58 protein-coding genes (2 of these 58 running past the window's edge) are annotated in these 56,099 nt (G+C 61.3%); 29 read left to right on the top strand and 29 right to left on the bottom strand.

Annotated features, from left to right (window positions below):
* Together JL39_RS24225 and tsaD are read right to left on the bottom strand one after the other, a co-directional pair.
* A protein-coding gene (locus JL39_RS24225; RefSeq protein WP_037156766.1) for an NAD(P)H-dependent glycerol-3-phosphate dehydrogenase crosses the window boundary here: on the bottom strand, positions 1–280 show its 5' portion. It extends 710 nt beyond the left edge of the window; only the first 280 of its 990 coding nucleotides appear in the window; the start codon lies at positions 278–280; its stop codon lies beyond the left edge, outside the window.
* Positions 277–1,374: a tRNA (adenosine(37)-N6)-threonylcarbamoyltransferase complex transferase subunit TsaD gene (gene tsaD, locus JL39_RS24220; protein ID WP_037156764.1), complete on the bottom strand. Its 1,098-nt coding sequence runs from the start codon at positions 1,372–1,374 to the stop codon at positions 277–279. Before tsaD ends, JL39_RS24225 begins: the two co-directional genes overlap by 4 nt.
* Positions 1,375–1,458: 84 nt before the next feature.
* On the opposite strand from tsaD, the gene hemC reads away from it, so the two are divergent.
* The 6 genes from hemC to JL39_RS24190 all read left to right on the top strand — a co-directional run bounded on the left by hemC (position 1,459) and on the right by JL39_RS24190 (position 7,352).
* A complete protein-coding gene (hemC, locus tag JL39_RS24215) occupies positions 1,459–2,388 on the top strand; it encodes a hydroxymethylbilane synthase (RefSeq protein ID WP_037157286.1) in 930 nt (309 codons plus the stop codon).
* 4 nt (positions 2,389–2,392) lie between these two features.
* On the top strand, positions 2,393–3,103 hold the full coding sequence (locus tag JL39_RS24210; RefSeq protein WP_037156762.1) for a uroporphyrinogen-III synthase: 711 nt from the start codon (positions 2,393–2,395) through the stop codon (positions 3,101–3,103).
* Positions 3,104–3,192: 89 nt separating this feature from the next.
* Positions 3,193–4,440 carry a mitofilin family membrane protein gene (locus JL39_RS24205; protein WP_037157283.1) on the top strand — a complete coding sequence of 416 codons (1,248 nt, stop codon included), beginning with the start codon at positions 3,193–3,195 and terminating at the stop codon, positions 4,438–4,440.
* 8 nt (positions 4,441–4,448) lie between these two features.
* On the top strand, positions 4,449–6,068 hold the full coding sequence (locus JL39_RS24200; RefSeq protein WP_037156760.1) for a heme biosynthesis protein HemY: 1,620 nt from the start codon (positions 4,449–4,451) through the stop codon (positions 6,066–6,068).
* Between the two features lie 21 nt (positions 6,069–6,089).
* The gene (locus tag JL39_RS24195; protein ID WP_037156756.1) at positions 6,090–6,569 is read left to right on the top strand and encodes a TerB family tellurite resistance protein; all 480 of its coding nucleotides are present in this window, start codon (positions 6,090–6,092) and stop codon (positions 6,567–6,569) included.
* 12 nt (positions 6,570–6,581) lie between these two features.
* Positions 6,582–7,352, top strand: a complete 771-nt coding sequence (locus JL39_RS24190; protein ID WP_037156754.1) for a glutamine amidotransferase — start codon at positions 6,582–6,584, stop codon at positions 7,350–7,352.
* 14 nt (positions 7,353–7,366) lie between these two features.
* Here JL39_RS24190 and JL39_RS24185 read toward each other — a convergent pair whose 3' ends face one another.
* Complete coding sequence (locus tag JL39_RS24185) at positions 7,367–8,602, bottom strand: MFS transporter (RefSeq protein ID WP_037156752.1); 1,236 nt, start codon at positions 8,600–8,602, stop codon at positions 7,367–7,369.
* A 141-nt stretch (positions 8,603–8,743) separates the two neighbouring features.
* Between JL39_RS24185 and JL39_RS24180 the strand changes: the two genes are divergently transcribed.
* Positions 8,744–9,034 (top strand): YggT family protein, encoded by a 291-nt coding sequence (locus JL39_RS24180; protein ID WP_037156750.1) that lies wholly within the window; start codon positions 8,744–8,746, stop codon positions 9,032–9,034.
* Positions 9,031–9,342 (top strand): DUF167 domain-containing protein, encoded by a 312-nt coding sequence (locus tag JL39_RS24175; protein WP_037156748.1) that lies wholly within the window; start codon positions 9,031–9,033, stop codon positions 9,340–9,342. The genes JL39_RS24180 and JL39_RS24175 overlap by 4 nt, the downstream gene beginning before the upstream one ends.
* A gap of 10 nt (positions 9,343–9,352) precedes the next feature.
* Here the strand turns inward: JL39_RS24175 and ppa are convergent, their stop codons facing one another.
* The 7 genes from ppa to JL39_RS24140 form a co-directional block, all read right to left on the bottom strand.
* Positions 9,353–9,889: an inorganic diphosphatase gene (gene ppa / locus JL39_RS24170; protein WP_037156746.1), complete on the bottom strand. Its 537-nt coding sequence runs from the start codon at positions 9,887–9,889 to the stop codon at positions 9,353–9,355.
* A 151-nt stretch (positions 9,890–10,040) separates the two neighbouring features.
* Positions 10,041–10,547: a GNAT family N-acetyltransferase gene (locus JL39_RS24165; protein WP_037156744.1), complete on the bottom strand. Its 507-nt coding sequence runs from the start codon at positions 10,545–10,547 to the stop codon at positions 10,041–10,043.
* A gap of 200 nt (positions 10,548–10,747) precedes the next feature.
* A complete protein-coding gene (gene typA / locus JL39_RS24160; RefSeq protein ID WP_037156742.1) occupies positions 10,748–12,565 on the bottom strand; it encodes a translational GTPase TypA in 1,818 nt (605 codons plus the stop codon).
* A 132-nt stretch (positions 12,566–12,697) separates the two neighbouring features.
* Positions 12,698–14,380, bottom strand: a complete 1,683-nt coding sequence (locus tag JL39_RS24155; RefSeq protein WP_037156739.1) for an iron ABC transporter permease — start codon at positions 14,378–14,380, stop codon at positions 12,698–12,700.
* Positions 14,381–14,391: 11 nt separating this feature from the next.
* Positions 14,392–15,351, bottom strand: coding sequence for an ABC transporter substrate-binding protein (locus JL39_RS24150; RefSeq protein ID WP_037156737.1), 960 nt, complete (start codon positions 15,349–15,351; stop codon positions 14,392–14,394).
* Positions 15,344–16,459 (bottom strand): ABC transporter ATP-binding protein, encoded by a 1,116-nt coding sequence (locus tag JL39_RS24145; protein WP_037156735.1) that lies wholly within the window; start codon positions 16,457–16,459, stop codon positions 15,344–15,346. The genes JL39_RS24150 and JL39_RS24145 overlap by 8 nt, the downstream gene beginning before the upstream one ends.
* Before the next feature lie 141 nt (positions 16,460–16,600).
* Positions 16,601–18,691, bottom strand: coding sequence for a M3 family metallopeptidase (locus tag JL39_RS24140; RefSeq protein WP_037156733.1), 2,091 nt, complete (start codon positions 18,689–18,691; stop codon positions 16,601–16,603).
* Positions 18,692–18,878: 187 nt separating this feature from the next.
* Here JL39_RS24140 and JL39_RS24135 point away from each other — a divergent pair, with 187 nt between their 5' ends.
* The gene (locus tag JL39_RS24135) at positions 18,879–19,301 is read left to right on the top strand and encodes a hypothetical protein (RefSeq protein WP_037157281.1); all 423 of its coding nucleotides are present in this window, start codon (positions 18,879–18,881) and stop codon (positions 19,299–19,301) included.
* Between the two features lie 14 nt (positions 19,302–19,315).
* Here the strand turns inward: JL39_RS24135 and JL39_RS24130 are convergent, their stop codons facing one another.
* Positions 19,316–19,957, bottom strand: coding sequence for a LysE family translocator (locus JL39_RS24130; protein ID WP_037156731.1), 642 nt, complete (start codon positions 19,955–19,957; stop codon positions 19,316–19,318).
* Between the two features lie 148 nt (positions 19,958–20,105).
* On the opposite strand from JL39_RS24130, the gene JL39_RS24125 reads away from it, so the two are divergent.
* Positions 20,106–20,570: a MarR family winged helix-turn-helix transcriptional regulator gene (locus JL39_RS24125; protein WP_037156729.1), complete on the top strand. Its 465-nt coding sequence runs from the start codon at positions 20,106–20,108 to the stop codon at positions 20,568–20,570.
* A 22-nt stretch (positions 20,571–20,592) separates the two neighbouring features.
* Entirely contained in the window at positions 20,593–21,768 is a 1,176-nt protein-coding gene (locus JL39_RS24120) for a multidrug effflux MFS transporter (RefSeq protein ID WP_037157279.1), read from the top strand.
* A gap of 52 nt (positions 21,769–21,820) precedes the next feature.
* On the opposite strand, the gene JL39_RS24115 is transcribed toward JL39_RS24120, so the two are convergent.
* Entirely contained in the window at positions 21,821–23,044 is a 1,224-nt protein-coding gene (locus JL39_RS24115; RefSeq protein ID WP_037156727.1) for an argininosuccinate synthase, read from the bottom strand.
* 194 nt (positions 23,045–23,238) lie between these two features.
* On the opposite strand from JL39_RS24115, the gene JL39_RS24110 reads away from it, so the two are divergent.
* The gene (locus JL39_RS24110; RefSeq protein ID WP_037156725.1) at positions 23,239–24,096 is read left to right on the top strand and encodes an SDR family NAD(P)-dependent oxidoreductase; all 858 of its coding nucleotides are present in this window, start codon (positions 23,239–23,241) and stop codon (positions 24,094–24,096) included.
* Between the two features lie 69 nt (positions 24,097–24,165).
* Positions 24,166–24,807 carry a LysE family translocator gene (locus JL39_RS24105; protein WP_037156723.1) on the top strand — a complete coding sequence of 214 codons (642 nt, stop codon included), beginning with the start codon at positions 24,166–24,168 and terminating at the stop codon, positions 24,805–24,807.
* Positions 24,808–24,812: 5 nt separating this feature from the next.
* Here the strand turns inward: JL39_RS24105 and JL39_RS24100 are convergent, their stop codons facing one another.
* From JL39_RS24100 to JL39_RS24080, 5 genes are all read right to left on the bottom strand, one after another.
* Positions 24,813–25,607: an ABC transporter ATP-binding protein gene (locus JL39_RS24100; RefSeq protein ID WP_037156721.1), complete on the bottom strand. Its 795-nt coding sequence runs from the start codon at positions 25,605–25,607 to the stop codon at positions 24,813–24,815.
* On the bottom strand, positions 25,604–26,485 hold the full coding sequence (locus tag JL39_RS24095) for an ABC transporter permease (protein WP_037157277.1): 882 nt from the start codon (positions 26,483–26,485) through the stop codon (positions 25,604–25,606). The genes JL39_RS24100 and JL39_RS24095 overlap by 4 nt, the downstream gene beginning before the upstream one ends.
* 127 nt (positions 26,486–26,612) lie before the next feature.
* The gene (locus tag JL39_RS24090) at positions 26,613–27,566 is read right to left on the bottom strand and encodes an ABC transporter substrate-binding protein (protein WP_037156719.1); all 954 of its coding nucleotides are present in this window, start codon (positions 27,564–27,566) and stop codon (positions 26,613–26,615) included.
* A gap of 87 nt (positions 27,567–27,653) precedes the next feature.
* Complete coding sequence (gene rlmN / locus JL39_RS24085; RefSeq protein ID WP_152601267.1) at positions 27,654–28,871, bottom strand: 23S rRNA (adenine(2503)-C(2))-methyltransferase RlmN; 1,218 nt, start codon at positions 28,869–28,871, stop codon at positions 27,654–27,656.
* A gap of 240 nt (positions 28,872–29,111) precedes the next feature.
* Positions 29,112–29,615 (bottom strand): invasion associated locus B family protein, encoded by a 504-nt coding sequence (locus JL39_RS24080; RefSeq protein ID WP_037156715.1) that lies wholly within the window; start codon positions 29,613–29,615, stop codon positions 29,112–29,114.
* Between the two features lie 337 nt (positions 29,616–29,952).
* Between JL39_RS24080 and JL39_RS24075 the strand changes: the two genes are divergently transcribed.
* Positions 29,953–30,510: a sigma-70 family RNA polymerase sigma factor gene (locus JL39_RS24075; RefSeq protein WP_037156713.1), complete on the top strand. Its 558-nt coding sequence runs from the start codon at positions 29,953–29,955 to the stop codon at positions 30,508–30,510.
* An 11-nt stretch (positions 30,511–30,521) separates the two neighbouring features.
* Here JL39_RS24075 and JL39_RS24070 read toward each other — a convergent pair whose 3' ends face one another.
* The 3 genes from JL39_RS24070 to JL39_RS24060 form a co-directional block, all read right to left on the bottom strand.
* Positions 30,522–30,929, bottom strand: a complete 408-nt coding sequence (locus tag JL39_RS24070; RefSeq protein WP_037156710.1) for a YkvA family protein — start codon at positions 30,927–30,929, stop codon at positions 30,522–30,524.
* Between the two features lie 185 nt (positions 30,930–31,114).
* On the bottom strand, positions 31,115–31,705 hold the full coding sequence (thpR, locus tag JL39_RS24065; RefSeq protein ID WP_037156708.1) for an RNA 2',3'-cyclic phosphodiesterase: 591 nt from the start codon (positions 31,703–31,705) through the stop codon (positions 31,115–31,117).
* A 66-nt stretch (positions 31,706–31,771) separates the two neighbouring features.
* A complete protein-coding gene (locus JL39_RS24060) occupies positions 31,772–32,437 on the bottom strand; it encodes an arylesterase (RefSeq protein ID WP_037156706.1) in 666 nt (221 codons plus the stop codon).
* 77 nt (positions 32,438–32,514) lie between these two features.
* On the opposite strand from JL39_RS24060, the gene JL39_RS24055 reads away from it, so the two are divergent.
* The 4 genes from JL39_RS24055 to JL39_RS24040 all read left to right on the top strand — a co-directional run bounded on the left by JL39_RS24055 (position 32,515) and on the right by JL39_RS24040 (position 37,401).
* Complete coding sequence (locus JL39_RS24055) at positions 32,515–33,225, top strand: ABC transporter ATP-binding protein (RefSeq protein WP_037156705.1); 711 nt, start codon at positions 32,515–32,517, stop codon at positions 33,223–33,225.
* Positions 33,222–35,765: an ABC transporter permease gene (locus tag JL39_RS24050; protein ID WP_037156703.1), complete on the top strand. Its 2,544-nt coding sequence runs from the start codon at positions 33,222–33,224 to the stop codon at positions 35,763–35,765. The genes JL39_RS24055 and JL39_RS24050 overlap by 4 nt, the downstream gene beginning before the upstream one ends.
* 233 nt (positions 35,766–35,998) lie before the next feature.
* On the top strand, positions 35,999–36,736 hold the full coding sequence (locus tag JL39_RS24045) for a Bax inhibitor-1/YccA family protein (RefSeq protein WP_037156701.1): 738 nt from the start codon (positions 35,999–36,001) through the stop codon (positions 36,734–36,736).
* Between the two features lie 107 nt (positions 36,737–36,843).
* Complete coding sequence (locus JL39_RS24040) at positions 36,844–37,401, top strand: GNAT family N-acetyltransferase (protein WP_037156698.1); 558 nt, start codon at positions 36,844–36,846, stop codon at positions 37,399–37,401.
* Position 37,402: 1 nt separating this feature from the next.
* Here the strand turns inward: JL39_RS24040 and JL39_RS24035 are convergent, their stop codons facing one another.
* The 4 genes from JL39_RS24035 to acnA form a co-directional block, all read right to left on the bottom strand.
* Positions 37,403–37,792: a DUF2794 domain-containing protein gene (locus JL39_RS24035; protein WP_037156696.1), complete on the bottom strand. Its 390-nt coding sequence runs from the start codon at positions 37,790–37,792 to the stop codon at positions 37,403–37,405.
* A gap of 297 nt (positions 37,793–38,089) precedes the next feature.
* Positions 38,090–38,839: a thioredoxin family protein gene (locus tag JL39_RS24030; protein WP_037156694.1), complete on the bottom strand. Its 750-nt coding sequence runs from the start codon at positions 38,837–38,839 to the stop codon at positions 38,090–38,092.
* Positions 38,840–39,050: 211 nt separating this feature from the next.
* On the bottom strand, positions 39,051–39,788 hold the full coding sequence (locus tag JL39_RS24025; RefSeq protein ID WP_200884000.1) for a sulfite exporter TauE/SafE family protein: 738 nt from the start codon (positions 39,786–39,788) through the stop codon (positions 39,051–39,053).
* 317 nt (positions 39,789–40,105) lie between these two features.
* Positions 40,106–42,799: an aconitate hydratase AcnA gene (gene acnA, locus JL39_RS24020; protein WP_037157272.1), complete on the bottom strand. Its 2,694-nt coding sequence runs from the start codon at positions 42,797–42,799 to the stop codon at positions 40,106–40,108.
* A gap of 269 nt (positions 42,800–43,068) precedes the next feature.
* Here acnA and ccmA point away from each other — a divergent pair, with 269 nt between their 5' ends.
* The 5 genes from ccmA (at position 43,069) to JL39_RS23990 (ending at position 46,291) form a co-directional block, all read left to right on the top strand.
* A complete protein-coding gene (gene ccmA, locus JL39_RS24015) occupies positions 43,069–43,713 on the top strand; it encodes a heme ABC exporter ATP-binding protein CcmA (RefSeq protein WP_037156692.1) in 645 nt (214 codons plus the stop codon).
* Between the two features lie 322 nt (positions 43,714–44,035).
* Positions 44,036–44,695 carry a heme exporter protein CcmB gene (gene ccmB / locus JL39_RS24005; protein WP_037156690.1) on the top strand — a complete coding sequence of 220 codons (660 nt, stop codon included), beginning with the start codon at positions 44,036–44,038 and terminating at the stop codon, positions 44,693–44,695.
* A 44-nt stretch (positions 44,696–44,739) separates the two neighbouring features.
* Positions 44,740–45,498, top strand: a complete 759-nt coding sequence (locus JL39_RS24000) for a heme ABC transporter permease (protein WP_037156688.1) — start codon at positions 44,740–44,742, stop codon at positions 45,496–45,498.
* Between the two features lie 5 nt (positions 45,499–45,503).
* Positions 45,504–45,689 (top strand): heme exporter protein CcmD, encoded by a 186-nt coding sequence (ccmD, locus tag JL39_RS23995; RefSeq protein WP_037157268.1) that lies wholly within the window; start codon positions 45,504–45,506, stop codon positions 45,687–45,689.
* Complete coding sequence (locus JL39_RS23990; protein ID WP_037156686.1) at positions 45,686–46,291, top strand: DsbE family thiol:disulfide interchange protein; 606 nt, start codon at positions 45,686–45,688, stop codon at positions 46,289–46,291. Before ccmD ends, JL39_RS23990 begins: the two co-directional genes overlap by 4 nt.
* Here JL39_RS23990 and JL39_RS23985 read toward each other — a convergent pair whose 3' ends face one another.
* The 5 genes from JL39_RS23985 to dapF are packed head-to-tail and all read right to left on the bottom strand — an operon-like array spanning position 46,292 to position 51,349.
* Complete coding sequence (locus JL39_RS23985) at positions 46,292–46,882, bottom strand: DUF2585 domain-containing protein (RefSeq protein WP_037156684.1); 591 nt, start codon at positions 46,880–46,882, stop codon at positions 46,292–46,294.
* Positions 46,879–47,529, bottom strand: coding sequence for a septation protein A (locus tag JL39_RS23980; RefSeq protein ID WP_037156682.1), 651 nt, complete (start codon positions 47,527–47,529; stop codon positions 46,879–46,881). The genes JL39_RS23985 and JL39_RS23980 overlap by 4 nt, the downstream gene beginning before the upstream one ends.
* Positions 47,530–47,580: 51 nt before the next feature.
* Positions 47,581–49,155 (bottom strand): signal recognition particle-docking protein FtsY, encoded by a 1,575-nt coding sequence (ftsY, locus tag JL39_RS23975; RefSeq protein ID WP_037156681.1) that lies wholly within the window; start codon positions 49,153–49,155, stop codon positions 47,581–47,583.
* Positions 49,156–49,175: 20 nt separating this feature from the next.
* Complete coding sequence (gene mtaB, locus JL39_RS23970) at positions 49,176–50,450, bottom strand: tRNA (N(6)-L-threonylcarbamoyladenosine(37)-C(2))-methylthiotransferase MtaB (RefSeq protein ID WP_037156680.1); 1,275 nt, start codon at positions 50,448–50,450, stop codon at positions 49,176–49,178.
* The gene (gene dapF, locus JL39_RS23965) at positions 50,447–51,349 is read right to left on the bottom strand and encodes a diaminopimelate epimerase (protein WP_037156678.1); all 903 of its coding nucleotides are present in this window, start codon (positions 51,347–51,349) and stop codon (positions 50,447–50,449) included. Before dapF ends, mtaB begins: the two co-directional genes overlap by 4 nt.
* Before the next feature lie 829 nt (positions 51,350–52,178).
* On the opposite strand from dapF, the gene JL39_RS23955 reads away from it, so the two are divergent.
* The 6 genes from JL39_RS23955 to trmD all read left to right on the top strand — a co-directional run.
* Entirely contained in the window at positions 52,179–52,508 is a 330-nt protein-coding gene (locus JL39_RS23955) for a nuclear transport factor 2 family protein (protein ID WP_037156674.1), read from the top strand.
* A gap of 230 nt (positions 52,509–52,738) precedes the next feature.
* Entirely contained in the window at positions 52,739–54,328 is a 1,590-nt protein-coding gene (gene ffh, locus JL39_RS23950) for a signal recognition particle protein (protein ID WP_037156672.1), read from the top strand.
* A 15-nt stretch (positions 54,329–54,343) separates the two neighbouring features.
* The gene (locus tag JL39_RS23945) at positions 54,344–54,661 is read left to right on the top strand and encodes a chorismate mutase (RefSeq protein WP_037156667.1); all 318 of its coding nucleotides are present in this window, start codon (positions 54,344–54,346) and stop codon (positions 54,659–54,661) included.
* A 60-nt stretch (positions 54,662–54,721) separates the two neighbouring features.
* On the top strand, positions 54,722–55,096 hold the full coding sequence (gene rpsP / locus JL39_RS23940) for a 30S ribosomal protein S16 (RefSeq protein ID WP_037156665.1): 375 nt from the start codon (positions 54,722–54,724) through the stop codon (positions 55,094–55,096).
* 117 nt (positions 55,097–55,213) lie between these two features.
* Positions 55,214–55,774, top strand: a complete 561-nt coding sequence (gene rimM, locus JL39_RS23935; protein WP_037156663.1) for a ribosome maturation factor RimM — start codon at positions 55,214–55,216, stop codon at positions 55,772–55,774.
* Positions 55,774–56,099: the beginning of a tRNA (guanosine(37)-N1)-methyltransferase TrmD gene (gene trmD, locus JL39_RS23930; RefSeq protein ID WP_037156661.1), read on the top strand. Its footprint extends 370 nt past the window's final position; only the first 326 of its 696 coding nucleotides appear in the window; the start codon lies at positions 55,774–55,776; the stop codon falls past the right edge of the window. The genes rimM and trmD overlap by 1 nt, the downstream gene beginning before the upstream one ends.

The raw sequence follows: 56,099 nt of genomic DNA, 5'->3' as shown, positions 1-56,099 counted from the left end.
AATGCCGTGCCGCATCCGCCTGCGCCTGGGAAGGCATGGCGAAAAGCACAAGGCTCGCCTCGCTGATTGCATCCGGCTCGACAGAAAACTCCAGCGCATCCGGCAGCGGCACGCCGGGAAGCGCTGCGTCATGCACGCGATCCTCACGCAGGTCGCTCATCAGCTCAGGGTCGCGGCCTATCAACGTCACCGGATACCGGCCCTCCAGCGAGATCACGGCCGCAAGAGCAGTCCCGAAAGCTCCCGCACCGATGACGACGATACGTTCCTGGCCCTTCATGCCTTGGCACCCCGCTTGCCGGAGCCGAGCAAGGTCTGGGCTTGCCTGTCCAGCGGCCAGCGCGAGCGCGGCGCGACATCGAGCGGATCAGCCGGAAAGTCCTCCGCCAGCCTTTCGAGGCCCGCCCAGGCGATCATCGCTGCATTGTCCGTGCAAAGCCGAAGCGGCGGGGCGATGAAGCGGAAGCCATGCTCCAGGCAGAGCGCCTGCAGCGTGCGGCGGATTTCCTGATTGGCCGCGACGCCTCCAGCCACTACAAGAGCCGGATCGACGTCGAGATTGGCGAACTCTTCCTTGAAACGCGCCAGCCCGCGGCCGATACGGTCGCGCAGGGTGCGGGAAACCGCCTTCTGGAATGAGGCGCAGATATCGGCGACATCCTGTTCAGAAAGCGGAGCGATCTCGGTCGCCGCCTGCCGCACGGCAGTCTTAAGGCCGGAGAAGGAAAAATCGAGCCGCGCCTCGCCGACCAACGGGCGTGGAAGGGAGAAACGGTCCGGATCGCCGCTCTGTGCGGCTTTTTCCACGGCCGGCCCGCCGGGATAGGGCAGACCGAGCAGCTTTGCCGTCTTGTCGAAGGCTTCTCCGAGCGCGTCATCGATCGTCGTGCCCCAGCGCTCGTATTCGCCGACGCCGCGCACCAGCACGAGCTGCGTATGACCGCCGGATACCAGCAGCATGAGGTAGGGGAACGAAAGGCCATCCGTCAGCCGCGCCGTCAGCGCATGGCCTTCGAGATGATTGATGGCGAGCAATGGCTTACCGGCGGCGCGTGCAATCGCCTTGGCCGTCATCAGCCCGACGATCAGTCCGCCGATCAGGCCCGGCCCGGAGGTCGCGGCAACCGCATCGATCTCGTCGAGTGATACATCGGCGCGGTGAAGAGCCTCCTCGACCAGTCCGTCCAACGCCTCCACATGGGCACGTGCCGCGATCTCCGGCACCACGCCGCCATAGACGCTGTGCTCGTCGAGTTGGGATAGCACGACATCGGAAAGGATTTCGCCGCGGCCGTCCTCATGACGCGCGACCACCGCTGCGGCGGTCTCGTCGCAGCTAGTTTCGATGCCGAGGATGCGAAGAAAGGTCGCCATGCCCTATCGTTGACTGCCCATCGTTGATTGCGAGCTGGAAGAAAGAGGTTTACGAGAGCTTCCGGTAACAACGGAATGACGCGGATGCAAACAAAACCTTTTCGGATCGGTACGCGAGGCAGCCCGCTGGCGCTCGCCCAGGCCTCCGAAACACGCGCCCGGCTCATGGCCGCGCATGGCCTGCCGGAAGAGATGTTCGAGATCGTCGTGCTGTCAACGACCGGCGACCGGATCAACGACCGGCCGCTGACGGAGCTCGGCGGCAAAGGCCTCTTCACCCAGGAACTGGAGGAGCAACTTCTTTCCGGCGATCTCGATTTCGCGGTGCACTCCTCCAAGGACATGCCCACCAAACTGCCTGACGGTCTGCGGCTCGCCGCCTATCTGCCGCGAGAGGATTTCCGCGACGCCTTCATCGGCCGCACCGCACCAACTTTGACCGCATTGCCCGACGGCGCCACCGTGGGATCATCATCCCTCCGCCGCCAGGCGCTGATCCGTCGCATCCGGCCGGACATCGACGTCATCACCTTCCGCGGCCTCGTCGACACGCGCTTGCGTAAGCTGAGAGAGGGGGAGGTCGATGCAACCCTTCTCGCCTATGCCGGCCTGAAACGCCTTGCCAAGGAAGACGTCGTCACCGAACTGCTGGACCCGGCCGACTTTCCCCCTGCCCCGGCGCAAGGCGCGATCTGCGTCGAAAGCCGCATCGGCGATGCCCGCATCGATACTCTGCTGGATGCGATCAACGATCGGGCGACCTACGACGCGGTCTCCTGCGAACGCGCATTCCTTGCAGCCCTGGACGGATCCTGTCGCACGCCGATTGCCGGTTACGCGGTTTGCGAGAGAGATCACATGAAATTCTCCGGCCTTATCCTGACGCCGGACGGCGGGAAGGAGCATTCGATCGAGGTGGAAGGTCACCGCGAGCACGCCGAGACACTGGGCCGCAAGGCGGGTGAAGCGGTGCGCGTAGCCGCAGGCAGCGATTTCTTCGAAGGCTGGAGTTGAGCCTGTGCGGGTCGTCGTCACCCGCCCGGAAAACTCCGCCCGCCGGTCGGCCGAACGGCTGCGGGGCCTCGGCCATGAGCCGGTTCTTCTGCCGCTGACGAAAGTACGGCACCGCGCGGACTTGGCGGAAGATGCCTTCGATAAACCACATGCCGCGCTTGCCGTGACCAGTGCCGAAGCCGTCCGGGTCCTTTCGGCGCGGGCGGATCGGCTTAAACCCTATCTCGAAGAAACGCTCTATGTCGTGGGCGATGCCACCGCCAGGGCGGCGGGAGAAGCGGGCTTCCAAAACATCTGCGTCGGGCCTGGCACCGGAGCCGCACTCGCCGAACTGATTGCAAGCCGCACGCCGGAGTTCGCCGCTCCCCTCCTCTATCTGGCTGGAAAACCGCGCTCGCCGAAGTTCGAGGAGGGATTGCATGCGAAGAAGGTGCCTTTTGTGACGGCGGAAATCTACGAGATGTCACCCATAGCTTATGATGAGGACATTATCCGGCATGCATTGCTCGATCCGCCGGCCAACGCAGTGCTTCTTTATTCCCGCGAGAATGCGCGCCTCTTCTTTGATTTCGCAGTGCCGCACGCTGCGGCTCTGGCAGCCATGCGGATGCTCTGCCTCAGCGATAACGTCGCCGGGGTCGTGCCATATGAATTTCACAGAAACATCAAGATCGCTGAACACCCTGACGAAGACGGGCTTCTTGCCCTTCTTTAGTCGCGGCCCGCGGCAAAATCCCGCCCGCCCCTTTCCTTCCACTCACCCACCGACTAATTTCCTGTGAGCGCATGCAAAAAGAGGTCGAGATGGTATCGGAAAAACCACCCCGCCGGTCGAAGGCAGAAAAAGAACCGGTCACGATCGATCTGACGGCCGAGGAATCGGATGTAGTCGCGGAGCCGGTCCGCAGTAACGATACCGACGAACCGGTGACGTCCGCTGAACAGGTCGCGGAAGCTTCGGAGACATCCGTGGAGCCCCAGGAAGCAAAGGGCGACATTACGGACGAACCCGTCGCGCCCCCCTCCACCACCGAGAGTTCCCCGATCGTCGAGGATGACGAAATTCCGGAAGAGCCGAAATCCGCAACCGTAGCCCCGGAACCGGAACCGACGCCTGCACCGCATCCCCGCACCAGCCCTGCCACATCGACCCTCGTCGCGGCCGGAATTTTCGGCGGCATCGTGGCACTCGCCCTTGCCGGCAGCATGCAATACGCAGGCTATCTGCCCGCAGCAACGCGTGCGCCGGCCGTCGACATGACCCCCGTCTCGTCGGAACTTGCAGAACTGCGGCAGGAAGTTGCGGCACTTCGCGACAGGCCGGCCTCGCCGGCTGCGGATACGGCGCTTGCCGATCGCGTCGCGGCCCTTGAAGCTTCGGCAAATGCTCCAGTCGGCGGCGTGTCCGAACAGGCGCTTGCCGCGATGAAGACGGATGTCGACACACTGCGCTCGGCAATCGAATCGACGGCAAGCAACGGACTGGCTGTCGAAGACCGGGTCAAGGAAATTGAAACCCGGCTCAATGACCGTGGCCCGGAACAACAAATTGCCCGCGCCATTGCCGCCGCGGCTTTGAAGGCGGCCATCGATCGCGGCGGGTCGTTCGAGACCGAACTCCAGACCTTTGCGAGCGTTGCCGGCGATGATCCGGCGGTTGCCGATCTCCAGAAATTTGCCGCAGGCGGGGTACCCTCCCGCGCCGACCTGCAGCGCGAGTTTCCGCGCATGGCCGATGCCATGCTGGAAGCCGTCGTCCAGCCGGACCCGAACCAGGGCATCGTCGACCGGCTTCTGTCATCGGCGATATCCGTGGTCAAGGTGCGGCGCGTCGGAGATGTCCAGGGGGATACGCCGGAGGCGATTGTCGCCCGCCTGGAAGAAGGACTGCGCAACGGCAACCTCCAGGCCTCCGCCCGTGAATGGGACGCGCTGCCGGAGCCGGCAAAGGCCATTTCAAGGGACTTCAAGCAGAAACTCGATGCTCGCATTCAGGTGGAAAATCTCGTGGGCGGAACGTTGACGCGTGCCGTCGCCGGCACTCAAGGCTGAGGCCCTAGATGATCAGACTTCTCATTTTCCTCGTTGTCGTGCTGGCCCTTGGCTGGGGTTTCTCCTGGCTTGCCGATCGTCCGGGTCTCATCTCCATCACCTGGCAGGACCACTTGATCGAGACGAGCATCATGGTTGCCGCCACCATGGTCGTTGCGCTTGTCGCAGCCGCGATGATTCTCTGGTGGATCGTCGGCGTGATCTGGACCTCGCCCTATTCCGTCCGCCGCTATTTCCGCGCCCGCAAGCGCGACCGCGGCTATCAGGCGCTTTCGACGGGACTGATCGCCGCCGGCGCGGGCAATGCGTTGCTAGCCCGCAAGATGAGTGTCCGCACCCGCGGCCTTCTGCGCGCCGACCAGGAGCCGCTGATCCACCTCCTCGAAGCCCAGACCGCCCTCATCGAGGGCAAGCATGACGAGGCGCGGCAGAAATTCGAGGCGATGGCGGAGGATCCGGAAACCCGCGAACTCGGCCTGCGGGGTCTTTACATGGAAGCCCGCCGGCTGGGAGCCAACGAGGCCGCACGGCAATATGCCGAAAAGGCCGTGGAACACGCCCCCTACCTGCCCTGGGCAGCACAGGCGACGCTGGAATCCCGCAGCCAGGCCGGCCGGTGGGAGGATGCGATCCGCCTGCTGGATCAGCAACGCGCAGCAAGCGTCATCGACAAGAATCAGGCCGACCGCTGGAAGGCCGTGCTGCTGACCGCCAAGGCCGACGACCGGCTGGAGGGCGACCCGAAAGGCGCCCGCGACGACGCCATGGCGGCCCTGAAGCTTGCCAAGGATCTCGTGCCCGCCGCCGTCATTGCCGCAAAGGCCTGGCTGCGCGAGGATAATGTCCGCAAGGCTGCCACTGTTCTTGAAGGCGTCTGGAAGCTCGGGCCGCATCCGGACATTGCCCGCGCCTATGTCCGCGCCCGCAGCGGTGACAGCACGACCGATCGCCTGAAGCGTGCCGAGAAGTTGGAAGCGCTCCGCCCGAACAATGTCGAGTCCCTGCTGGCCGTCGCCCAGGCCGCGCTCGACGCGCATGAATTCCGGAAGGCGCGCGCCAAGGCAGAGGCCGCCGCTCGCATGGATTCCCGCGAGGCCGCCTATCTGTTGCTGGCCGATATCGAGGAGGCGGAGACCGGAGATCAAGGACGTGTTCGCCACTGGATGGCGCAGGCGCTGCGTGCGCCGCGGGATCCCGCCTGGGTTGCGGATGGCTTCGTTTCGGAAAAGTGGCTGCCGCTTTCGCTGGTGACCGGCCGGCTTGATGCATTCGAATGGAAGGCGCCGTTCGGCCAGCTCGAAGGACCGATCGAGGAAGGATCGCTCGCCGCCGAGGAAGCCATAGCCAGCCTGCCGCCTGTTTCCGCAATCAGGCCGGAAACAGGAGTGGAACAGCCGTCCAAGCCGATCATCGTGCCGGTTTCCCCTTCCTCGGAACCTGCGAAGCCCCCGCAGACAGAAATAGCTGTTGCAGCAAAAACACCAGCTCCCGGGAATGTGACCTCAAAGACTGGAAAATCGCCGGAAAGTGAGGAGGAGCCGGTTCCCTTTTTCGGCCGTCCGCCAGATGATCCGGGTGTGAAAGATCCCGATGCCGCGCAGCCTCCGACAAGGCTCCGGCTCTTTTAGAAAGCGAGGGCCTGAATATAGATGTTGGACCGCATTCAGGCCTTTCTCCACACTCTCACATCACCGCACCACTCACAGGAATTCGCGCCGGACGATCCTCGGGTCGCTTTCGTCGCGCTCTGTTTCCAGGTCATGGAAGCCGATGGCAACGTCTCGGAGGAGGAACAGCAGAAGTTCCGCAACCTGCTGCGCGAGCGCTACGACCTCAGCGAGGAACGACTGAAGGCGCTGATCGAGATTGGTCATCAGGCCGGCAGCGAGGCGGTTGACTATTATCGTTTTACTTCCGATCTTAGACGATATCTCGTCGACGAGAACGATCGCGTCGAGCTCCTCGGCATTCTTTGGGATATCGTCTACGCGGACGGTCAGCGAAGCGAGATCGAAGATCACGTGATCTGGAGGATCGCCGATCTTCTGGGCGTCTCGGCGCGGGACAGGGTTCTGCAGCGCCAGCAGGCGGCGATGCGCGCAACGGGAGGAGATCAGGGAGGAGACTGAGGGTATTACAAGATGCTGATGCTTCCTTCCCGTCGTACCGGAAAGCTCCCCGTGCTGATCGTGCTGCACCAGGAGCGCTCCTCCTCAGGCCGCGTGGGCCAGATGCTGATCGACAAGGGTTTTCCGCTCGATATCCGTCGCCCCGTCCTGGGCGATCCCCTGCCCGAAACCATGGCAGGCCATTCCGGCGCAGTGATCTTCGGCGGGCCGATGAGTGCCAACGATCCAGACCCCTTCGTGAAAGCCGAAATCGACTGGATCGGCGTGCCGCTCAAGGAAAACAAACCCTATCTCGGCATCTGTCTCGGCGCTCAGATGATGATCCGGCACCTGGGCGGCAGCGTCGGGCCGGACAAGGACGGTCTGACCGAAATCGGCTGGTATCCCTTGCGCCCGACGGAGCACGGTCGTCTGCTGACGCACTGGCCTAAAATGGTCTACCATTTCCACCGCGAAGGTTTCGACGTTCCGCACGGCGTCCAGCTTTTGGCCGAAGGCGATGCCTATCCGAACCAGGCAATCCGCTACGGCGAGAACGCCTGGGGCCTGCAGTTCCATGCGGAACTGACGCGCGCCATGATGCAGCGCTGGGTCGTGCATGGCGAGCATCGCTTCATCATGCCGAACGCCCAGCAGGGCCGCGAGCATCTCGAGGGCCGGATGATCTTCGACGCGCCGCTGAAGGAATGGCTCTGGAATTTCCTCGATATCGTCTTCGATCGTCCGGCTGCATCGGAGGGGAAGAGCAAGCCGGTGCGCCAGCCGGCCCTGCAGACCGGCTGAATCCGCTGGCAACGTTATCGCATCGGTGCTTCCAGGCTGTCGATCTTGCGGAGTCTCGGGAAACCGAGCGACCAGATGACCGCTACCGCGAGCGTGCCGACGCCGCCGATGACGACGGCCGGCACGGCGCCGAAGATCGAGGCCATGGTGCCGGCGCGGAATTCCCCGAGCTCGTTCGACGCCCCGACGAAAACCATGTTGACGGCATTGACGCGGCCTCGGACCTCGTCCGGCGTCCAAAGCGCGATCAGGGTCTCGCGAACATAGACCGAGATCATGTCGGACGCCCCCATCAGCATGAGCGCCGAGATAGAAAGCCAGGGCGTTACCGACAGGCCGAACATCAGCGTGCCGACGCCAAAAAGCCCGACGCCGATGAACATGGCAAGGCCCGCCTTATGGCGGATCGGATGGAAAGCGAGGTATATTGCCACCGCAATCGCCCCAACTCCCGGAGCTGCCCGCAGCATGCCGAGACCCCAGGGGCCGAGCTCCAGGATATCGCGCGCGAAGATCGGCATCAGCGCCACCGCGCCGCCGAGCAGGACCGCGAAGAGATCGAGCGAGATCGCACCGAGCACGATCTTTTCGCTGGAAATGAAGCGGAAGCCGGCAAGAATCTCCTCCCAGCTCACCTTGTTGGCGGAACGCCTCTGTGCCGGTTTCGGTATCAGGAAAACGAAAAGGCCTGCCAGCACCAGGAAGGCGAAGGCAACGGTGTAGGCCGCGACTGCACTGACGCCGTAAAGCAGGCCGCCAACCACGGGGCCGAGGATCGCTGCCGTCTGCCAGGAAGAGGAATTCCAGGCAACCGCATTCGGCAGATCCTCTTCCGGCACGAGATTCGGCCCGAGCGACTGCACCGCCGGTCCCATGAAGGCGCGTTCGATGCCGAAAACGATCAGGATCGCGAAAACCAGCCAGGGTGTAAAAGTGTGCGTGACGGTCAGCGCCAACAAAGCGCCGGCGCAGAGCGCTCCGACCACCATGCAGATGGCGACGATAGCGCGGCGGTTATAGCGGTCGGCCACCGAGCCGGTGACAAGGATCAGGAGCAGAGACGGCAGGAACTGGAAAAGCCCGATCAGGCCGAGATAGAGCGCATTGCGCGTCTCGTCGTACATTTGCCATCCAACCGCGACGCTGACGATCTGGATCGAAAAGGCGGAAAGAAAGCGGGCGAAGAAAAACCGCGTATAGGATGAATGCCGGAAGGCGGCGAAACGATCGCCAGAGGCGGAAATCGACATTTAATAGCACTTTCAGCGGAGCCGGAAACCAGCATCGTCCCCGTCCCCCGTTAAACATGATTTGGATGAGGCCCAAGTGCGGCACTTGCCCGTTAGTTCGCCAATGTCTACATGTCTGTCAATAACGAAATGGAGACGTGAATGCTCGCCCTGTTTCAGACCATCGATTTGGCCTTGAACCTTTACACCTGGGTGCTGATCGCCAGCGCCATCTTCTCGTGGCTCTATGCCTTCAATGTCATTAATTCACGAAACCAATTCGTGGACGCGATCGGCCGCTTCCTCTACAACGTGACTGAGCCGGCGCTCCGCCCGATCCGCCGCTTCATGCCCGATCTCGGCGGCATCGATATTTCCCCGGTGATCCTGCTCCTGATCATCTTCTTCATCCGTTCGCTGATGTGGACGTCGATCTATCCGCTGGTCGCGTGAACAACACCCCTTGCAGCAGGCATCCCGATCACCTGAGGCTTGCAATCCGGCTGACGCCGAATGCAGGTCGCAATGTTGTCGAAGGCGTTGAGATCGCGGCCGACGGCGAGGCTTTCCTGAAGGCGCGCGTCACGGCGGTTCCCGAAGACGGCAAGGCCAACAAGGCGCTGATCCTGTTGATCGCCGACACGTTCCGGCTTCCCAAATCCTCCATTTCGATCATTTCAGGCGAAACTGCGCGCAAAAAAATCCTCCGGATCGACGGCGACCCGGAGGATCTGGAAGAGAAACTCAAGAAGCTTCTATAAGCCTGCCAGCTTACTTCTTCTGCGCATTGAAACGATCGACGGCCTCGAGGATCAGCTTCTTCGCAACACCGACATCCTGCCAGCCGCCGATCTTCACCCACTTGCCGGGCTCGAGATCCTTGTAGTGCTCGAAAAAGTGCTCGATCTGCTTCAGCGTGATTTCCGGCAGGTCGGAGTAGTTGGCGATCTTGTCGTAGCGGCGCGTCAGTTTCGGCACCGGCACGGCGAGAATCTTCTCGTCCTTGCCGCCATCGTCTTCCATGACCATGACACCGATCGGCCGGACGTTGATGACGCAGCCCGGAACCAGCGGGCGGGTATTGCAGATGAGGACGTCGATCGGATCACCGTCTTCCGACAGCGTGTGCGGCACGAAGCCGTAGTTGCCCGGATAGGTCATCGGCGTGTAGAGGAAGCGGTCGACGATCAGCGCACCGGCTTCCTTGTCCATCTCGTATTTGATCGGATGGCCGCCTACCGGCACCTCGACAATGACGTTGACGTCGTCTGGCGGATTCTTGCCAACGGAAATCGCATCGATACGCATTCTTTTCCTCGGGTCAGGTTCGACAAAGGTATCCGTCGATAGCGGGAATCATGCTGCAAAGCAACAAGGCTTTGGGAGGATTGTTAACTCCCGGCGTCAGCTATAAAATTAGAAAACGCTAAAATTAAGAAAGTGGCAGCAGTACGGCCGATCAGGGCCAGACGAAGCCGATCTTGCGAAGCTGCGTGCCGCCGAAATCCTCCATGCCTTCAGCGACATCCGCTCCGCCATGCCGGCGGAAGAAACTCGCCGCATGCTCGCTGTCTTCGAGGCACCAGACGACAAGGCCTTCGCAGCCAAGCGATCTCAGCAACCGCCGGCTTTCGCCAAACAGACGTCTCCCAAGCCCGATCCCCTGGAATTCAGGCCGCAGGTAGATTTCGTAAACCTCGCCGTCATAGGGCAGGGCGCGTGCCCGGTTCAGCCCGATTGTCGCATAACCGGCAATGGCACCGGCGACATCAAGAACCAGCAGCGTCGCGGGACCACGTGTCGCCTTGCGCCACCAGGCTTCGCCCCGGCGCTCCAGCATCTGCGTGAGCGGCTTGTAAGGAATGAGCCCGGCATAAGCCTGGGTCCATGCCTCACGGTGCGCCTCCGAGATGGCTCTTGCGTCTTCCGGTTCCGCCCGGCGGACATCGATCGACAACGTTTTCATAACGCTACTTTAAGCCCTGTCGTGGTCAATCCGCCATTTCACCATTGGGTGTAGGAGGATTTGCCCACAGACCTTTCATGTGGACGACGAGAAGACGTTAACGTGTTTTTAACCTTTGTCACAAGTCTTGCCGCTGCGAAGACACAGAAAAAACCCCGGCATCGCTGCCGGGGCTCGGGAAGGTTAAAACAGCTATGAAATCAAGCGATCTTGGACTTTTCGTAGCGCTTGCGATCATTCGGATCGAGATACATCTTGCGCAGACGGATCGACTTCGGGGTCACTTCCATCAACTCGTCGTCCTGGATCCAGGAGAGCGCGCGGTCGAGGGTCATGCGGATCGGCGGAGTAAGCTTCACTGCCTCGTCCTTGCCGGCGGCGCGGATGTTGGTGAGCTGCTTGCCCTTCAGCACGTTCACTTCCAGGTCGTTGTCGCGGCTGTGGATGCCGATGATCATGCCCTGGTAGACCTTTTCGCCCGGCTCAATGATCATCGGACCGCGATCTTCCAGATTGAACATGGCATAGGCCACGGCTTCGCCGGAACCGTTCGACAGAAGCACGCCATTGACGCGACCGCCGATCGGTCCCTTGTAAGGCTGATAATCATGGAACAAACGGTTCATGATCGCCGTGCCGCGCGTATCGGTCAGCAATTCGGACTGGTAGCCGATCAGGCCGCGGGTGGGAGCATAAAAACGCAGGCGCAGACGGTTGCCGCCCGAAGGCCGCAGCTCGACCATCTCCGCCTTGCGCTCGGACATCTTCTGCACGACGACGCCCGAATGCTCCTCATCCACGTCGATGACGACTTCTTCGATCGGCTCCATGAGGTTGCCGGACTCGTCCTTGTGCATGACGACGCGCGGACGCGATACGGCCAGTTCGAAACCCTCCCGGCGCATGGTCTCGATCAGGACGGCAAGCTGCAATTCGCCACGGCCGGAGACGAAGAACGAATCCTTGCCTTCGGCTTCTTCGATCTTCAGCGCGACATTGCCTTCCGCTTCCTTGAAAAGTCGGTCGCGAATGACGCGCGAGGTGACCTTGTCGCCTTCGGTACCGGCGAGCGGCGAGTCGTTGACGATGAAGGACATCGTAACGGTCGGCGGATCGATCGGCTGGGCCTTCATGGCCTCCGTGACCGAGGGGTCGCAGAAAGTATCGGCCACAGTGCCCTTTGAGAGGCCGGCGATCGCGACGATGTCGCCTGCCTGTGCCTCCTCGATCGGCTGGCGTTCGATCCCGCGGAAGGCAAGAATCTTGGAAATTCGGCCGGTTTCGATCAATTTGCCGTCCTGGCCGAGGACCTTGACGCTCTGGTTCGGCTTGATCGACCCGGAAGCGATGCGGCCTGTAATGATGCGGCCGAGGAAAGGATTGGCTTCGAGGATGGTGCCGATCATCCGGAACGGACCTTCTTCGACCGTCGGCTCCGGAACGTGGCTGAGAACGAGGTCCAGCAGCGGCGCGAGACCTTCGTCCTTCGGGCCTTCCGGATTGAAGTTCATCCAGCCGTCACGGCCCGAGCCGTAGAGGATCGGGAAATCGAGCTGCTCGTCGGTCGCATCGAGATTGGCGAAAAGGTCGAAGACCTCGTTGATGACTTCTTCATGGCGGCCGTCCGGACGGTCGATCTTGTTGATCGCGACGATCGGGCGAAGGCCGACCTTCAGTGCCTTGCCGACCACGAACTTGGTCTGCGGCATCGGGCCTTCGGACGCATCGACGAGCACGATCGCTCCATCCACCATCGAGAGGATGCGCTCGACCTCACCGCCGAAGTCGGCGTGGCCGGGCGTGTCGACGATATTGATGCGAACACCCTTCCATTCAACCGAAGTTGCCTTGGCGAGAATGGTGATGCCGCGTTCCTTTTCCAGATCGTTCGAATCCATGACGCGTTCGGCGACGCGCTGGTTTTCACGGAACGAACCGGATTGTTTCAGAAGTTCGTCGACCAGGGTCGTTTTCCCATGGTCAACGTGCGCGATGATCGCGATGTTGCGAAGTGCCATATTCAAGATCTCTGAGGCTGCGGCGCGATGAACGGGAGGACGCGCCAAATTTCGTTGGCGGGCTCATATCCTTTTTTTCGCATTCGCGAAAGGGGATGCGGTTACAATTGCAATCAAGGGCGGCGAACACGGTTACTCCGCCACGAGGCCGCTGCGCCTCAGGAGCGTCAGCAGAAGAAGCGGCAGAAGCGTGGTGATCAGGATGGCAATGAAGGCCATGGCCATCCCGAGCCCGATCGAACCCTGCTCGAATTGCCGCCAGATGAAGGTCGCAATCGTCTGCATGCCGACCGGGGCGACGACAACCGAGGCGACCAGTTCGCGCGAGGCGAGCGCAAAGACGAGCAGCATTGCGGAAGCGAGGCTCGGGAAGACGAGCGGCAGAAGGATGCGACGGAAGGCCGTAAAACTGCTCGCGCCGAAGACGCGCGCCGCCGCCTCCAGATTATCTCCGATCTGCTGGAATGCCGCCGTCGTATAGCGCACCGGCTGCGGCAGCAGGATGCAGCAATAGGCAAGCAGCAGGATGAAGGCGGTGTTGTAGGGCGTCACCGGCAGCCAGGGCATGTTCCAGGCGAGGATGAGGCCCACAGCCACCACGATGCCCGGCAGGGCATTCGGCAGGATGGTCATGATATCGATGGTCATGCGGCCCGGAATCTTCGTCTTCACCACCGTATAGGCGGCCATGACGCCGACAAGGCCGGTGATCAACGCCGTGCCGATGCCGAGCGAGAAGCTGTTGGCGAGAGCCCCCAGCGCACCGGCGCCGTTGGCGAAGACGGATTGGAAGTTGGCGAAACTGATATTGTCCAGCGCCAGTCCGCCGGAAATGGTCCGTGACAGCGCCGTTGACAGGATTGTCAGAAGCGGCACGCCCGTCGCCAGGAACGCCACGACAGCAAATGCGATCATGACGGGGATTTTCAGCGCCCCAAGCGGGCGCTTGTCCTTCGCCGTCGGCTTGCCGCCGACCGTCTGGTAGGAGCGCCGCGCGAGAATCCAGCGCTGCGCCAGGAACGTCACCAGCGACATGGCGACAAGCAGAATCGACAGGAGCGCCGCGCCCGGCAAATCGATCGGCCAATCGGTGATCCTGAGATCGATGCCCGTCACGAGCACCTGGAAACCGGCGCGCCGACCGAGCGCCGCCGGCGTGCCGTATTCCTCGATGGCCGCGGCGAAAACGAGCATGAGACTCGCGGCGAGACCGGGCGCCGAAAGCGGCAGCGTGATCCGCCAGAAGGCGCGAGCCGGCGTTGCGCCGAACACCCGGCCAACATCCGCATAGCGAGCTCCTACCGCCTCGACCGTGCGCGACACCGCGAAATAGACGACCGGAAACGTGTTGAACGTCATGACCAGCGTCATGCCGAACAGCGAGAATAGGAAAGGCGCGAGATTGAAGCCTGCAAGCTGCTGCAGGTATCCCCGCGGCTGCAAGGTCATGATCCAGCCAAGCGTCGCGATATAGGGCGGGATCATGAAGGGCACGAGCAGCAGCACATCCCAGACCGGCGCCAAGGGGATGCGGTAGAGTGCCCGGAAAACCCCGAGCGGAACGGCAATCAGTGCCGAAGCAAGCACGACGCAGCTACCGAGCAGCACGGTATTTGCGGCCATGCCGATCAGCGCACCGTCACCCAACGTCGCGATGAAGGAGGAGAAAGGGTTCGCGAACGAACCCTGTCCGAGGTCGGGGAAAATGCCCTGTAGCACCACGGCAATGAAGGGAATGGCGACGATGACAATCAGTCCCGCGATTGCGAGCCAGGCAGCCGGAGCCGCACCGCCGATGCCGCCTTTCACCTTCATCCAACCGTTCCTTACTTGCCGCCGTAGATCTTGGTGATTTCAGCCAGCGTTTCCTTGCGCTTGCCGTAGACGTCGGCGGTATCATACTTCAGCAGCTTCAGGTCACTGATCAGCGGCCTGTCGGCAGGAATATCGGTGCGGGCCGGCATGAGCTTCGTGTCGGCAACCATCTTCTGCCCCTCGTCGGAGAGCATGTAGTCGATGAACTTCCTGGCCTCGTCCTGATGCTTGGACCAGTTGAGGATCATAGCCGGACGCGGCGCGATGACCGTGCCGGAAGCCGGAAAGATCACATCGACGCTCTCGCCTTTGGCCTTCGCGGCAAAAGTGATGTAGTCGACGGCACCGAAGACGGCGGCTTTGGCGCCCTGCAGAACGGGGTTCAGGGCTTCCGCATTGGCGCCGGCGATAATCGCGCCATTGGCCTTCAGGTCCTTGAAGAGCTTGAATTCGTCCTGGTTTGCGAGAGCCGCGTCGAGTTCGAAGGCGGAACCGGATTGAGCGGGGTCCGGAATGTTGACGAGATCCTTGTATTCCGGCTTGGTAAGGTCCGCCCATTCGGACGGCTTCGGCGTACCACTCTTGGTGTTCCAGGCGATACCGAGCGCCGAGATGCCCTGGGCAACGGCCGTGTCGGTCTTCAGGAAGTCTGGCACCTTGGCGGCGTTCGGGCTGGTATAGGCAAGCAGCCAGCCGCGCTTGGCGAAGTCGGTGGCCGTGTCCCAGGACGCGGAAATCAGAACGTCGACGACCGGGTTGGAAGCTTCCGCCTCGATACGAGCCATGACTTTGCCGGTCGTGGCCTGGAAGACGTTGACCTTGATGCCGGTCTCTTTGGTGAAGCCGGCCGACAGCTTGTCGATGAGGCTCTGCGGACCCGCGGTGTAGACTGTGATGTCGGCATGGGCGACGCCTGCCGTCAACGCTGCGGCGACGAGGCCGAAAGTAATGCTCTTCAATAACTTAAGCATGTTCCAAATTCTCCTCTTTGGATGAATGAACTTTATTGTCGAACCAGCGGAGCTGATCCGGGTCGATTGAAAGGCCGATACTGTCTCCCGGCCGCAGCTTGATACGGCTCAACAGCTGCAATTCGACTTTGGCGAGCCCGGCGAGCGAAACGGTCACGAGGTGTCCGTCGCCGCGAAATTGCGAACGCAACACGGTCGCCGCCAGACGGCCCGGCGCTATCTCTCCCGGCGTGATGGAGGCAACGGGGATCAGGACACGAGAGTCCGCGCCGGCGCGGCCGGCATCCCGGAGCAATGCCACATCACTGCCTTTGAAGAACCAGAGCCCGTCCCGGTATTCGAGATCGGCAATGCCGCCGAGCCGCAGGAAGTCCGCCACTTCCGGCGATGCCGGCCGCTCGACCAGTTCATCCGGAGAGGCGAGCTGCTCGATCAGGCCACCGCGCATGACGGCAACGTCATCTGCAAGCGTCAACGCTTCGCTGTGGTCATGCGTGACATAGATGGCCGTCAATCCGAGAGTCGCGATCAGTTCGGCAAGCTCGCCGACCATGTTCTCTCGCAGTTCGCGATCGAGGTTTGAAAGAGGCTCATCGAAAAGAATGAGCTGCGGTTCGGCGACGATGGCGCGGGCGATCGCCACCCGCTGCTGCTGGCCGCCCGAAAGATCGCTTGGCCGGCGGTCGGCATAGGCGGCAAGGCCCACGCGTTCGAGCGCCCGCATCGTCCGGCTTTGTCGCTCCGCCCGGCCGATGCCACGCATTTCGAGCGGAAAAGAGGCATTGCTGCCGACCGTCAGATGCGGCCAGAGCGCATAATCCTGGAAGACCATGCCGAGATTGCGCTTCTCGGGCGGCGCGAAACTGCCGGTCGCGGCATCCGCGACCACCCGGCCGGCAATCGCGACAGAGCCCTTGGTTGGTGCTAGCAATCCGGCGACCAGCCGCAGCAAGGTCGTCTTGCCGCAACCGGAAGGGCCAAGCAGTGCCAGCGTTTTCCCCTTGGAAAGCGAAATGTCGATGCCTTTCAGCACCGGCGTCGCGCCATAATGCAATTCCAGCGCGGCCGTCGAGACGGCAGCATCGGTCGCTGAGAGATGAGACGTCATGGGGGGCCGGCATCAATGAGGGCGATGCCGGTTGCATATTAAGGTTCCATGACAGTCATGTGACAGGTAGCCAGATACTCCAAAGTGCGCCGCCAACCTGTCACACCCGGCGCTAGGGCAATGATCCGGGAAAAGCCTCAGCTAGGCGTCGCTGCCGGTAAGTTCCTCGACCATGGCCAACCCCTTCTTCTTGAGCATGGCCTGCGGGTCGGGCAGCTTGCCGCGAAAAGCCTTGTAGGTCTCCTCCGGATCGATCGACCCGCCGACGGAATAAATATTGTTCTTGAGCTTGCGGGCCATCACCGGATCGAACGCGTTGCCGGTTTCCTCGAAAGCCGAGAAGGCGTCGGCATCCAGCACTTCCGACCACATGTAGGAATAATAGCCCGCCGAATAGCCATCGCCGGAAAACACGTGCTGAAAATGCGGCGTCGCATGACGCATGACGATCGAGGACGGCATGCCGATCCCATCAAGGACTTGCTTCTGCACCGCCATCGGATCACCGACCGGCCCGTCCGCATGGAAAGCCATGTCGACCAGCGCGGAGGAGGTGAATTCCACGGTCGCAAATCCGGCATTGAAGGTGCGGGCCGCCAGCACCTTGTCCAGCAAGGCCTTCGGCATCGGTGCGCCGGTCTCGTAATGCACAGCGTATTTTTCGAGGATTTCCGGCACGGTCAGCCAATGCTCATAAAGCTGTGAAGGTAGTTCGACGAAATCGCGGGCGACGCCGGTGCCGGAAACCGACGGATAGGTGACGTCCGACAGCATGCCGTGCAGCGCGTGGCCGAATTCGTGGAACAGCGTCTTGGCGTCATCAAGCGACAACAGGGCCGGCTTGCCTTCGGCGGGCTTGGCGAAGTTGCAGACATTGTAGATGATCGGCAGTTCGCCCTTCCTGCCGTTCTTCAGCATCAGCTTGTGCTGCGACTGGAACGAGCTCATCCAGGCGCCGGAACGCTTGGAGGAACGGGCGAAATAATCGCCAAGGAACAGAGCCTTCAGCGAACCGTCCTTGTCGTAGACTTCGAACACCCGCACGTCAGGGTGATAGGTGGCAACCCCCTTCACCTCGACCGCCTTGATGCCGAAAAGCCGCCCAGCGACGTCGAAACAGGCCTCGATCACTTTTTCGAGCTGCAGATAGGGCTTCAGCTCCGACTCGGAGAAATCGAACATCCGCTGGCGGAGCTTTTCCGCATAGTGGCGCCAATCCCACGGCATGACCGGATGATTCTTGCCCTCTTCGGCGATCAGCCCGCCGAGGCTTGCCTCTTCCTCCAGCGCCTTGGCGCGTGCCTTCTCCCAAACCTGGCGCAGAAGCGTATTCACCGCCTCCGGCGTCTTCGCCATCGTGTTGTCGAGCTTGAAGGCCGCGAAATTCGCATATCCGAGCAGCTTCGCCTTTTCGGCTCTCAGCGCCAGCGTCTCGCGCACGATGCCGAGATTGTTAGTTTCTCCGGGATTTTCTCCTCTTGCCACCCAGGCTTTGAAAGCCTGCTCCCGCAGGTCGCGGCGGGTGGAAAAGGTCAGGAAGGGCTCGATGATCGACCGCGACAACGTCACGACATATCCGTCCTGCTCGCCCCGCTCGCGAGCTGCGGCCGCCATGGCATCGCGCAGGAATCCCGGCAGGCCGTCGAGTTCGGCCTCGTCGGAAAGCTTCAGCGACCAGCTCTTTTCGTCGCCCAGCACATTCTGCCCGAAACGGGCGCCGAGGCCGGCAAGCTTCTCATTGATATCCGCAAGCCGCTCCTGCTCGATCTTCGGCAGCTTCGCACCGGCACGGACGAAACCCTTCCAGTGCCGTTCGAGCACCCGTTCCTGCTCGACGGTCAAGCTGAGTTCCTTGCGGGTTTCCCAAAGCCTGTCGATGCGCGCGAAGAGCGCGGCATTCATTCCGATCTTCGAGTAGTGGCGGGATAATTTCGGCGCAATCTCGCGTTCCAGCGCCTGGATGGTCTCGTTTGTATGCGCCCCGGCCTTGCCCCAGAACAGCGCCGAGATGCGCGAAAGCTCGTCGCCGGCAATCTCCAGTGCCACGACCGTATTCGCAAATGTCGCCTCCGCCGGGTTATTGGCGATCGCATCGATCTCCGCTTCGTGGCTGGCAAGTGCCGCATTGAACCCCGGCGAGAAATCCGCGTCCTTCACTTCGTCGAAACGCGGCAGTCCGTGATGACCATTCCATTCCACAAGGGCGGGGTTCAGCGGAAGATCGGAAGACATGAAATATCCCTCAAAAACGATGCGTCATCATTCATATAGGAGAAGGCGGCGAGAATAGGTATCCGTGCCCTCCTTTTCAGTCTCGGACAAAAAATCATACCTGATAATTAACGGTTATTAACTATTTGACGCAGTGCAGTATTCGCAGGTACCTTTTGGGCGGTATCCGATGATCAAGGATATGGCCATGGAAATCAGTTCCTTGCGCTGGTCCACCCATTTTCTGCAACGGGACAATTCCCGCAACAGCAAGATCGAAAAGTCTTCGCAGCAGGAAAGCCGGCACGGCCAGATTGCCTTTCAGGTGCCCGAGACGGTCGATTCGCCGGTCGATTTTTCGGCGATCACGCCGCGGGATCTTCGTGAACTGGCCTGGCAGAACTATCAGGCCGGCAAGATTGACCAGGAGACTTATGCCACGCTCTCCGAAGAACTCCCAACCCACGCCATCGATGCTCAGGGGCAGTTGATCGACCTGTCGCAGGTGACCGACGAGACCGGTTTCGATTTTCACGATTATTACCGCAACCAGCTCGAAATCGCCATGTCGCTCGGTGATACGCGCCGCGCCGACGTGCTGCGCTCGGTGATGGCCTTCCTGGACGTATGACTGGCCAGGCGCGCTCAGGCGCGGCGGTATCCGAAAAGACTGGGCGCCGAATGCCAGAGCGCCTGCACTGCAAAGCCGATGAACAGCAGCCCGGAAAGCCTGACGATCACTCTCTCATGCCGACGGTAGAAGCGCCGCACGACACCTGCGCCGATAATCCCGATGAGCACGATGTCGGCCGTGAGAAAGCCGAGCAGGGAAACGGCAAGCAGCATGGGCAGGCCGGAAAATTCCAGCGCGTCCGATGAACCGGCAAGCAATGCCGTGAAAGTCGCAAGCGCCACCGGATAACCTTTTGGGTTGGTGAGCCCGAAGATCAGGCCGCGCCGCAACGGTCTTTCGACCGCCATCAGCGCACCGCCTCCATCCTTCGGCTTCGCATTGAGCGCGCTCCAGCCGATCCAGCCGAGATAAAGCCCGCAGATGACGCCGAGCACGTCGAAAAAGGTCGTGCCGATCGTCTTCGCACCGATGATCGCCACCAGCGCCAGCGCCGACCAGAGAATGTCTCCAGCCAGATGCCCACCCATGAAAAAAGCGCCCGCCTGACGCCCCTGCCCCGCCCCGATACCAAGGAGCGCGAGAAACGCGGGGCCGGGAATGAGCGTATAGGCGAGCGCCGCAAGAAAGGTGCCTGCAAGCAAGGAAGAGGACATGGATGGGCTCCGACGGAAGACTGCGACAGTTTTGCCGCCGGTTTTGTCCGTGTCAATGCAGATCGAACCTGGGTTTTCCGTTTGCCTTGCACGCGAAAGATAGTAAGGGAACCTTACGAAATCCTCCGAAGAATGGAGGGGCTGGAAAATGGACACATTGGGTTTTCTGATCGTCGACAGTGCACGCCTTCTGCGCGCCGCCTTCGAGCGCCGCATTGCGCAGGCGGGTCTTGGCCTGACGCCGGGTGAGGCGCGCGCACTGATGAATATCGCCGCGGCCGGCGGCAGTCGGCAGCTCGATATCGCGGCCCGCATGGGCGTCGAGCCGATGACGCTCTGCGCCTATCTCGACAAGCTGCAGTCACTGGGGCTGATCGAGAGGCAGCAATGTTCCGTGGACCGGCGCGCCAAACGCATAACGCTGAAACCGGCTTCCGAGGAGATGATCAAAGCGATCCGCAAGGAGCTGGACATCATTCTGGCACAAGCGACCGAAGGTCTGAGCGAGGAAAGCAATCGTATCCTGCGCGAGACGCTCGCCGTCTTCAACGCTAATCTTCAGGCCGCCAATCCTTCCCATGGGTCCCAGACAGCATCCGATGAAAACCGATAATATGCCGCCCATCCCCGCGCCGATGAGCGAGCGCCGCACCACGATCATTGGCGCCCTGCTGACGGCGATCGGGCCGATCTCCATGGCGATCTACACGCCGGCCATGCCGGAACTGGTGCGCGCCTTCGCCACGACGGAAGCGGCGATCAAGATGTCGCTGTCTCTCTATTTTGCTGGATTTGCATTGGCTCAACTGGTCGCGGGACCGGTTTCGGACGCCTTCGGCCGCAAAACTGCCTCGCTGAGCTTCCTTATCATCTACCTTATGGGCTCTTTGCTCGCCGCCTTCGCCCCGTCGGTCGAATGGGTTCTCACCGGCCGGCTTGTCCAGGGGATCGGCGCCTCCGTCGGCATCACCGTGTCGCGCGCCATCGTTCGCGACCAGTTCAATGGCGGTGACGCGGCGCGGATCATCAATACGATGGGCATCATCCTGGCGGTAGGTCCGTCCCTCGGACCGACGATCGGCGGTCTCGCACTGGCCGCCTTCGGCTGGCGGTCCGTGTTTCTGCTGATGGTCGGTTTCGGCGCACTCCTGGTCTTCCTCTCCACCGTCTGTCTTAGGGAAACGACGGTGCCGGATCGCAGCCGGTTGAAACCGCTTCGCCTTATCGAGGCCTATGCGGAAATCATCAGGCTTCCCCGCTTCCTGTTTACCGCGCTCGTTCTCGCAGGCGCCGTCGGCTCCATGTATGCTCAGGCAGCCGTCCTGCCGTTCATCATGATCGAGAAGGTAGGGCTCACGCCGACTGAGTTCGGCATGAGCATGCTGATGCAGTCCGGCTTTTACCTGACAGGGTCCATATGCCTGCGGATTGTCTCAAGATGGCTGCCGGCTGAGCGCGCTCCGGCTGTGGGCCTTTTGTTCAGCGGCTCCGGCGCCATTGCCATGGCGCTTTCCGTTCACTTTCTGCCACCTTCGTTTGCATCCATCATGATCCCGGTGGCGCTCTGCGCATTCGGCATCGCGTTTATCGTACCCTATATCACCGCGGCGGGCCTCATTCCCTTTCCGCACATTGCCGGTTCCGCCTCGGCGATGATGGGCTTCATCCAGATGGGAGCGGGCTTTGTCGGCGGGGTCGCCGCAGCCTCGATCGGCTCGCCGCTGCCCGCCTTCGGCATCATCATTCCGGCCATGCATATCATGGCGGTATTCGGTTACATCGGCTTCCGCAGCGCCAGCAGCAAGGCATGAAAAAGCCCGCCTCCTTTTGAGGAAGCGGGCATCAACAATCCGAATTCTACGGCTATTTCGCGAAATTGCGCTTGGCGAGCGTTCTGAGGCGCAGCGCATTGAGCTTGATGAAGCCCGCTGCATCCTTCTGGTCGTAAGCACCCTGGTCGTCCTCGAAGGTGACCAGCTTGTCGGAGTAAAGCGATTTTTCGCTCTCGCGGCCGATGACCATGACGTTGCCCTTGTAGAGCTTCAACGTCACTTCGCCTTCCACATGCTCCTGGCTCCTGTCGATCGCGGCCTGCAGCATTTCGCGCTCCGGCGAGAACCAGAAGCCGTAGTAGATGAGCTCTGCATAGCGCGGCATCAGCTCGTCCTTGAGATGGGCTGCACCACGGTCGAGCGTGATGCTCTCGATCGCGCGATGAGCGGCAAGCAGGATAGTGCCGCCGGGGGTCTCGTAGACGCCGCGCGACTTCATCCCGACAAACCGGTTCTCGACGAGATCGAGCCGACCGATGCCGTTATCGCGGCCATAGTCATTGAGCGTTGCGAGCAGCGTGGCGGGCGACATCGCCACACCATTGACGGAGACGGCGTCGCCTTTTCTGAAACCAACCTTGATGACGGTCGCCTTGTCTGGAGCCGTTTCCGGCGAAATGGTGCGCATATGCACGTATTCCGGCGCTTCCTGTGCCGGGTCCTCCAGCACCTTGCCTTCAGAGGACGAATGCAGAAGATTGGCGTCGACGGAGAAGGGGGCTTCCCCCTTCTTGTCCTTGGCAACCGGAATCTGGTGCTGTTCGGCAAATTCAAGTAGCTGAGTGCGGCTCTTGAAGGCCCAGTCGCGCCATGGAGCGATGATCTTGATGTCCGGGTTCAGCGCATAGGCCGAAAGCTCGAAGCGGACCTGGTCGTTGCCCTTGCCGGTCGCGCCGTGTGCGATCGCATCGGCACCGGTCTTCCTGGCGATCTCGATCAGATGCTTGGAGATCAAGGGGCGGGCAATCGACGTGCCGAGCAGATAGACGCCTTCATAGACGGCATTGGCGCGGAACATCGGGAAGACGAAATCGCGCACAAATTCCTCGCGCACGTCCTCGATGAAGATTTCCTTGATGCCGAGCATCTCGGCCTTCTTGCGCGCCGGCTCCAGTTCTTCGCCCTGGCCGAGGTCGGCGGTGAAGGTCACCACTTCGGCGCCGAGTTCAGTCTGCAGCCATTTCAGGATGATCGAGGTGTCGAGACCGCCGGAATAGGCGAGGACGACCTTCTTTACGTCTTTCGGGAGTGCCATGTCGATTTAGTCCGTCTGCGGGTGGCGGCGGTTTAAAACCGTCGGATCGGGGAATTGCGGCACTTTTAGCGAGTTTATTGGGACGCGCAAGAAAAACCGGGGGAAGCGTAACCGTCATGTCATGTTGACGCGTTCTGCTATAGGCTCCATATCCGCGCCTACCTTTGAACAGCAGCGTCATAGAGGAGACTTTCATGGCCGTTACTCATCCCGCTCTGAAGAAGGAAAATGTCGCCGTCATCACCGGTGCCGCGTCCGGCATCGGTCTTGCTGCAGCACGAGAATTCGCCCGCATGGGGTTGTCCGTCGTGCTCGCCGATCTCGAAGGCGACCGGCTTTCGGATGCGTGCCGCGAAGTCGCAGCCCTTCACGAAGACGGTGAAACGGATGTCGTCGCGATCGGCACCGATGTCTCCAGGCCGGATGAGATTGCCGCTCTCGAACGCGCAGTGCTTCAGCGCTTCGGCCGCGTACATGTGCTGATGAACAATGCCGGCATCAGCCCGGGGAGCTCGATATTCGGACCGCAGTCAAGCTGGGACAGCACGTTTGCCGTCAACCTGCTTGGTGTGATCCACGGAACGCAGACATTCGGGCCGGCCATGATCGCGCATGGCGAACCGGCGCTGATCATCAATACGGGCTCGAAACAGGGCATTACCACGCCACCGGGCAATCCGGCCTACAACGTCGCGAAGGCGGGCGTCAAAGCCTTCACGGAAGCCCTGCAGCATGAGCTGCGCAACACGCCGAACTGCCGGGTCTCGGCGCATCTCTTGATCCCCGGCTTCGTCTTCACCGGCCTCACCAAGGGAGACCGCGCGGAAAAACCGGCCGGCGCGTGGACGCCGGAGCAGACGGTCGAATTCATGTTGACGAGCCTTGAACGCGGCGACTTCTATATCCTCTGCCCCGACAACGATGTCGACCGCGCAACCGACGAGCGCCGTATGCTCTGGGCAACCGGCGACATCATCGAGAACCGCCCGCCGCTGTCGCGCTGGCATCCGGATTTCGCCGAAATATCGAAGGAATTCATTTCCAAACGCTGACGGACGAATTCACATGGCCTCGAAAGCCGGGTAATGGTGCATCTCATTACCGGCTATTCGAGAACGCCTATGGATTTCCTGCCAAGCCTTGCCACCCTTCTCGCCTTCACGGCCGCCGGCCTGCTTCTGGCGCTGACGCCGGGACCGGACATGACATTGTCGATCAGCCGTGCACTTGCGCAGGGGCGCCGCCCGGCGCTTTTCGTCGTGCTCGGCACAAGTCTTGGCGTCGTCTGCCATACGCTGCTCGTCGCCTTCGGCATCTCGGCTCTGATCACCGCATCACCAACCGCCTTCTTCATCCTGAAGACCGGCGGTGCGGCCTATCTTCTCTGGCTGGCCATCCAGGCAATCCGCTTCGGTTCCAGCTTTTCGGTAGAAAAGATGGAACGAACGAAGAGCAGCGCGCTTGCCAACATTTCGACCGGCTTCTGGGTCAATATCCTCAACCCGAAGGTCATCATCTTCTTCATGACCTTCCTGCCGCAATTCGTCACCGCCGGCGATCCGGCGGTCACCGAGAAGCTGATCTTCCTCGGCTTCTATTTCATCGTGATCGGCATGCCGGTGAACCTGATCGTCGTGCTCGCGGCCGACGGGCTGGCCGGCTGGCTGCAGGCCAATCCGAAGGTTTTGCGCGGCATCGATTACACCTTCGCCGGCGTTTTCTCGATCTTCGCGGCAAAGATCTTCTTTACCCAGGCGCGCTGAGCCGATCAGCCGATCAGCAGCGCGTCATCATCCAGGGTTTGCCCGCGCATCTTGCGGAACATTGCGATCAGATCCTCCACCTGAAGGTTCTTGCGGCTGTCTCCCGCTACATCGAGGACGATCTCGCCACCATGCAACATGACCGTGCGATGGCCGAAATCCAGCGCCTGGCGCATGGAATGGGTCACCATCAGCGTCGTCAGCCTGCGTTCGGAGACGATCTTCTGGGTGAGGTTCATGATGAATTCCGCCATGCCGGGATCGAGTGCTGCGGTATGCTCATCGAGGAGCAGTACCTCCGAGCCGGCAAGTGTCGCCATGACCAGCGAGACCGCCTGGCGTTGGCCGCCGGAGAGCAGGTCCATCCGGTCGCTCATGCGATTTTCGAGGCCGAGGCCGAGGTCGGCGACCCGTTCCCGGAAAAGTTCGCGGCGGCGTGGACCGAGTGCGGCGGCCAGACCGCGCCTCTCGCCGCGTCGGGCGGCAAGGGCAAGATTCTCCTCGATCGAGAGCGATCCGCAGCTACCCGCCAAAGGGTCCTGGAAGACGCGTGCGACCAGACCGGCCCTCGCAGCGGTTCCCTTCCGCGTGACGTCGCTGCTGCCGATCATCACCTGACCTTCGGTGGCGATGACATCGCCCGCGAGAACCCCGAGCATCGTCGATTTCCCGGCACCATTGGAGCCGATCACCGTTACGAAGGAGCCTTCCTCGATCGTAAGGTTGACACCGTTCAGCGCCTGCTTCTGCAGCGGCGTGCCACGCCCGAAAACAACCTTGATATCCCTGAGCGAAATCACGAGGCAGTCCCTCCACGGCGAAGGCGCGGCAGAACAAGCGCCACGGTGACAAGCACCGCCGTCACGAAATTGAGGTCTGACGCCTGCAGTCCGAGCATATCGGTCGAAAGCGCGAGCTGGATGGCAATGCGATAGAGGATCGAGCCGAGCACGCATCCGATCAACGCGACGAGGATGCCGCGGGTGCCGAGCAGCGTCTCTCCGATGATGACGGCGGCGAGACCGACAACGATCGTGCCCACGCCGGAGGTCACGTCCGCAAAGCCGTTCGTCTGAGCGAAAAGCGCGCCTCCCAGTGCGACGAGCGCATTCGAAAGCGCCATGCCAAGATAGATTTGCCGGCTCGTATCGATACCCTGAGCGCGGGCCATGCGGGAATTGGCGCCCGTCGCCCGCATCGAAAGGCCCATATCGCTTTCAAGGAAACGCCAGACGAGAATGACCGCGAAGAGGACGAGCACGCCGACGAAAAGCGGCCGCACATAGAAGTCCCTGAGCCCCAGTCCAAAAAACGGGCTGAGCATCGTATCCGCGTTGATCAGCGCGACATTCGGCTTTCCCATGACGCGCAGGTTCACGGAAAAAAGCGCGATCATCGTCAGGATCGAGGCCAGCAGGTTGAGGATGCGGAAACGGACGTTGAGAAGCGCCGTGACCATCCCGGCGATGGCCCCCGCGACCATTGCCACAGCCGCGGCAAGCCAGGGGTTGACGCCGGCAATGATCAAAACCGCCGTTACGGCCGCGCCGAGGGGAAAGGACCCGTCGACGGTCAGATCGGGGAAATCCAGGACCCGGAAGGCGAGGAAAACGCCGATAGCGACAAAGGCATAGACCAGCCCCAGCTCCACGGCTCCCCAGAAAGCGATCTGACTCACGTTGCCAGCCCTTTGTTTCGCGTCTCTGCGCCCCGACATGCCGGAGCGGCAGCAATTTCGTTTAAAATAGCACGAACCGCTCCCACCGGGATGGGAGCGGTCCTGCCTGACTATCTCCGGCGCGAACTTACTCGATCACACGGCTCGCCCGGTTAAGAACGCTTTCCGGCAACGTGACGCCCATCTTTGCCGCGGCGCTTTTGTTGACGACCAGATCACTGCCGCTGGCGACCTTAACCGGGATATCGCCCGGGTTTTCGCCCTTGAGGACGCGCACGACCAGTTCGCCGGTCTGCTTGCCGACATCGTAGTAGTTGAAGCCGAGCGCCGCCAGCGAGCCGCGCGAGACGGAATCCGTATCCGCCGTGAAAAGCGGCAGCTTGCTTTCCTGGGCAACGGCGACTGCGCCTTCCAGCGCGGAGATGATCGTGTTGTCGGTCGGAATGTAGATCGCATCGGCGCGGCCGACCAGCGCGCGGGCAGCACCTTGCACCTCGGCCGACTTGGTGGCCGCGGATTCGACAATCTTCAGACCCGCCTTTTCGGCTTCCACCTTCAGCACGGCGAGAAGTGCCACCGAATTGGCCTCGCCGGAATTGTAGAGATAGCCGATGGTCTTCGCTTCGGGCAGGATCTCCTTGATCAGGGCGACATGCTCTCCTACGGGAGACATGTCCGAAAGGCCGGTCACATTGCCGCCCGGCTTTTCCATGTCCTTCACGAGCTGCGCAGCCAGCGGATCGGAAACAGCCGTGAAGACCACGGGGATATCGCGGGTGGCGGATACAACCGCCTGCGCAGAGGGGGTGGAGATCGGAACGATCACGTTCGGATCTTCGCCGACGAACTGGCGGGCGATCTGCGCAGCCGTAGCCGGATTGCCCTGCGCCGATTCATACATGAACTTGAGGTTTTCGCCGTCCTTGTAGCCGGCTGCGGCCAGCGCATCCCGCACGCCATCGCGCGTCGCATCAAGTGCTGGATGTTCCACGATCGCCGTCACCGCAACCGTAACATTTTCCGCCTGAACCGGCAGAGAGACCGCCAGAGTGGCGGCAAAGGCAAGCAGAACCGAACGCATGGGATGTCCTCCGTTTAGATTTCAGCGCTTTTAGGAAAAGGAAGCGCCAAAATCAATCGACGGGGCCCAAGTAACCGTCAATCCGGCTTATTCTTCATCCTCGCCATGGCCGGCGATCATCATCGCCTCGAAGGCAAGCCTCTCGGTCTTGCGCATGCGTTCCGATTCCGACTTCAACTGGCCGCAGGCGGCGAGGATATCCCGGCCACGCGGCGTGCGGATCGGCGAGGCGTACCCCGCCTGGTTGATGAAGTCGGCGAATTTCTCGATCTGCGCCCAGTCGGAACACTGATAGTTCGTGCCCGGCCAGGGATTGAACGGAATGAGGTTGATCTTGGCCGGAATGCCCTTGAGCAGTTGCACCAGCAGCTTGGCGTCCTCCAGGCTGTCGTTGACATCCTTCAGCATCACGTATTCGAAAGTGATGCGGCGGGCGTTCGACAGGCTCGGATACCTGCGGCAGGCTTCGATGAGCTCTTTCAGCGGATACTTCTTGTTGATCGGCACCAGCATGTTGCGCAGTTCGTCGCGCACGGCGTGCAGCGAGATCGCCAGCATCACGCCGATCTCCTCGCCGGTCCGGTAGATTTCCGGCACGACGCCGGAGGTCGAGAGCGTGACGCGCCGCTTCGACAGCGACAGCCCGTCGCCATCCGTCGCGATCAGCAGCGCCGTCTTGACGTTCTCGAAATTGTAGAGCGGCTCGCCCATGCCCATCATGACGATATTGGTGATCTTGCGCTCGCCGGTCGGCACGAATGCGCCAGGCGGCGTGTCCGTACCCGGGAAATCGCCGAGCCGGTCGCGCGCGAGCAGAAGCTGGGCAAGGATTTCCTCCGCCGTCAGGTTGCGCACCAGACGCTGCGTGCCGGTATGGCAGAAGGAACAGGTCAGCGAACAGCCGACCTGGCTCGATATGCAGAGCGTGCCCCGGCCTTCTTCCGGGATGTAGACGGTCTCGACCTCCACCGGGCGGCCTGCCCCCCGTGGCGGAAAACGTAAAAGCCATTTGCGGGTGCCGTCGTTGGAGACCTGTTCCTCGACGATTTCCGGACGCGCGATGGTGAAATGCGCCTTCAGCATTTCGCGCATGTCTTTCGCGACATTGGTCATCGCATCGAAGTCCGATACGCCGCGTATATAAAGCCAATGCCAGAGTTGGCTGACCCGCATGCGCACCTGCTTTTCCGGCACGCCCTTTTCCTTCAACGCGTCCGCCATCGCCTCGCGCGTCAGCCCGATCAGCGACGGCTTGCCGCTCATCAGGTCCGGACGCGGCACGAGCGGCGTCTTGAGGGGGGCCATCACGGCCTCGGAAACCGACATCTTGTTATCCCATCGAATACATCACCCCGTCCCGCGCTCCTGCAGGAAGAGGAAAGGCATGTCTGTCTGTGAAATCTGGATTGGTCCGGAAGGCAATTCAAGCGCCGCACCATTGTTGAGGCGGGGCTTTATCATCAAATTGCCGCCGCGTCACCATTCTTGCGGAAATACGAAAGGCCGGTCGAGGACCGGCCTTCATGGGATAGGATGGAACGGGTCTTACTTGCAGGATTCGATCTGCTTCAGCGCGGCGGAAATGCCCGACAGCGAATAGGCATAGGAGGTCTTGGTGCCGCGGCCGGAGACCGCACTCACGCTCATGTTTTGACCTGTCTTCATCGCCGCAACCAGCGCCGGCTCTTCCGCCGCATTCTCGACCCAGGCAGCCTTGTCCTTGGTAAACATCACGAAATTCTTGCCGTCGATCGTCACGTTGACCTTCGAATTCGCCTGCAGCGGATAACCCATCATCGCCTGCGGCTCGTAGGAAATGTTCTGGCCAGGGCGCTGCGAGACGATGAAGAAGATATCGCCATGATCGACCGCAGCCGGTTCCTTGGTGGTCGGAACCGAAAGCACGTAGCAGACGGTGCTGCTGCCCGACTTATAGGAATAGGCACCCCATGCCTTGAACTGCTGTATACGGGTGGGCGTCTGGGCTGAAGCGATGCCGGCGCTTGCCAGCGTCAGTGCCAATGCGGTTACAATTATTCTTACAGACATGGTCTCCTGCCGGTTTTGTCTTCTTACAACGGCCCGAGCGGGCAAGCCTTGCCAGGCATGATCCTGATTCGGCCCATTTTGACTTGTTTCTGGTTACCAAACCGTCAATCGCGCCGTCGGAATTCGATGAATGTCCCAATCCGCCCCTTTACCCATGCGCGGTTTCTCTCTCCTCGCAATGGCCCCCGACCCCTTACCCGGCGGGGAATTTCGTGCGTTTCGTCGATGCCAGTGACACAAGGATTGGGGCAAGAGTTTGTCCTTTTCCTAATTGTTCCAATGACATTAGAATGGTCGAATATGACGCGAATCTCATCAGAAAGTTTGCGCAGAATAAATGGACCTGGACAAGAAAGACCACTTCGTCAGCTTGGCAAAGGCAGTGGCCTGTGAGCGCGATCAGATGGCTTTCGCGGCGCTGTTTGATTACTTTGCGCCGCGTCTGAAGTCCTGGCTCGTCAAACGCGCGATGAAGCCGGATGAAGCGGAAGAACTGGTGCAGGAAGTGATGACCATCCTCTGGCACCGTGCCCACCTCTACGACCCGGCCCAATCCTCCTTGTCTACGTGGCTTTTCCGTATCGCACGCAATCGCCGCATCGATACGGAACGCCGCGCCAGACATCAGCGGATGGACGCCTATGAACCCTTGTTTCTCGTCACCGAGGCGCCGGGTGTCGATACCCTTTTTGAAAGGGAGGAGCGGGATGCGCGCGTGCGCGCAGCACTCTCCAAAATTCCCGACGAGCAGATGGAACTTGTGCGAGCGGCCTTCTTCCTCGGCCAGTCCCATTCGGAAATCGCATCTTCCACCGGCCTGCCGCTCGGCACCGTGAAATCGCGAATCAGGCTCGCTTTCGAACGCCTTCGAAGGGCGCTGGAAGAGCCGTCATAGAAAATACAAGGCTACCTGCGACCATCCGCCGCAGGTCCGGCAGTTACATCCGGATCATCCGTGAGGGCCAGATCGGCGGCCTCATAGTGCCGGTCGGCGATGTGCCCCTGAATCATCCGGAAGGCTGCGGCCAGCACCGCGAGGTCGTCGGTGAATCCTACCACGGCGAAAAAGTCGGGCAGAAAATCGACCGGCAGAACGAAATAGGCGAGTGCGGCGAGCAGCACGCCACGCACGCGTACCGGTGTCCGGGGATCGATCGCGCAATAGTACGCGGCAATCAGGTCGCGGCTGAGCGGTATTTGCCGGACAGCCCGCTTGAGGGTTGGCCAGAATTTGGCGCGCACCTGCCGCTCCTGGCGGTTCTGCGTATCCTCGTCGCCCGGCAAGAGGATCTCGCCGATCTTCACGTCGTCCATACCTGCTCCGTTCGCTCAACGCATGCCTCAATATGGGAGCTGGACGGTGAAGTTCAATTGCGACGGAAGGATGCATTGTCCATCGCGCAGGCAAGTTTGCGATCGCGATCGGGCAGGCTTCCCGCCGCGTGTGCGATCAGGAGCGCGTCCACCTTCGAGTGGCTGTTGAGCCATTCCGGTTCAAACTAAAGGAGGCCTTTCACCGGCTCCAGATCGGCACTATAGGCGTGACTGTAGCCAACCTCCCGCAGCGGGAAAACCTCTTCCGTGAGGTAGGGGCCGCCACCGACTGATTCTTTCGATGAGAGCAGCACAAAACGCCCCACGGTGAAGGGCGCCGTATAAAAATTACCGCGGCCGGAGAGGTAATGCACCACATCGTCCAGACGGCAATTCTTGAGCCGCGCCAGCGTCACATGCGGCATGAACTTGCGCGGATCGGGAGGCAGGCCGATCCGCTGGCAGATCCGCTCTATTTCCGCCTGGAGCGCATACATTTCCGGCGAAGGAGCAACGCCGGCCCAGATCGAATGCGGCTTCTTGGAACCGAAGGAACCGATCCCCGTCAGCGTCGCCTGGAATTCCGGCCTGTCGATCCGATCCAGCCGGTCAACAATCTCGTCGGCCGTGCGTCCATCGACATCGCCGATAAAGCGTAGCGTGATGTGGTAGTTCTCGACATCGATCCATCGGGCCCCGGGAAGCCCCCCGCGCAGAAGTGAGAGGCTCATGGCCACATTGCGCGGAATTTCGAGGGCGGTGAAAAGTCTCGGCATGGGGACCTCCTCGAATCTCTTGCAGATGCTAACAGCGAATCACGCAACAGGGTTCCGTGCAAGATATTATTTTCGTTTAGCCTTGATCTCCCCCAGGAAGCTTTCGACCGGTTGGATCGTCTTCTCGACCATCACCGAAACCCCTTTGGCGTTCGGATGCATGCCATCGTCAAGCTGCATGCCCTCCACCGTGGTCACACCATCGAGGAAAAAGGGATAAAGCGGAATTTCATATTTGTCGGCAAGCCGCTTGTAGATCGGATTGAAGCGTTCCGCATAATCACCACCCATGTTCGGTGGAGCGAGGATGCCGACCAGGAAAACCGGAATGTTCCGCTCCTTGAGGCGCGCGAGGATCGCATCGAGATTCTTCTCCGACTGCTCCGGGGAAATCCCGCGCAAGGCGTCATTGGCGCCGAGCTCCAGGATCACGCCATCCGTCCCGTCCGGCACCGACCAGTCGATACGGGAAAGTCCGCCGGACGTCGTATCGCCGGAAACGCCGGCATTGGTGACGGCGACATCATGGCCTTTCGCTTTCAGCGCTGCCTCGAGCTGCGCCGTGTAGGATTCGGGAGGAGCAAGCTGATATCCGGCCATCAGACTGTCCCCGAAGCCGACAAGCTGGATCGGCTCGCTCCGACCTCCAGTATCCTGTGCGGCCGCCGGAATTACGGCAAAGCAGAGCGTGAACATGACGATGAAGTGAAGGAGGCTTGCTTTAAAACTCACGATCCGTCTCCTAGATTGGACGCTACCGCAACGCGGCATTCGGGTTCAGCTTCACGGCTAATATAGGACGGTTCGCTTTGACTAAAACAATCATCACGCTGAAGAAGGCTGACCTAACATTGGGTAGTGCGGCAGCCTCCGTGCATGTATTGAAGAAGATCGACCTTGAAATCCGTGCCGGCGAAGCGGTGGGAATTGTCGGCCCTTCAGGCTCCGGCAAGTCGACGCTTCTGATGGTTCTGGCCGGCCTGGAGCGCCTGGACAGTGGTGAAATATTCATCGACGACGTTGCTCTCCACAGGCTGTCCGAGGATGCTCTGGCCGACTTTCGTGGCCGCAATATCGGCATCGTCTTCCAGTCCTTTCATCTGATCGCCAACATGACGGCGTTGGAAAATGTCGCCGTGCCGCTCGAACTCGCCAATGTGAAGAACCCATTCGATACCGCCAAAAGGGAGCTGACCGCCGTAGGCCTCGGCGAGCGGCTGACCCACTATCCGGGCCAGCTTTCGGGCGGCGAACAGCAGCGCGTGGCGATCGCCAGGGCGCTGGCGCCTTCGCCTGCCGTATTGATCGCCGACGAACCGACCGGAAATCTCGACACCGAGACCGGGCGGCAGATCGCCGATCTCCTCTTTGCAAAGCAGGCCGAACGCGGCATGACCATGCTGCTCGTCACCCACGACAATGCGCTTGCGGCCCGCTGCTCGCGGCAGATCCGTGTCCGTTCCGGCGAGATCGTCGCAGATACGGTGCCTCAGGTTCCGGTGCAGGCGGTTTCCGCATGAGACGCACACTCCCCCGCATTGCCATTTCCTTCCGCCTGGCGCTCAGGGAAATGCGCGGCGGCCTGGCGGGTTTCTATATCTTCCTCGCCTGCATCGCGCTTGGCACTGGCGCGATTGCCGCGGTGAATTCCGTCTCGCGCGCCATTACGGACGCCATCGCAAGCCAGGGCCAGGAGATTTTGGCAGGAGACGTCCGCTTCGAACTCAACAATCGGGAAGCGACGGGCGAGGAGCGCGCCTTCCTCGATAGCCTCGGCCAGGTCTCCGTTTCCACCAGCCTGCGCTCCATGGCACGCAAGCCGGACGGTTCGGATCAGGCTCTGGTGGAGGTGAAAGCTGTCGACAACGCCTATCCGCTATACGGCACCTTCGGTTCCGAACCGTCGGCGCCGCTTGTCGATCTCCTTGCAAAGAACGGTGACGCGTTCGGCGCGCTGGCCGCTCCTTTGCTTTTGGAGCGCCTCGGCATCAAGGACGGCGACCAGATCCTGCTCGGCAATACCAGGCTGACCTTGCGCGGCACCATCACCGCGGAGCCCGATGCTCTTTCCGACGGCTTCGGTTTTGCGCCGCGCCTGCTCGTCAGCCGCGATGCGCTCGGCGCATCTGGCCTGATCACCACCGGCAGCCTTGTCGAACATGCCTATAAGGTGCGGCTCGACGATCCATCCACGCGTTCGACGCTTCAGGCTCGTGCCAACCAGGAGTTCCCAAGCGCTGGCTGGTCGATACGTGTAAGCGATCGTGCGGCGCCGTCGCTGACCGAGAATGTCGACCGTTTCTCGCAATTCCTGACGCTCGTCGGACTGACCGCCCTGATCGTCGGCGGCGTGGGTGTGGCCAATGCCGTACGGGCCTTCCTCGATGCGAAGCGCACGACGATCGCGACGTTCAAGTGCTTGGGCGCACCGGCTCCGGTCGTGACTCTGATCTATCTCATCCAGATCCTGGCTCTTGCCGGGATCGGCATCGTCATCGGGCTTGTCATCGGTGCAGTCGCACCTTTTGTTGCGCTGCAATTCCTGGAAGGCGTTCTGCCCATACCGAAGGAGACGACCTTCTATCCGTCGGCGCTGGCGCTCGCCGCTCTCTTCGGCCTTCTGATCACCTTCGCCTTCGCGATACTGCCGCTTGGTCATGCGCGTGAAGTGCCCGCAACAGCGCTCTTCCGCGAACAGACATTCGACAACACACGCCTGCCCTCCTGGCCCTATATTATCGCCGCGGGTCTGGCGCTGGCCGCGCTGGCCGCGCTTTCGATCGCCTCGGCCGAGGATAGGTTCATCGCCTCGGTCTTCCTGGCCGCGGTGGCAGGCGCTTTCATTCTGCTTCGTCTCGTCGCCGTCCTCATTGCCACCCTCGCGAGAAGAAGCCCGCGCGTGAACTCGCCGGCCCTGAGGCTTGCGATCGGCAATATCCATCGGCCCGGCGCTCTCACGCCCTCCGTCGTCCTGTCGCTGGGTCTCGGTCTTGCCCTCCTCGTGACGCTGGCGCTGATCGACGGCAACATGCGCCGGCAGCTCACAGGCCAGATCGCCCGGCAGGCGCCGAACTTCTTCTTCGTCGATATTCAGGGGGCCGAACGGGATGGTTTCCTGAATATCCTGAAACAGCAGATGCCTGAAGGAGAAGTGACCCAGGTGCCGATGCTGCGCGGCCGCATTCTTGCCTTCAACGGTCAGGACGTGACGCAGATGAATGTGCCGCCCGCCGGACGCTGGGTGCTGCGCGGTGACCGCGGCATCACCTACGAGGAAAAGCTGCCCGAGAATTCGACGTTGACGGCAGGCGAGTGGTGGCCGGCCGATTACTCCGGCGAGCCGCTCGTCTCCTTCTCGGCGGAAGAAGCCGGCGAACTCGGCCTGAAGCTCGGCGACACCGTCACTGTCAATGTACTCGGCCGCAACATCACGGCTCGCGTCGCCAATTTACGCCAGGTGGAATGGGAATCGCTCTCCATCAACTTCGTGATGGTCTTCTCGCCCAATACGTTCCGCGGCGCTCCGCATGCCTGGCTCGCCACGCTGACCGATCCCTCCGCCACGGCTCAGCAGGAGGCCTCTATCCTCCGGGCCGTGACCAATGCCTATCCGACCATCACCAGCGTCAGGGTGAAGGACGCGATCGACATTGTCGACCGGCTCGTCGGTCAGCTGGCGACGGCGATCCGCGCTGCAGCGGCTGTCGCGCTCATCGCCTCCGTCCTGGTTCTGTCCGGCGCCCTCGCCGCGGGCAACCGGGCCCGCACCCATGATGCGGTCATCCTGAAAACCCTCGGCGGTACGCGAAACATGCTGATGCGCGCCTTCAGCTACGAATACATGATCCTGGGCGCCGCGACCGCCGTCTTCGCCCTTTTCGCCGGCGGCATCTCTGCCTGGTTCGTCGTGAGCCGCATTATGAAGATACCGTCGGCCTTCCTGCCCGATGTCGCAGTCGTCACGCTCGTTGTCTCACTGGTCCTGACGGTCGGAATCGGGCTTGCAGGCACCTGGCGCATCCTCGGCCAAAAGGCCGCGCCGGTCCTTCGGGAGCTCTGATTCAAGCATCGGTAGCATTTTCCGTTAACTCTCGGATCAAATTACTGTCAAAGCGTCCCATAGGTTGCTAAATCGCCGCTTTGGTTTGCGTTTTCGCTTCTCACGCCTCTTGTATGTAAATCGATCTCACATCATATTGACAGCAGGCTTGCTGGAGCTCCGCAGCGGCGCCTGGGTCTGTTGAAAAAGGGGGCCCGACACCGTGAATAATTCCGGAGCTTAAAGAGGAAACAATGGCTGACTTCAACAACTACCAGAACCGAATGGCGCAGACCCGCGCCCAATCCGGTGCCATGATCGACGAAGGCCTTCGCGCCTACATGCTCAGGGTTTATAACCTGATGGCTCTCGGTCTGGCGATCACCGGTGTAGCTGCCTATGGCACCTACGCTCTGGCGGTTTCCAATCCGGCCTTCGCCCAGCTTCTCTATGCTTCTCCGCTCAAGTGGGTGGTCATGCTGGCTCCGCTGGCGATGGTCTTCTTCCTGAGCTTCCGCGTCCATAAGATGAGCGTCCCGGCTGCGCAGATGACCTTCTGGATCTATGCCGCGCTGATGGGCCTGTCGCTGTCCTCGATCTTCCTGGTCTTCACCGGCCAGAGCATCGTCCAGACCTTCTTCGTCACCGCGGCCTCGTTCGGCGCCCTGTCGCTTTACGGCTACACGACCAAGAAGAGTTTGTCCGGCTTCGGCTCGTTCCTGATCATGGGCCTCTTCGGTCTGATCATCGCCTCGATCGTGAACATCTTCCTGCAGTCCTCTGCGATGGGCTTTGCCATCTCGGTGATCGGCGTCCTGATCTTCGCAGGTCTTACCGCCTACGATACGCAGAAGATCAAGGAAATGTATTATGATGGTGACGAGGTCGCAGTCATGGGCCGCAAGGCGATCATGGGCGCCCTGACGCTCTACCTCGACTTTATCAACCTCTTCATGTTCATGCTGCAGTTCCTCGGCAATCGCGAAGAATAACGGCGTGGAACAAGAACTGAAAAAGCGGCCTGCGGGCCGCTTTTTTATTGCCCGCTCGCGCGCCTCGGCATAGATTCGATCGTCACCTTCCACAAACCCGCCCGCCAATGACCTTCCGCCTCCGCGACGCCACAGAAGCCGATCTTCCAGCCATCACCGAAATCTATCGCGACAGCGTGCTGAACGGCACCGCGAGTTACGAGATCATCTCGCCCGACCAGGCCGAGATGACGAGCCGTTACGAGGCGATCAGGGCCAGGGCCTATCCCTATATCGCCGCCGAAGATGAGGAAGGCACGCTTCTCGGCTATGCCTACGCTTCGGCCTTCCGGACCCGCCCCGCCTATCGCTGGCTGGTGGAGGATTCGATCTACCTCGCTCCGGCGGCCCGCGGCCGGGGCGTCGGAAAGGCGCTTCTGCGAGAACTGCTCGCCCGTTGCACCGCGCTCGGCTTCCGGCAGATGGTGGCCGTCATCGGTGGCGCGAGCCCGGCTTCCGTAGCGCTGCATCAAAGCCTCGGCTTCGAACTGACCGGCACGCTCAAGGGCACCGGCTTCAAGCACGGCAGATGGTTGGACACGGTAATGATGCAGATTGCACTGGGCGAAGGTGCCACGGCGAGCCCCGACCCGGCTGTTTATCCCGGGACGCTCTTCACCGAATAGATCAGTCGATGAGCTTCAGCATCTTGTCGAAGACCCTGAGGACCTGCGGCAGTTCGTGGCCGCGCTTCAGGATCATACCGTGCGTATTGAGCACACAGTAGGCGCCCTGCTTGTTGGCCAGTTTGGGATTCTTCTCGATCCGGAAGAGCGGCGTCTCGCCCGACCGTTTGAAGATGGAAAAGACCGCCCGATCCTTGAGGTGATCGATCGCGTAATCCTTCCACTCCCCTTCTCCGACCATGCGGCCGTAGATTTTTAAGATCGCGTCAAGCTCGCGCCGATGAAACGTCACCGGAACGGGATCGCGGCTCTGCCGGTATTCGCTGAGATTGACGACGACGGGTGCATCCTGGGATCTTTCTCCCCCGGGCAATTCCGGCTGATCGGTCATCAAGGCTCCCAAATCACTAGATGTCGGAGATGTGACAGTGTGCCCGAGAGCCTTAAAAAATCAACCCCGGGCCGAAGCCAGCCTCATGCGCGTTCATACGTTTTTATTCTTGCCCCATTTCGAACAAAACAGTGCCCGATTTCGAAGCGAGATTGCTCCGCGTTGGTTGGCGCGATTTCAGCGCCATATGGCCCGGTCTGGTGCATTGACCCTTACCCCCAGCCCCCCAATGTTCCTGGACCGGGCCGCCGACACCTTATTCCGAAAAGCACAGTGAGCCGACGAACCGCTTCGCGGTCAGTATTTCTTGCGGCCGGCCATCAGGATCGTTGCGCCGAGGATTGCCGCCGGCTCACCACCCGGACCGGACGTCTGTAACAGGATTGCGCAGCCGTCTTTCTTGGACTTGCCCATCAGCTTGCCCGGCAGCGTGAGTTTCATGCTCTGGCCGTTCCACGTCCCGACCGACTGCACGTCATAGACGCTGTGCCAGTAGTCCATGGTCTTGCCGCTGTTCTCGCCCTTTGTGATTTCCACCTGCTGACGTTTTGTGAAATAGGCGACGACGACATCGGCCTGCCCCTTGCCTCCGCCGATCTCGATCTCGATCTCGTCGCCGCGCATGGCAGCCGTGACCGGTACGATGAGCCCTTTGTCCGTCTCGCGGAGTTCCTTCACCTTGCCGTTTATGATGGAGAGATCCTTGCCCTTGACGTGATCCCGACCGTTGATGACCGCCTGCGGCGTATAAACGCCGCTGCGGCCGAATGTCTTGGCATAGCCGTATTGCCGCTCGGTGTTTTCCTTCGAGCTCAACGTGTCGGTCCAGCCGAGATAGTTCCAATAGTCCACGTGATAGGAGAGCGCGATGATATCGCCCTGCGCCACCAGCTCACCTAAAGTGGCGTCCGCCGGAGGGCACGAGGAACAACCTTGAGACGTGAAAAGTTCGACCACGCCCTTCGGCGCCCTTACCTCCCCCGCCGGAGCGACGCCCGCATAAAGCAGGCCCGCAAGCACGATAATGGAGCGGAGACGGAACAGCATGGGTGGCAGACCTTTTTATCAGGGCAACTGTTATCCACGATTGCCCCTGGTGATCAAGAACAATCGAATGGCCTGGAGGATCGGATGGCGGAAGGTAACCGTCCCGCCCCCTCAAGAGAAAGTCACGAAGGGGTGAGGACCGGATAATTGATCGGCTTTGTCAGCGGCGATTGTGGGCATGCCACACCTTCCTCCACAGGTCCCGGCAAAGTCAGATCAGTTTCAGCAGCCCTTGGGTGAAATAGACGGCTCCGATGCCGGTGACGATCCAGCGCGTCCAGGCGCGGAAATTCTGATCCGTCATTCTCTGCAGGATGTCGTTGCCAGCGCGCGTGCCGAGGATGGCGATTGGCGCGGCGATCAGGATCGAGATCCAGTCGGTCGGCGGCAGTGCGGTTGCCGCGTTCCAGTAGAACGCCACCTTTGTTGCATGCGAGGCGACCTGCACCGCGGCTTTGGTGGCGATTACCTTGCGCCGGTCCATCATCGTTCGGATGAAGAAGATGTCGATCGTCGGACCGGAAACGCCAACGCCCACGGTCAATGCTCCGGCGATCAACCCGCAGATGAGGGCGTGGTGAGGCTTGGACGCATCGAGTTGCAGCTTCGAGACCGGCAGCCAGACGAGGATCGGCATCAGGCCGATCGCGATCGATACGACGATGATATCCGGCTGATAGTCGACGATCAAAAGGATGATACTCGATATGACGAGGCCCAGGCCGAGGATACCGAGGATCCTGTAGTCGATATAGGCGCGGGAGAACCAGGCGCGCGAGCCGTTGGACACCATCTGGATGACGCCATGGATGGCGATTGCGGTCCCGACGGGAAACAGGAAGAGCAGCACCCAAAGCAGGATCAGCCCGCCCGCCATTCCGAAAATCCCCGAAAGCAGCGATGTCAGGAAAACGATGACGGCCATTCCAATGAGGATGACGACGGTCAAGGGCGGAACCTTAAGTTAGCGAGTCTCACCTGGATGAGAGGCGACACATGTATTGGAGGTAGGGCTTACCCCCTCATCAACAAAATCTAAGACTTAGCTACGCTAAGCTCTTGATTTTGTAACCTCTCCCACCAAGGGAGAGGTAGACTCGTGGCAGCGCGGCATCCCGATCTCTCCCCTTGGGGAGAGAAAGCGATTTCAACATCTTAGCTGAAAGCTAAGTGCTGGAAATCGCAGGTGAGGGGATTTGAGTGGGAATCTACACTCTTCCGCAATTCACCCGCCGACCTTCGCCGGCGGGTGACCATCCGACAAGATCAGGCGGCAAGATCGCGAAGAACGGTCTGCAGGATGCCGCCGTTGTTCATGTAGATGACCTCGTCGAGCGTATCGATGCGGCAAAGGATGTTGATCTCCTTCACCGTACCGTCGCCGTAGGTGATCTTGGCGGTCTTCCACTCGCGCGGCTTGATGTCGCCTTCCAGGCCCTCGATGGTGACCGTCTCGTCGCCCTTGAGACCAAGGCTTGCCCAGGTCGTACCTTCCTCGAAAACGAAGGGTACGACGCCCATGCCGACCAGGTTCGAACGGTGGATGCGCTCGAAGGATTGGGCGATGACCGCTTTGACGCCGAGCAGGTTGGTGCCCTTGGCCGCCCAGTCGCGCGACGACCCGTTGCCGTATTCGACGCCGGCGAAGATGACGAGCGGAACGCCCTCAGCCTTGTACTTCATGGCCGCGTCATAGATCGACATCTCTTCCTTCGACGGATAGTGGATGGTGTAGCCACCTTCCTTGCCGTTCGGGCCGAGCATGTGGTTGCGGATGCGGATATTGGCAAACGTGCCGCGCATCATCACTTCATGGTTGCCACGCCGTGTGCCGTACTGGTTGAAGTCGGCAACCGCGACGCCGTGCTCGGTAAGGTAGGCACCGGCGGGCGAAGCGGCCTTGATCGAACCGGCCGGAGAAATGTGGTCGGTGGTGATCTTGTCGCCGAAGAGACCGAGGACGCGGGCGCCCTTGATGTCCTTGATGCCGCTGCCCTTCTTGCCCATGCCGACGAAGTAGGGCGGGTTCTGGACATAGGTCGAGTCGTCGTCCCAGGCATAGGTCTGCCCCGGAGGAACGTTGACCGCCTGCCAATTTGCATCGCCCTTGAAGACGTCGGCATACTTGGTTTCGTAAAGTTCGCGGGTGACGTATTTCAGGATGAATTCCTGCACTTCCTTCGAGGTCGGCCAGATATCCTTGAGGTAGACCGGCTTGCCGTTCTGGTCTTCGCCGAGCGGCTCGGAAGTCAGGTCCTTCTGCACCGTGCCGGCGAGCGCATAGGCGACGACGAGCGGCGGCGAGGCAAGGTAGTTCGCCTGGACGTCCGGCGAGATGCGGCCTTCGAAGTTGCGGTTGCCCGAGAGCACGCCCGAAACGATGAGGCCCTTGTCGTTGATCGTCTTGGAGATCGGCGCCGGCAGCGGACCGGAATTGCCGATGCAGGTGGTGCAGCCGAACCCGACGAGGTTGAAACCGAGCTTGTCGAGATCAGCCTGCAGGCCGGACTTTGCGAGATATTCGCCGACGACCTGGGATCCGGGCGCCAGCGAAGTCTTGACCCAGGGCTTGGTCTTGAGGCCCTTGGCGACCGCATTGCGGGCGAGAAGGCCGGCAGCGATCAGCACCGACGGGTTGGAGGTGTTGGTGCAGGACGTAATGGCGGCAATCGCCACATCGCCATGCCCGAGATCGAAGTCGGTGCCTTCGACCGCATAGCGGTTATTGAGCTGGCCGGGCTTCTTGTAGTCGGTGTCCATCGAACCGGCAAAGCCGGACGCGATGTTTTCGAGCGCGATGCGGCCTTCCGGGCGCTTCGGGCCGGCCATCGACGGCACGACGTCGCCGAGGTCGAGTTCCAGCGTATCGGTGAAGACGAGGTCGGAACCGTCGCCCTCGCGCCACATGCCCTGCGCCTTCGAATAGGCCTCGACGAGCGCGATGCGCTCCTTCGTGCGGCCGGACATGTTGAGATAGTTGATCGTTTCGCCGTCGACCGGGAAGAAGCCGCAGGTCGCGCCGTATTCCGGACCCATGTTGCCGATCGTGGCGCGGTCGGCGAGCGGCATGTTGTCCATGCCCGGGCCGAAGAATTCGACGAACTTCGAAACCACGCCCTTCTTGCGCAGCATCTGCACGACGGTCAGCACGAGGTCGGTCGCGGTGACGCCTTCCTTCAGCTTGCCGGTCAGCTTGAAGCCGATGACTTCCGGCAGCAGCATCGAGACCGGCTGGCCGAGCATGGCGGCTTCTGCTTCGATACCACCCACACCCCAGCCGAGAACGCCGAGGCCGTTGATCATCGTGGTATGCGAATCGGTGCCGACGCAGGTGTCAGGATAGGCGACCGTTTCGCCATCCTCTTCCTTGGTCCAGACGGTCTGGCCGAGATATTCGAGGTTGACCTGGTGACAGATGCCGGTGCCGGGCGGAACGACGCGGAAATTCTTGAACGCCTGCTGGCCCCATTTCAGGAAGCGGTAGCGTTCGCCGTTGCGCTGGTATTCCAGCTCGACGTTGCGGGCAAAGGCCTGCGGCGTGCCGAATTCATCGACAATGACCGAGTGGTCGATGACGAGATCGACCGGAACGAGCGGATTGATCTTTTCCGGATCACCGCCAAGCGCCTTGATGCCGTCGCGCATCGCGGCAAGGTCGACCACCGCCGGAACGCCGGTGAAATCCTGCATCAGCACGCGGGCCGGGCGATATGCGATTTCGGCTTCGGTCTGCCCCTTGTTGTTCAGCCATTCGGCAACAGCAAGGATCTGTTCCTTGGTGACGGACTGGCCGTCTTCGAAGCGGAGCAGGTTCTCGAGAAGGACCTTCATGGAGAAGGGAAGCTTCGAGACGCCCGGAAGACCGTTCTGCTCTGCCTTGGGCAGGCTGTAATAGACGTAGTCCTTGCCGCCCACGGTCAGGACGGAACGACAATTGAAGCTGTCGAGAGATTTGGTCACGGAAAACAACCCCGCTGATATAGAGCCAACACGCGCGTGCGGACGCCTATGCACTTCATGCACATCAGGATGCGGGTGCGACCATTTCCGCTGTCCGCACGAGAAGATTTGTGGGTCTTCAGGTTCGGCGCAAGATGGAAATCACGCCGGCCGCTGGCGTGGTTGCAGTGCTTATAGATAATTTCTAAGAAGGGTTCCAGACACTTGAAGCCCCATCTCGAACAATTTTTTGGATAGGGGCGAGCGAAACCCGAACGAAGGTCTCCGACATGCGGCTGACGGCCGAAAATTTGAGCGCCAGACGCGGGCAGGACCTGATTTTCAAGGGCATCTCTTTTAACCTGGGGACCGGTGAAAGCCTTGTTCTGACAGGGCGGAACGGGTCCGGAAAATCAACCCTGCTGCGGGTGGTGGCGGGATTGCTGCATCCCGAAACCGGTCGGGTGACATGGCATTCCGACGCAGCCGAATCAGGGATGCGCGCGGCCGAGGCCTGCCACTATCTCGGCCATCGCAACGCCATGAAGGCGGAACTCTCGGTCTTTGAAAACCTCTCCTTCTGGAAGGAGTTCCTCGGCGATTTCGAGGGCGGCCAGGGGGTCTCCATCAGTGAAGCGGCGGAAGCCGTCGGCCTCGGCGACATCACCCATCTTCCCTTCGGTTACCTCTCGGCGGGACAGCAGCGCCGCATGGCCTTCGCCAAGCTGCTTGTCGCTCATCGGCCGGTCTGGATCCTCGACGAGCCGACCGCGGCACTCGATGTGAACGCCGAAAGCGTCTTCACGAACCTGATCAAGGCGCACCTGGCCGATGGCGGCATCGTGCTCGCCGCGACCCACCAGCCGCTAGGGCTGGAGAATGCGAAAGAACTGCCGATGACGGGATTTACGGGTGTGATGGAGGGGATGTGGTGATGGCCTTTTACTTCCCTCTTCATATCCTCGTTACCCCCCTCTGCCCTGCCGGGCATCTCCCCCTCAAGGGGGGAGATCGAATAGCGGCGAAGTCTCGGCCCAAACACAGGCTTTCGGCTGCCGAAGCGGTGTTGAATACGATCGACATTTTGGGAAGCCTGTGCGTCTTGCCGATCTCCCCCCATGAGGGGGAGATGCCCGGCAGGGCAGAGGGGAGTGAGACGCGATCTGCGGTGCAGAGCAATCGATCCAGTGAATCGATTGCAGCGCCGAACGCCATGAGACGAAGCGAAGGGCCAGGAGCAATGGCGGAGCGCTTTCCATGATCTCCCTCCTTCTCCGCGACCTGAAACTTTCGGTGCGCGCCGGCGGAGGGGCGCTGATCGGCGTCTTGTTCTTCATGACGGTGGTCGCCGTCATCCCCTTCGGCGTCGGCCCGGACCTCAATCTCTTGTCGCGCATCGGCCCGGCGATCGTCTGGATCGGCGCACTGCTTTCCGCCCTTTTAGGCCTCGACCGTATGTTCCAGACCGATCGAGAAGATGGGTCTCTCGACCTCCTGCTGATGCAGGAACATCCGCTGGTCCTGACGGTGCTCGTCAAGTGCCTGGCGCATTGGCTCGGCAACGGCCTGCCGCTCGTCATCGCCTCACCGCTTCTCGGCCTCTTCATGAACATGAACGAGGTTGCGATCGGCGCCACCATGCTGACGCTGCTGGTCGGCACGCCAGCACTCACGTTCATCGGCGCGGTCGGCGCGGCGGTCGCGGTGGCGCTGCCTCGCGGCGGCCTTCTGGTCTCGATCCTCGTGCTGCCGCTTGCAATTCCGGTGCTGATCTTCGGTGTCAGCGCCTCCTACGCGGCGGTCGAGGATCCTGCCCCGTTTATGCCGCCTTTCCTGATATTAGTGGCGATCACGATGTTTTTTGCCGTTCTCGGCCCGCTCGGTGCGGCACTGGCGTTGAAGAATGCCGGCGATTGACTAGAATCAAGACATCCAGCGCTATGGCAGTTTAGAAAGATTCCATGTCAGAAAGCCTCGCCATCACCAAGTTCAGCGATCTCGCCAATCCGACACACTTCCTGGCACTTGCGGCCCGGATATTGCCCTGGATGGCGTCGATCACGGCGATCCTTTTTGCCATAGGGCTTTATCTGAGCTTCACGACGGAAGGCGATTACCAGCAGGGCCAGACGGTTCGCATCATGTACATCCACGTGCCGGCCGCCTGGCTGTCGATGATGTGCTACACGGTTATGGCCGCTTCGGCGATCGGCACGCTGGTCTGGCGCCATCCGCTCGCCGACGTCAGCCACAAGGCGGCCGCCCCGCTCGGCGCCGCCTTCACGCTGATTGCGCTCGCCACCGGCTCGCTCTGGGGCAAGCCCATGTGGGGCACCTGGTGGGTCTGGGATGCGCGGCTGACCTCCGTCTTCGTGCTCTTCCTCATGTATCTCGGCCTGATCGCGCTGAACCGCGCCATGGACGATCCCTCCAGGGCCGCGCGCGTCTCCGCCGTTCTCATCCTCGTCGGCTTCGTCAACATTCCGATCATCAAGTTTTCGGTCGACTGGTGGAACACGCTGCACCAGCCGGCGAGCGTCGTCCGCATGGATGGCCCGACCATCGATCCGGAGTTTCTGTGGCCCCTGCTGATCATGGCCATTGCCTTTACGCTGCTCTTCTTCACCCTGCATGTGATGGCGATGCGCAACGAGATCTGGCGCAGGCGCATTGCCGCCCAGCGCCGCATGGCGGCGCGCATGGCCGGACGGGAGGCTTAAGGATGATGACGCATACGTTCTACATCTCCATGTCCTATGCGGTCACCGCCTTGATTACCCTCTGTCTGATCGGCTGGGTATGGCTTGACGGCCGCGCCCGGCAGAAGGAACTGGCGGAACTCGAAGCCTCCGGTATCCGCCGCCGTTCAGCACAGCCCAAGGGTGACCTGGCGAAGGGTGACGCATCATGAGCGTCGAGACCGAAAACCAGCCGGTACAGCGCAAAGGCTTCGCACGCTACGCGCTGGCGCTGATCCCGCTCATTGTTTTCCTCGGCTTTGCAGGCGTTGCCGGCAAGATGCTCTACGACCAGGACGTCAACGGCCGCGACATTTCCGCCATCCCCTCGGCGCTGATCGGCAAAAAAGCCCCGTCACTTTCGCTCCCACCGCTCGAAGGTTCGAACACGGCCGCTCTGACCGACGCTGCGATCACCGGCAAGCTGACGCTCGTCAACGTCTTCGCCTCGTGGTGCGTGCCCTGCCGGCAGGAACATCCGATCCTCAAGGCCCTGGCCGATGACAGCCGGCTGAATATCGTCGGCATCAACTACAAGGACCGCAATGACAACGCATTGCGTTTCCTCGGTGAACTCGGCAATCCTTATAAGGCAATCGGCGTCGATCCGAACGGCAAGGCGGCGATCGACTGGGGCGTCTACGGCATTCCGGAGAGCTATCTGGTGGGGCCGGACGGCACGATCCTCTACAAACGCGTCGGGCCTTTCGACGAGCGCAGCCTGACCCAGGAACTCATGCCGGCGATCGAAAAGGCGACAGCCGCCAAGAGCTGATCAGGGCAGCGCCGCCTGCCATTCGCGGATCGCATCGACCGGCCAAATGAGCATCAGCACGTTGAGGGTCAGGTTGTCGCGGATGATGAAGCCGGTCAGCAGCTCGAAGAAGATCGCGATCACGACCGTCAGCCAGACCGGCAGGCGCGCGGCGGCGAAGAAACCGATCACCATGAAGACGGTGTCCATCGCCGAATTGATGATGCTGTCGCCGGTATAGCCGAGCGCCATGGTCGCGGTACGATAGCGATCGATGATGATCGGCGAGTTTTCCGCAATCTCCCAGGCCGCCTCGATCAGGATCGCCAGCGAAAGCCGCCCGGTGAGTGGCGCGCGGCGCAGGATCAGCCAGCCGAGACCGTAGAAAAGGAAGCCGTGGATGATGTGGGACGGCGTGTACCAGTCGGACAGGTGCTGCGAGTTGCCGCTGGTGTTCACCCCGCCTTCCCAGAGCTTCACGAACCCGCACTCGCAAATCGGAATACGGCCCATCCAGTAGAGAATGGCAATCTGGCCCAAGAAGAGGATAAGCGCGGCAAGCAGCCAGCGCTTTGACGAGGAGCCGGAGGAGGAAAGGTCGAATGCCGTCACTTTTCGGTTTCCACAGCGGGCTCGGCAATTGTGTGCCGCATGATGAGCGGCATCTGGGCGAGTGTGAAGGCGATGGTGATCGGCATCGTGCCCCAGACCTTGAAGTTGACCCAGACCGCATCGGAGAAATTGCGCCAGACCACCTCGTTCAGCACGGCGAGGAACAGGAAGAAGATGCCCCAGCGGAGCGTCAGCTTCTTCCAGCCTGTTTCGTCAAGCTGGAATGCGGCGTTGAAGACATAGCCGAGCAACGATTTGCCGAACATCAGCCCCACAAGCAGCGTCACCCCGAACAGCGAATTGACGATGGTCGGCTTCATCTTGATGAAGGTCTCGTCCTGCAGCCAGATCGACAGCGAGCCGAAAATCATGACCACGATGCCGGAAACGAAGGGCATGACCGGCAGATGATGGAAGACGATCTTCGATATGACCAGCGAAACGACGGTCGCGACCATGAAGAGGGCCGTCGCGATGAGAAGCGGCCCGCCGATCGCCGAAAGCGCCGGGAATTTCGCGACGAGCCATTCACCGCGCAGGTTGCCGAAAAAGAAGACGAGAAGCGGGCCGATTTCGAGCGCCAGCTTCAGCATGGGATGCTGCTTTTCTTCCTTGGTCGGCGTGATGTCGCTTTCAATCGTCTGCATGGGTTCCAACTTTAACTCGTACCGGCAAAGCCAAATCGTCTTTCTGTGTCATCAATGCGTCAAACCGGCAATAGCGCTGGCAAAATCCTGCGCCTCGAACGGTTCGAGGTCGTCGACGCCCTCGCCGACGCCGATGAAATAGACCGGCAGCTTGTGCTTGGCGGCGATGGCGACCAAGATGCCCCCACGCGCCGTGCCGTCGAGCTTGGTCATGATGAGACCGCTGACGCCCGCCACGTTGCGGAAGATCTCCACCTGCTGCATGGCGTTCTGGCCGGTCGTGGCGTCCAGCGTCTGGAGAACCGTGTGCGGCGCATCCGGATCGAGCTTGCCCAGCACCCGGACGATCTTTTCGAGTTCGGCCATCAGCTCGGTGCGGTTCTGCAGCCGGCCGGCCGTATCGATGATGAGAACATCCGATTTGTTGGCGCGCGCCTGTTCGTAGGCGTCATAGGCAAGCCCTGCCGCATCCGCACCGAGCCTGGTGCCGATGAATTCCGATCCGGTGCGGTCCGCCCAGATCTTCAACTGCTCGATTGCGGCCGCGCGAAAGGTGTCGCCGGCGGCAAGCATGACCTTGAGGCCGGCACCGGAGAGCTTTGCTGCGAGCTTGCCGATCGTCGTCGTCTTGCCCGTGCCGTTGACGCCGACGACGAGAATGACATGCGGCTTGTGATTGAGATCGAGCTGTAGCGGCTTGGCGACCGGAGACAGGACCTTGGTGATCTCGCCAGCCATGATGCGCGAGACGTCCTCGCCGGTGACGTCCTTGCCATAGCGCTCCGAGGACAGCGCACCGGTGATGCGCATGGCCGTCTCGACGCCGAGATCCGCCTGGATCAGCAGGTCTTCCAGCTCCTCCAGCGTGTCCTCATCCAGCTTGCGCTTGGTGAACAGCGCCGTGATCTGGCCGGTAAGCTGCGATGAGGTGCGGGCAAGACCTGCCCGCAGGCGCTGGAACCAGGTGAGTTTTGGTTGAAGAGCAACCGGCGCGGGCGGGGGTTCCGGGCGGGAAGCGGAAAAACCTTTGGGGAGGACGGGGGCTTCTCTAGCCTCATCTTCCGAGGAAGCACCCCCCTCTGCCCTGCCGGGCATCTCCCCCTCAAGGGGGGAGATCGAGTCGCGGCTCGCTCCCTGCCCTAAAGCAGGCTTCGAATCTGCGGCAGTTTCGTCCAATGCCGGATGAGGCGGCTCATCCGTGATCTCCCCCCTTGAAGGGGAGATGCCCGGCAGGGCAGAGGGGGGTGCTTCCGCAGATGCAACCTCTTCTTCCTCAGCCTCGGCTTCCGCTTGAAGAAGCGACAACGGCACCACGCCGATATCGGTATTGGCTTCCGCAGCGGGAAGGAGCGGAGAAACATCCTCGTCGTCGGCCGCTTCCGGTTCGGAAGGCGCAGCCGACCGGGCCTCATCCTCGCCGACGCTATCCGCCGCAGGTCCACCCGCTGTCTCGATCTCCGTTGGCGCCACCGGATCGACGGGCGAAACCGGCAGGTCTTCGTCGCGGGATTTCGGTTCGAGCTCCGCTTCTACGGCTGCAACGTCTTCCGGCCTTTCAGCCTCAGGTGCCTGCTCTTCGGCGGGCTTGCCGAAGGTGAAGACGCGTTTGATGAAGCCCAATGCCATGAGAGATCAATCCGTTCCGGTTATGCCGCCAGGGCAGGCATCACCTGCATGTCCAGATGTCTGCCGTCATGGCCGGTAATGATAACGCGCTTGAAGTCGCGGGGAACAAGGCCGGGTGCCGCAACCAGCGAAAAGTTTTCAGTATGGGCCATGCCATTGTTCTCGATGATGACCGACTGCTCGGTGCCGACCATGCGATCAAGGTGTGCCCGATGCAGCACCTCGCCACGGGCACGCAGCCTTGCTGCGCGATCCTTGACCAGCGCCCGGTCGAGCTGCGGCATGCGTGCCGCCGGCGTGCCGGGCCGCGGGCTGTAGGGGAAGACGTGCAGGAAGGAGATACCGGCCTCTTCCGCAAGCGTCGCGGCATTCCCGAACATTTCTTCCGTTTCGGTCGGGAAACCCGCGATCATGTCGGCCCCGAAAGCAATATCGGGTCGGAGCCGCCGCGCCTGTTCGGTGAAGGCGAGTGCATCGGCGCGCGAATGGCGGCGCTTCATCCGCTTCAGGATCAGGTCGTCGCCGTGCTGCAGGGAAAGATGCAGATGCGGCATGAAACGCGGCTCGTCGGCGATCAGGTCCCAGAGGTGCTTGTCCGCCTCGATGCTGTCGATAGAGGAGAGACGCAGGCGAAGAATCTCCGGCACCTGTTTCAGCAATGTCTTCGCCAGGTAGCCAAGTGACGGCTGACCGGGAAGATCGGCGCCGTAGCTGGTGGCATCGACGCCGGTCAAAACGATCTCGCGATAGCCGCTTTCGGTGAGTTTGCGGGCCTGATCGACCACGGCGCCCATCGGCACGGACCGGGAATTGCCGCGGCCATAGGGGATGATGCAGAAAGTGCAGCGGTGGTCGCAGCCGTTCTGCACCTGGATGAAGGCGCGCACATGCCCGTCGATATGTCTGACCATCTGCGGCGCCGTGGCCCTGACGCTCATGATGTCGTTGACGCGCAGCTTCTCTTCCGCCGAGACGCCGAAATCCGGAAGCGCACGGTAGGACACGCTTTTCAGCTTCTCCTCGTTGCCGAGCACGGCATCGACTTCCGCCATGTCGGCAAAGGTCTGCTTTTCCGTCTGGGCGGCGCAGCCGGTGACGATGATGCGGGCATGCGGATTTTCACGCCGGGCGCGGCGGATCGCCTGGCGGGCCTGGCGGACGGCCTCGCCGGTGACGGCGCAGGTATTGACGAGGATCGCATTGTTGAGCCCCGCCTTTTCGGCTTCGGCCCGCATCACTTCCGATTCATAGGTGTTGAGCCGACAGCCGAAGGTGATGACATCGACGCCGCTCAATTGACCCCGGCCTCCCGCTCCTGGTCTCGTGTGAAGCTGCCTGTTTGAGGATCGACCTTGCCGGACCATTCCCATTCGGCCGGGCCGGTCATCACGACATGGTCGTCTTCCCGCCATTCGATGACGAGCGGCTGGCGGACCGGGCTGGAAGCGACATCGATCGTCACCTTGCGGCCGGTGCGGCCGGTGCGCGCGGCGGACACAGCAGAGGCGCAAGCCGCCGAACCGCAGGCAAGCGTCAGCCCGGCAGCGCGCTCCCAGGTGCGGGTGCGGAGCGACGAGGGGGATGTGACCTGCGCCAGCGTGATATTGGCCTTTTCCGGAAACATCGGGTGGTTTTCGAGGAGCGGCCCGAAACGTTCGAGATCGAAGCTCATCGGGTCGCGATCGACCCAGAAGATCGCATGCGGATTGCCCATCGACATGACCGACGGCGAATGCAGCACCGGCCGATCGATCGGCCCGATCTGCAGTTCGATACGGCTCGTATCGAAGAATTCTTCCGCGAGTGGAATGCGGTTCCATTCGAACACCGGCTTGCCCATGTCGACCGAGATCGTGCCGTCTTCGTGCTCCCGAGCGTTCAAAATGCCCGCGACCGTCTGGAAGGTGAAGGCCTTGCGGCCGGTCTCGGCGGCAAGCGCCTGGACGACGCAGCGCGTACCGTTGCCACAGGCCTGCGCCTTGGAACCGTCGGAGTTGAGGATGTCGATAAAGGCATCGGTGCCTTCCGCCTTCGGATCGTGGATCGCCATGATCTGATCGAACCGGGAGGCAGGATCGGCGTTCAGAGCAATGGCGGCCTCCGGCGTCACCTTGTCGGTGCGGCCGCGCATGTCGATGACCAGGATCTCGTTGCCAAGCCCGTTCATCTTCGCGAATTCGACCATATCTGCCATGACGCTCAATCCATTCCGGGCAAAATGCCGGTCTCTTGGGGCGTATATGGCGGAAATGCGGGGAAATTACCAGTGGGCGCAGATGGATAGACTCACCCCTTGGTGATGGTCGGTACTTCGTTTCGGACGGGGCGCTGAAAGCTGCCTCTTGAGTTTTAGTTTTGGGTAGCACCTCTCAGCGCCCCGTTCGGCGGTTTATGCCCGCGACTCCGATCCCTCTGCCTTGGCCCTTCCGGACGGTTTTCTGCCGCCGGGCTTTCGATTGGATCGACGGACAAGAAATCCGGCGAAACCATCCGTCGGGCCACCATGTGTGCCGCCCCAAAGCCGCCCGCGATCAGAGATCGCGGATAGCCGGCTTTGGCTCTTTAAGTGGAGCATGTACCTTTCGCCCGGCAAAGCCGGGCGGGACATGCTCGCCACGCCCGGCGCGCTGTTCGGGCATCAGAAGCGAAAGGCCGGTCCGCAACCTTTTCGCTTCCCCCGTGTCGCCGGAGGGAGACCATTTTCCGCGGACCCGGACGATGAGGTTCTGCGTCTTACCCTCACCGCCCGCGCCAGCCCCGCCTCGCCGGAACGCCTTCCGGTGTATCCGATGCGGGACGGGGAGATTGTAGGTACAAGGTGAGAGGGCGGGGATGAACAGAGACGTTTTTCCTGTCGATTTTTGCCAAGGCTTTGATTTACCTCACCATACCCCCCTCTGCCCTGCCGGGCATCTCCCCCTCAAGGGGAGATCGGATCGGCGCACTGACCTCCTCAAACAACCAACGCCGCCATATCTTTGCCTCAAACTGATTGCATAATGCAATCAGATAAGGAGACGGATATGGATAAGGCGGAAACCGTTCGGAAGCTCTTCGCCAATTACCTGGCCAACCGAAAAGACCTGACCGATCCGCTGCTGACGGATGATTTTACTTTTTCGAGCCCACGCGACGACCATATTGACAAGGCCATGTATTTCGAGCGCTGCTGGCCGCAACCGCCGATCTTCAGCCATATCGTCGTGGAACGGCTGTTCGTCAGTGGCGATGAGGTTGTCGTCGGATACAAGGGAGAAAAGGTCGCCGGCGGCGCTTTCCGCAATCTCGAACTGATGACCTTCCAGGGTGACCGGATCGCTTCGATCGAGGTTTACTTCGGGCGGGACGTTTAGGGACGTGCACTGGCAAGCCTTGACTTTCCCGCCCCTTTCCTGTTTAAGCCCGGCGATCTGCTGACAAGTCGAGAACTTGGAGCCGCCGACCGGGGCCGATAGACTGAGCCCGGAGGTCAACACCCGACAGCGCGTTGCGCCCTCGGGTGCTTTTTGGCTTTGTGTCTTGTTTTTGTCGCGGAGAGACCCGACGTTTCTGGAAATCCCCGAAACGCGAGAAGGAAGAAACGATGTTCGAAAGCCTCCAGGACCGTCTTGGCTCCATCTTGAGTGGACTGACCGGCCGTGGCGCATTGAGCGAAGCGGATGTTTCCGCCGCCCTGCGCGAGGTTCGCCGTGCGCTTCTGGAAGCGGACGTGGCGCTGGAAGTCGTCCGGTCCTTCACCGACAAGGTTCGTGAAAAGGCCGTCGGCGCGGAAGTCCTCAAATCGATCAAGCCCGGCCAGATGGTCGTCAAGATCGTCCATGACGAGCTCGTCGAGATGCTGGGCTCGGAGGGTGTGGGCATCGACCTGCATGCTGTGGCTCCCGTCGTCATCATGATGGTCGGCCTTCAGGGCTCGGGCAAGACGACCACGACCGGAAAGATCGCCAAGCGGCTGACCGATCGCGAAAAGAAGAAAGTGCTGATGGCGTCGCTTGACACGCGCCGCCCGGCAGCCCAGGAGCAGCTCCGTCAGCTCGGCGTCCAGACCGGCGTCGACACGCTGCCGATCATCGCCGGCCAGTCGCCGACCGATATCGCCGCGCGCGCCGTGCAGGCGGCAAAACTCGGCGGCCATGACGTCGTCATCCTCGATACCGCCGGCCGCACCCATATCGACGAACCGTTGATGCAGGAAATGGCGGAGATCAAGCGGAAGTCCAATCCGCATGAGATCCTGCTCGTCGCCGATAGCCTCACCGGCCAGGACGCGGTCAACCTGGCCCGCAATTTCGACGAGCGCGTCGGCATCACAGGTCTCGTCCTGACCCGCATGGACGGCGACGGCCGCGGCGGTGCTGCTCTTTCGATGCGCGCCGTCACCGGCAAGCCGATCAAGCTGATCGGCACCGGCGAGAAGATGACGGAGATGGAGGAATTCCATCCCCGCCGGATCGCCGACCGCATCCTGGGCATGGGCGACATCGTCTCGCTGGTCGAAAAGGCTGCGGAAAACATCGATGCGGAAAAAGCCGCGGCGATGGCGAAGAAGATGCAGTCGGGCAAGTTCGACCTGAACGACCTCGCCGAACAGCTGAAACAGATGAAGTCGCTCGGCGGCATGGGCGGCATCATGGGCATGATGCCGGGCATGGCCGGCATGAAGGACAAGCTCGCCGCCTCAGGCATGAACGACAAGATGTTCGATCGCCAGATCGCTATCATCCAGTCGATGACCAAGGCCGAACGCGCCAATCCCGATATCCTGAAGCATTCCCGCAAGAAGCGCATCGCTGCCGGTTCCGGCACCGATGCCTCCGACATCAACAAGCTTCTGAAAATGCACCGCCAGATGGCCGACATGATGAAAATGATGGGCGGCAAGGGCAAGGGCGGCATGATGAAGCAGATGATGGGCGGCCTTGCCTCGAAGATGGGTCTCGGCGGAATGGGCGGGATGGGCGGCATGCCCGACCTTTCCAAGCTCGACCCGAAGCAGATCGAAGCGCTGCAGAAGCAGGCCGAGGCCGCAGGCCTGAAGCCGGGCTCGATGCCGGGCCTGCCCGGCGGTGGCATGGGCGGACTTCCCGGCCTTGGCGCCGGCAAGCTGCCCGGTGGTTTGCCGGGTTTGGGCGGCGGCTTCCCGGGGCTTCCCGGCCTGCCCAAGAAGAAGTGATGAGGGAGGACGTTCGTGGTTGACCCCGAAGTCAAAGCAAGACTTTCAAGCTACCGCCAGTCGATCGACAACATCGACGCGGCGCTGGTGCATATGCTGGCGGAACGTTTCCGCTGCACCAAGGAGGTGGGCGTCCTGAAGGCCCAGTACAATCTGCCGCCGGCCGACCCGGCGCGCGAGGAATACCAGATCGAACGCCTTCGCCGTCTGGCGAAGGAAGCACATCTGGACCCGGATTTCGCCGAGAAGTTTCTGAACTTCGTCATCAAGGAAGTCATCCGGCATCATGAAGCCATCGCCGCCGAACATGGCGGCACGAAAGAAACCGCTTAGAACATATCGAAGACCAGCCCGCCTGATGGCGGCCTCAAGAAAAACCCAAGGAGTAAATCAATGTCCCTGAAAATTCGTCTCGCCCGCGGCGGCTCCAAGAAGCGTCCGTACTATCATATCGTCGTTGCCGACGCCCGCTCGCCCCGCGACGGCCGTTTCCTCGAAAAGCTCGGCGCCTGGAACCCGATGCTCGCCAAGGATGACGCCAAGCGCATCGAACTGAATGCCGAGCGCATCAAGCACTGGATCGACAACGGCGCCCAGCCGACCGACCGCGTCCTGCGTTTCCTCGCCGAAGCCGGCGTTGCCCAACGCGAAGCCCGCAGCAACCCGGAAAAGGCAAAGCCGGGCAAGAAGGCCCAGGAGCGTGCAGCCGAGAAGGCTCAGAAGGTCGCCGACGCAGCAGCCGCAGCCACCGAAGCCGCAGCGGAATAATTCTCTCTCCGTTCGGATCGCTTTTGACGGGTGGCACATCTTTGTGCTGCCCGTTTTGCTGTTTGCTTTTGATTGCACAAAGCTTAAATGAGGCGCAATACAACCGGAACGACCCGCATGGCGAAGCTTGAAAACCCCGTTTTGATGGCAACGATCGGCTCTGCTCAAGGCCTGAGGGGCGAGGTACGCGTGCGGTCCTATACGGCCGACCCGACGGCCCTCGGCGACTACGGTCACCTGCACAGCGAGGACGGGCGGGTTTTCGAGATCCTCGAAATCCGCGAAGCGAAGAATATGGCGATCGTCCGCTTCCGAGGCATCAACGACCGCAGTGCTGCCGAAGCTCTGAACGGTCTCGAACTCTTCATCGAACGGGACAACCTCCCGGACGAGGAGTTGGAGGAAGACGAATTCTATTATGCCGATCTCGAAGGCCTCGAAGCCGTCGATGAGGCAGGCAAGAGCTACGGCACCGTGAGCGCCGTCTATGATTTCGGCGCCGGCGACCTGCTGGAGCTCAAAGGTCCCGGCCGTCGCCCGGCGCTGATCCCTTTTTCGGAAGCGGCAGTGCTGGAGATCGACCTCGAAAACGGCAGGATCCTCATCGACCCGCAGGCGGCGGGGCTGATCGAGAACCCCGACGACGGCCGGACGCCCCCTCCCCGCAAAGGCAAGTGATGACCTTCCGCGCGACAATCCTGACGCTCTACCCGGAAATGTTCCCGGGGCATCTGGCCTTTTCGCTGGCCGGCAAGGCGCTTGAACGTGGCCAGTGGTCGCTCGATACGGTGCAGATCCGCGATTTCGCGGAGGACAGGCACCGCACGGTGGACGATACGCCGGCCGGCGGCGGCGCCGGCATGGTGCTGAAGCCGGATATTCTGGCGAAGGCGATCGACCGTGTTTCCGAAGATGACGGCCGGCCTCGCCTGCTGATGAGCCCGCGCGGGCGACCGCTGAAGCAGGCACGAGTGCGTGAGCTCGCCGCAAGCGATGGCGTGGT

The sequence above is a fragment of the Rhizobium sp. YS-1r genome (assembly GCF_000757525.1).
GTDB lineage: Bacteria > Pseudomonadota > Alphaproteobacteria > Rhizobiales > Rhizobiaceae > Neorhizobium > Neorhizobium petrolearium.
This window is presented reverse-complemented; position numbering and strand designations above follow the sequence as displayed.

What these genes read in the sequence shown, in the direction of transcription:
- tsaD (WP_037156764.1), bottom strand. Translation starts at nt 1,374, where the DNA reads ATGGCGACCTTTCTTCGCATCCTCGGCATCGAAACTAGCTGCGACGAG.
- hemC (WP_037157286.1), top strand. Translation starts at nt 1,459, where the DNA reads ATGCAAACAAAACCTTTTCGGATCGGTACGCGAGGCAGCCCGCTGGCG.
- JL39_RS24205 (WP_037157283.1), top strand. Translation starts at nt 3,193, where the DNA reads ATGGTATCGGAAAAACCACCCCGCCGGTCGAAGGCAGAAAAAGAACCG.
- JL39_RS24200 (WP_037156760.1), top strand. Translation starts at nt 4,449, where the DNA reads ATGATCAGACTTCTCATTTTCCTCGTTGTCGTGCTGGCCCTTGGCTGG.
- JL39_RS24195 (WP_037156756.1), top strand. Translation starts at nt 6,090, where the DNA reads ATGTTGGACCGCATTCAGGCCTTTCTCCACACTCTCACATCACCGCAC.
- JL39_RS24190 (WP_037156754.1), top strand. Translation starts at nt 6,582, where the DNA reads ATGCTGATGCTTCCTTCCCGTCGTACCGGAAAGCTCCCCGTGCTGATC.
- JL39_RS24185 (WP_037156752.1), bottom strand. Translation starts at nt 8,602, where the DNA reads ATGTCGATTTCCGCCTCTGGCGATCGTTTCGCCGCCTTCCGGCATTCA.
- JL39_RS24180 (WP_037156750.1), top strand. Translation starts at nt 8,744, where the DNA reads ATGCTCGCCCTGTTTCAGACCATCGATTTGGCCTTGAACCTTTACACC.
- ppa (WP_037156746.1), bottom strand. Translation starts at nt 9,889, where the DNA reads ATGCGTATCGATGCGATTTCCGTTGGCAAGAATCCGCCAGACGACGTC.
- JL39_RS24165 (WP_037156744.1), bottom strand. Translation starts at nt 10,547, where the DNA reads ATGAAAACGTTGTCGATCGATGTCCGCCGGGCGGAACCGGAAGACGCA.
- typA (WP_037156742.1), bottom strand. Translation starts at nt 12,565, where the DNA reads ATGGCACTTCGCAACATCGCGATCATCGCGCACGTTGACCATGGGAAA.
- JL39_RS24155 (WP_037156739.1), bottom strand. Translation starts at nt 14,380, where the DNA reads ATGAAGGTGAAAGGCGGCATCGGCGGTGCGGCTCCGGCTGCCTGGCTC.
- JL39_RS24150 (WP_037156737.1), bottom strand. Translation starts at nt 15,351, where the DNA reads ATGCTTAAGTTATTGAAGAGCATTACTTTCGGCCTCGTCGCCGCAGCG.
- JL39_RS24145 (WP_037156735.1), bottom strand. Translation starts at nt 16,459, where the DNA reads ATGACGTCTCATCTCTCAGCGACCGATGCTGCCGTCTCGACGGCCGCG.
- JL39_RS24140 (WP_037156733.1), bottom strand. Translation starts at nt 18,691, where the DNA reads ATGTCTTCCGATCTTCCGCTGAACCCCGCCCTTGTGGAATGGAATGGT.
- JL39_RS24135 (WP_037157281.1), top strand. Translation starts at nt 18,879, where the DNA reads ATGGAAATCAGTTCCTTGCGCTGGTCCACCCATTTTCTGCAACGGGAC.
- JL39_RS24130 (WP_037156731.1), bottom strand. Translation starts at nt 19,957, where the DNA reads ATGTCCTCTTCCTTGCTTGCAGGCACCTTTCTTGCGGCGCTCGCCTAT.
- JL39_RS24125 (WP_037156729.1), top strand. Translation starts at nt 20,106, where the DNA reads ATGGACACATTGGGTTTTCTGATCGTCGACAGTGCACGCCTTCTGCGC.
- JL39_RS24120 (WP_037157279.1), top strand. Translation starts at nt 20,593, where the DNA reads ATGAGCGAGCGCCGCACCACGATCATTGGCGCCCTGCTGACGGCGATC.
- JL39_RS24115 (WP_037156727.1), bottom strand. Translation starts at nt 23,044, where the DNA reads ATGGCACTCCCGAAAGACGTAAAGAAGGTCGTCCTCGCCTATTCCGGC.
- JL39_RS24110 (WP_037156725.1), top strand. Translation starts at nt 23,239, where the DNA reads ATGGCCGTTACTCATCCCGCTCTGAAGAAGGAAAATGTCGCCGTCATC.
- JL39_RS24105 (WP_037156723.1), top strand. Translation starts at nt 24,166, where the DNA reads ATGGATTTCCTGCCAAGCCTTGCCACCCTTCTCGCCTTCACGGCCGCC.
- JL39_RS24090 (WP_037156719.1), bottom strand. Translation starts at nt 27,566, where the DNA reads ATGCGTTCGGTTCTGCTTGCCTTTGCCGCCACTCTGGCGGTCTCTCTG.
- rlmN (WP_152601267.1), bottom strand. Translation starts at nt 28,871, where the DNA reads ATGGCCCCCCTCAAGACGCCGCTCGTGCCGCGTCCGGACCTGATGAGC.
- JL39_RS24080 (WP_037156715.1), bottom strand. Translation starts at nt 29,615, where the DNA reads ATGTCTGTAAGAATAATTGTAACCGCATTGGCACTGACGCTGGCAAGC.
- JL39_RS24075 (WP_037156713.1), top strand. Translation starts at nt 29,953, where the DNA reads ATGGACCTGGACAAGAAAGACCACTTCGTCAGCTTGGCAAAGGCAGTG.
- JL39_RS24070 (WP_037156710.1), bottom strand. Translation starts at nt 30,929, where the DNA reads ATGGACGACGTGAAGATCGGCGAGATCCTCTTGCCGGGCGACGAGGAT.
- thpR (WP_037156708.1), bottom strand. Translation starts at nt 31,705, where the DNA reads ATGCCGAGACTTTTCACCGCCCTCGAAATTCCGCGCAATGTGGCCATG.
- JL39_RS24050 (WP_037156703.1), top strand. Translation starts at nt 33,222, where the DNA reads ATGAGACGCACACTCCCCCGCATTGCCATTTCCTTCCGCCTGGCGCTC.
- JL39_RS24045 (WP_037156701.1), top strand. Translation starts at nt 35,999, where the DNA reads ATGGCTGACTTCAACAACTACCAGAACCGAATGGCGCAGACCCGCGCC.
- JL39_RS24040 (WP_037156698.1), top strand. Translation starts at nt 36,844, where the DNA reads ATGACCTTCCGCCTCCGCGACGCCACAGAAGCCGATCTTCCAGCCATC.
- JL39_RS24035 (WP_037156696.1), bottom strand. Translation starts at nt 37,792, where the DNA reads ATGACCGATCAGCCGGAATTGCCCGGGGGAGAAAGATCCCAGGATGCA.
- JL39_RS24030 (WP_037156694.1), bottom strand. Translation starts at nt 38,839, where the DNA reads ATGCTGTTCCGTCTCCGCTCCATTATCGTGCTTGCGGGCCTGCTTTAT.
- ccmA (WP_037156692.1), top strand. Translation starts at nt 43,069, where the DNA reads ATGCGGCTGACGGCCGAAAATTTGAGCGCCAGACGCGGGCAGGACCTG.
- ccmB (WP_037156690.1), top strand. Translation starts at nt 44,036, where the DNA reads ATGATCTCCCTCCTTCTCCGCGACCTGAAACTTTCGGTGCGCGCCGGC.
- JL39_RS24000 (WP_037156688.1), top strand. Translation starts at nt 44,740, where the DNA reads ATGTCAGAAAGCCTCGCCATCACCAAGTTCAGCGATCTCGCCAATCCG.
- ccmD (WP_037157268.1), top strand. Translation starts at nt 45,504, where the DNA reads ATGACGCATACGTTCTACATCTCCATGTCCTATGCGGTCACCGCCTTG.
- JL39_RS23990 (WP_037156686.1), top strand. Translation starts at nt 45,686, where the DNA reads ATGAGCGTCGAGACCGAAAACCAGCCGGTACAGCGCAAAGGCTTCGCA.
- JL39_RS23980 (WP_037156682.1), bottom strand. Translation starts at nt 47,529, where the DNA reads ATGCAGACGATTGAAAGCGACATCACGCCGACCAAGGAAGAAAAGCAG.
- ftsY (WP_037156681.1), bottom strand. Translation starts at nt 49,155, where the DNA reads ATGGCATTGGGCTTCATCAAACGCGTCTTCACCTTCGGCAAGCCCGCC.
- dapF (WP_037156678.1), bottom strand. Translation starts at nt 51,349, where the DNA reads ATGGCAGATATGGTCGAATTCGCGAAGATGAACGGGCTTGGCAACGAG.
- JL39_RS23955 (WP_037156674.1), top strand. Translation starts at nt 52,179, where the DNA reads ATGGATAAGGCGGAAACCGTTCGGAAGCTCTTCGCCAATTACCTGGCC.
- ffh (WP_037156672.1), top strand. Translation starts at nt 52,739, where the DNA reads ATGTTCGAAAGCCTCCAGGACCGTCTTGGCTCCATCTTGAGTGGACTG.
- rpsP (WP_037156665.1), top strand. Translation starts at nt 54,722, where the DNA reads ATGTCCCTGAAAATTCGTCTCGCCCGCGGCGGCTCCAAGAAGCGTCCG.
- rimM (WP_037156663.1), top strand. Translation starts at nt 55,214, where the DNA reads ATGGCGAAGCTTGAAAACCCCGTTTTGATGGCAACGATCGGCTCTGCT.